This is a genomic window from Pseudomonas sp. Pdm06 (assembly GCF_014851795.1).
Taxonomy (GTDB): Bacteria; Pseudomonadota; Gammaproteobacteria; order Pseudomonadales; family Pseudomonadaceae; genus Aquipseudomonas; species Aquipseudomonas fluorescens_AA.
On sequence record NZ_JACVAH010000003.1, the window covers coordinates 288358 to 344980 of the forward strand.

At 60.9% G+C, this 56623-nt stretch carries 52 protein-coding genes and 1 pseudogene (2 of these 53 running past the window's edge); 41 read left to right on the forward strand and 12 right to left on the reverse strand.

Annotation, left to right across the window (positions count from 1 at the left end):
• The 15 genes from IB266_RS06865 to IB266_RS06935 all read left to right on the forward strand — a co-directional run.
• On the forward strand, positions 1-1063 hold the 3' portion of the coding sequence (locus IB266_RS06865) for an efflux RND transporter permease subunit (RefSeq protein ID WP_192260674.1). Its footprint begins 1469 nt before the window's first position; the window shows 1063 of its 2532 coding nt (coding positions 1470-2532); the start codon falls outside the window, past its left edge; its stop codon occupies positions 1061-1063.
• Between the two features lie 126 nt (positions 1064-1189).
• Positions 1190-2389 (forward strand): MFS transporter, encoded by a 1200-nt coding sequence (locus tag IB266_RS06870; RefSeq protein WP_192260675.1) that lies wholly within the window; start codon positions 1190-1192, stop codon positions 2387-2389.
• 48 nt (positions 2390-2437) lie between these two features.
• The gene (locus IB266_RS06875; RefSeq protein ID WP_192260676.1) at positions 2438-3481 is read left to right on the forward strand and encodes an aromatic ring-hydroxylating dioxygenase subunit alpha; all 1044 of its coding nucleotides are present in this window, start codon (positions 2438-2440) and stop codon (positions 3479-3481) included.
• 31 nt (positions 3482-3512) lie between these two features.
• Entirely contained in the window at positions 3513-4556 is a 1044-nt protein-coding gene (locus tag IB266_RS06880) for an aromatic ring-hydroxylating dioxygenase subunit alpha (protein ID WP_192260677.1), read from the forward strand.
• A complete protein-coding gene (locus tag IB266_RS06885) occupies positions 4556-5509 on the forward strand; it encodes a PDR/VanB family oxidoreductase (protein WP_192260678.1) in 954 nt (317 codons plus the stop codon). The genes IB266_RS06880 and IB266_RS06885 overlap by 1 nt, the downstream gene beginning before the upstream one ends.
• A gap of 63 nt (positions 5510-5572) precedes the next feature.
• Positions 5573-6145: a cupin domain-containing protein gene (locus IB266_RS06890; RefSeq protein WP_060742798.1), complete on the forward strand. Its 573-nt coding sequence runs from the start codon at positions 5573-5575 to the stop codon at positions 6143-6145.
• Entirely contained in the window at positions 6142-7134 is a 993-nt protein-coding gene (locus IB266_RS06895; protein ID WP_192260679.1) for a fumarylacetoacetate hydrolase family protein, read from the forward strand. The genes IB266_RS06890 and IB266_RS06895 overlap by 4 nt, the downstream gene beginning before the upstream one ends.
• Positions 7125-8132: an NAD-dependent epimerase/dehydratase family protein gene (locus tag IB266_RS06900; protein WP_060742796.1), complete on the forward strand. Its 1008-nt coding sequence runs from the start codon at positions 7125-7127 to the stop codon at positions 8130-8132. Before IB266_RS06895 ends, IB266_RS06900 begins: the two co-directional genes overlap by 10 nt.
• Entirely contained in the window at positions 8119-8904 is a 786-nt protein-coding gene (locus IB266_RS06905; protein WP_177431680.1) for a cyclase family protein, read from the forward strand. Before IB266_RS06900 ends, IB266_RS06905 begins: the two co-directional genes overlap by 14 nt.
• The gene (locus IB266_RS06910) at positions 8901-9632 is read left to right on the forward strand and encodes a FadR/GntR family transcriptional regulator (protein ID WP_192260817.1); all 732 of its coding nucleotides are present in this window, start codon (positions 8901-8903) and stop codon (positions 9630-9632) included. Before IB266_RS06905 ends, IB266_RS06910 begins: the two co-directional genes overlap by 4 nt.
• A complete protein-coding gene (locus IB266_RS06915; protein ID WP_192260680.1) occupies positions 9629-10579 on the forward strand; it encodes a LysR family transcriptional regulator in 951 nt (316 codons plus the stop codon). The genes IB266_RS06910 and IB266_RS06915 overlap by 4 nt, the downstream gene beginning before the upstream one ends.
• Positions 10580-10678: 99 nt before the next feature.
• Positions 10679-11689, forward strand: coding sequence for an ornithine cyclodeaminase family protein (locus tag IB266_RS06920; protein ID WP_192260681.1), 1011 nt, complete (start codon positions 10679-10681; stop codon positions 11687-11689).
• Positions 11690-11715: 26 nt separating this feature from the next.
• A complete protein-coding gene (locus IB266_RS06925; RefSeq protein WP_192260682.1) occupies positions 11716-12732 on the forward strand; it encodes a dihydrodipicolinate synthase family protein in 1017 nt (338 codons plus the stop codon).
• Positions 12733-12748: 16 nt separating this feature from the next.
• Positions 12749-14218 (forward strand): NAD-dependent succinate-semialdehyde dehydrogenase, encoded by a 1470-nt coding sequence (locus tag IB266_RS06930; protein ID WP_103308146.1) that lies wholly within the window; start codon positions 12749-12751, stop codon positions 14216-14218.
• 400 nt (positions 14219-14618) lie between these two features.
• The gene (locus IB266_RS06935; RefSeq protein ID WP_103308147.1) at positions 14619-15752 is read left to right on the forward strand and encodes an FAD-dependent oxidoreductase; all 1134 of its coding nucleotides are present in this window, start codon (positions 14619-14621) and stop codon (positions 15750-15752) included.
• Between the two features lie 105 nt (positions 15753-15857).
• On the opposite strand, the gene IB266_RS06940 is transcribed toward IB266_RS06935, so the two are convergent.
• Together IB266_RS06940 and IB266_RS06945 are read right to left on the reverse strand one after the other, a co-directional pair.
• Positions 15858-16553, reverse strand: coding sequence for an EthD domain-containing protein (locus tag IB266_RS06940; RefSeq protein ID WP_263864925.1), 696 nt, complete (start codon positions 16551-16553; stop codon positions 15858-15860).
• Between the two features lie 292 nt (positions 16554-16845).
• Positions 16846-17748, reverse strand: a complete 903-nt coding sequence (locus tag IB266_RS06945) for a LysR substrate-binding domain-containing protein (protein WP_192260684.1) — start codon at positions 17746-17748, stop codon at positions 16846-16848.
• Positions 17749-17905: 157 nt separating this feature from the next.
• Here IB266_RS06945 and IB266_RS06950 point away from each other — a divergent pair, with 157 nt between their 5' ends.
• Positions 17906-20968, forward strand: coding sequence for an FAD-binding and (Fe-S)-binding domain-containing protein (locus IB266_RS06950; RefSeq protein ID WP_192260685.1), 3063 nt, complete (start codon positions 17906-17908; stop codon positions 20966-20968).
• On the opposite strand, the gene IB266_RS31100 is transcribed toward IB266_RS06950, so the two are convergent.
• A complete protein-coding gene (locus tag IB266_RS31100) occupies positions 20911-21201 on the reverse strand; it encodes a hypothetical protein (protein WP_192260686.1) in 291 nt (96 codons plus the stop codon). The two genes, IB266_RS06950 and IB266_RS31100, sit on opposite strands and share 58 nt — an antisense overlap.
• Between IB266_RS31100 and IB266_RS06960 the strand changes: the two genes are divergently transcribed.
• The 3 genes from IB266_RS06960 to leuD all read left to right on the forward strand — a co-directional run bounded on the left by IB266_RS06960 (position 21094) and on the right by leuD (position 23468).
• Positions 21094-21372: a hypothetical protein gene (locus IB266_RS06960; protein WP_192260824.1), complete on the forward strand. Its 279-nt coding sequence runs from the start codon at positions 21094-21096 to the stop codon at positions 21370-21372. The two genes, IB266_RS31100 and IB266_RS06960, sit on opposite strands and share 108 nt — an antisense overlap.
• A 62-nt stretch (positions 21373-21434) precedes the next feature.
• The gene (gene leuC, locus IB266_RS06965) at positions 21435-22856 is read left to right on the forward strand and encodes a 3-isopropylmalate dehydratase large subunit (protein WP_192260687.1); all 1422 of its coding nucleotides are present in this window, start codon (positions 21435-21437) and stop codon (positions 22854-22856) included.
• A 3-nt stretch (positions 22857-22859) separates the two neighbouring features.
• Entirely contained in the window at positions 22860-23468 is a 609-nt protein-coding gene (gene leuD, locus IB266_RS06970) for a 3-isopropylmalate dehydratase small subunit (protein WP_192260688.1), read from the forward strand.
• A 37-nt stretch (positions 23469-23505) separates the two neighbouring features.
• Here the strand turns inward: leuD and IB266_RS06975 are convergent, their stop codons facing one another.
• A complete protein-coding gene (locus IB266_RS06975) occupies positions 23506-24432 on the reverse strand; it encodes a LysR substrate-binding domain-containing protein (RefSeq protein WP_192260689.1) in 927 nt (308 codons plus the stop codon).
• A 212-nt stretch (positions 24433-24644) separates the two neighbouring features.
• On the opposite strand from IB266_RS06975, the gene IB266_RS06980 reads away from it, so the two are divergent.
• The 3 genes from IB266_RS06980 (at position 24645) to IB266_RS06990 (ending at position 27896) form a co-directional block, all read left to right on the forward strand.
• Entirely contained in the window at positions 24645-26138 is a 1494-nt protein-coding gene (locus IB266_RS06980) for an acyclic terpene utilization AtuA family protein (RefSeq protein ID WP_225613442.1), read from the forward strand.
• Positions 26135-26443, forward strand: a complete 309-nt coding sequence (locus tag IB266_RS06985) for a DUF4387 domain-containing protein (RefSeq protein ID WP_158455565.1) — start codon at positions 26135-26137, stop codon at positions 26441-26443. Before IB266_RS06980 ends, IB266_RS06985 begins: the two co-directional genes overlap by 4 nt.
• Before the next feature lie 79 nt (positions 26444-26522).
• Positions 26523-27896 (forward strand): MmgE/PrpD family protein, encoded by a 1374-nt coding sequence (locus tag IB266_RS06990; RefSeq protein ID WP_192260690.1) that lies wholly within the window; start codon positions 26523-26525, stop codon positions 27894-27896.
• Positions 27897-27946: 50 nt separating this feature from the next.
• On the opposite strand, the gene IB266_RS06995 is transcribed toward IB266_RS06990, so the two are convergent.
• Positions 27947-29152: a citrate synthase gene (locus IB266_RS06995; protein ID WP_192260691.1), complete on the reverse strand. Its 1206-nt coding sequence runs from the start codon at positions 29150-29152 to the stop codon at positions 27947-27949.
• A 259-nt stretch (positions 29153-29411) separates the two neighbouring features.
• Here IB266_RS06995 and IB266_RS07000 point away from each other — a divergent pair, with 259 nt between their 5' ends.
• The 7 genes from IB266_RS07000 to IB266_RS07030 all read left to right on the forward strand — a co-directional run bounded on the left by IB266_RS07000 (position 29412) and on the right by IB266_RS07030 (position 37179).
• Positions 29412-30701, forward strand: coding sequence for a CitMHS family transporter (locus IB266_RS07000; protein ID WP_192260819.1), 1290 nt, complete (start codon positions 29412-29414; stop codon positions 30699-30701).
• Between the two features lie 84 nt (positions 30702-30785).
• The gene (locus IB266_RS07005; RefSeq protein ID WP_192260692.1) at positions 30786-32183 is read left to right on the forward strand and encodes an OprD family outer membrane porin; all 1398 of its coding nucleotides are present in this window, start codon (positions 30786-30788) and stop codon (positions 32181-32183) included.
• Positions 32184-32213: 30 nt separating this feature from the next.
• Entirely contained in the window at positions 32214-33242 is a 1029-nt protein-coding gene (locus tag IB266_RS07010) for a phosphoglycerate dehydrogenase (protein ID WP_192260693.1), read from the forward strand.
• Positions 33239-34606: an acyclic terpene utilization AtuA family protein gene (locus IB266_RS07015; RefSeq protein WP_192260694.1), complete on the forward strand. Its 1368-nt coding sequence runs from the start codon at positions 33239-33241 to the stop codon at positions 34604-34606. The genes IB266_RS07010 and IB266_RS07015 overlap by 4 nt, the downstream gene beginning before the upstream one ends.
• Position 34607: 1 nt before the next feature.
• On the forward strand, positions 34608-34934 hold the full coding sequence (locus tag IB266_RS07020; RefSeq protein WP_192260695.1) for a DUF4387 family protein: 327 nt from the start codon (positions 34608-34610) through the stop codon (positions 34932-34934).
• Positions 34931-35914 carry an alpha/beta hydrolase fold domain-containing protein gene (locus IB266_RS07025; RefSeq protein ID WP_192260696.1) on the forward strand — a complete coding sequence of 328 codons (984 nt, stop codon included), beginning with the start codon at positions 34931-34933 and terminating at the stop codon, positions 35912-35914. The genes IB266_RS07020 and IB266_RS07025 overlap by 4 nt, the downstream gene beginning before the upstream one ends.
• On the forward strand, positions 35911-37179 hold the full coding sequence (locus IB266_RS07030) for a lipase family protein (RefSeq protein WP_192260697.1): 1269 nt from the start codon (positions 35911-35913) through the stop codon (positions 37177-37179). Before IB266_RS07025 ends, IB266_RS07030 begins: the two co-directional genes overlap by 4 nt.
• Positions 37180-37290: 111 nt before the next feature.
• On the opposite strand, the gene IB266_RS07035 is transcribed toward IB266_RS07030, so the two are convergent.
• The 4 genes from IB266_RS07035 to IB266_RS07050 all read right to left on the reverse strand — a co-directional run bounded on the left by IB266_RS07035 (position 37291) and on the right by IB266_RS07050 (position 40893).
• Positions 37291-37779 carry a hypothetical protein gene (locus IB266_RS07035; RefSeq protein WP_192260698.1) on the reverse strand — a complete coding sequence of 163 codons (489 nt, stop codon included), beginning with the start codon at positions 37777-37779 and terminating at the stop codon, positions 37291-37293.
• A gap of 138 nt (positions 37780-37917) precedes the next feature.
• Positions 37918-38763 carry a helix-turn-helix transcriptional regulator gene (locus IB266_RS07040; protein WP_225613443.1) on the reverse strand — a complete coding sequence of 282 codons (846 nt, stop codon included), beginning with the start codon at positions 38761-38763 and terminating at the stop codon, positions 37918-37920.
• A 79-nt stretch (positions 38764-38842) separates the two neighbouring features.
• Complete coding sequence (locus IB266_RS07045) at positions 38843-39427, reverse strand: anthranilate synthase component II (protein ID WP_092444300.1); 585 nt, start codon at positions 39425-39427, stop codon at positions 38843-38845.
• Positions 39424-40893 (reverse strand): anthranilate synthase component I family protein, encoded by a 1470-nt coding sequence (locus IB266_RS07050; RefSeq protein WP_092256260.1) that lies wholly within the window; start codon positions 40891-40893, stop codon positions 39424-39426. The genes IB266_RS07045 and IB266_RS07050 overlap by 4 nt, the downstream gene beginning before the upstream one ends.
• A gap of 743 nt (positions 40894-41636) precedes the next feature.
• Here IB266_RS07050 and IB266_RS07055 point away from each other — a divergent pair.
• Both IB266_RS07055 and IB266_RS07060 read left to right on the forward strand, forming a co-directional pair.
• A pseudogene (locus IB266_RS07055) lies at positions 41637-41846 on the forward strand (flavodoxin family protein); the annotation flags it as partial.
• 252 nt (positions 41847-42098) lie between these two features.
• Entirely contained in the window at positions 42099-43304 is a 1206-nt protein-coding gene (locus tag IB266_RS07060; protein WP_192260820.1) for a DSD1 family PLP-dependent enzyme, read from the forward strand.
• A 54-nt stretch (positions 43305-43358) separates the two neighbouring features.
• On the opposite strand, the gene IB266_RS07065 is transcribed toward IB266_RS07060, so the two are convergent.
• Entirely contained in the window at positions 43359-44579 is a 1221-nt protein-coding gene (locus IB266_RS07065; RefSeq protein ID WP_192260699.1) for a multidrug effflux MFS transporter, read from the reverse strand.
• A gap of 337 nt (positions 44580-44916) precedes the next feature.
• On the opposite strand from IB266_RS07065, the gene IB266_RS07070 reads away from it, so the two are divergent.
• The 10 genes from IB266_RS07070 (at position 44917) to IB266_RS07115 (ending at position 55493) form a co-directional block, all read left to right on the forward strand.
• Entirely contained in the window at positions 44917-46335 is a 1419-nt protein-coding gene (locus IB266_RS07070; protein WP_092326164.1) for an LLM class flavin-dependent oxidoreductase, read from the forward strand.
• A gap of 4 nt (positions 46336-46339) precedes the next feature.
• Positions 46340-47311, forward strand: a complete 972-nt coding sequence (locus IB266_RS07075; protein WP_060742783.1) for an AMP-binding protein — start codon at positions 46340-46342, stop codon at positions 47309-47311.
• The gene (locus tag IB266_RS07080) at positions 47308-48078 is read left to right on the forward strand and encodes an ABC transporter ATP-binding protein (protein ID WP_192260700.1); all 771 of its coding nucleotides are present in this window, start codon (positions 47308-47310) and stop codon (positions 48076-48078) included. Before IB266_RS07075 ends, IB266_RS07080 begins: the two co-directional genes overlap by 4 nt.
• Positions 48075-48956, forward strand: a complete 882-nt coding sequence (locus tag IB266_RS07085; protein ID WP_060742781.1) for a branched-chain amino acid ABC transporter permease — start codon at positions 48075-48077, stop codon at positions 48954-48956. The genes IB266_RS07080 and IB266_RS07085 overlap by 4 nt, the downstream gene beginning before the upstream one ends.
• A gap of 4 nt (positions 48957-48960) precedes the next feature.
• On the forward strand, positions 48961-50025 hold the full coding sequence (locus IB266_RS07090; RefSeq protein WP_060742780.1) for a branched-chain amino acid ABC transporter permease: 1065 nt from the start codon (positions 48961-48963) through the stop codon (positions 50023-50025).
• A 78-nt stretch (positions 50026-50103) separates the two neighbouring features.
• Complete coding sequence (locus IB266_RS07095) at positions 50104-51444, forward strand: ABC transporter substrate-binding protein (protein ID WP_060742779.1); 1341 nt, start codon at positions 50104-50106, stop codon at positions 51442-51444.
• Positions 51445-51510: 66 nt separating this feature from the next.
• Positions 51511-52845: an ABC transporter substrate-binding protein gene (locus IB266_RS07100; RefSeq protein WP_103308157.1), complete on the forward strand. Its 1335-nt coding sequence runs from the start codon at positions 51511-51513 to the stop codon at positions 52843-52845.
• A 62-nt stretch (positions 52846-52907) separates the two neighbouring features.
• Complete coding sequence (locus IB266_RS07105; protein ID WP_192260701.1) at positions 52908-53684, forward strand: ABC transporter ATP-binding protein; 777 nt, start codon at positions 52908-52910, stop codon at positions 53682-53684.
• A 171-nt stretch (positions 53685-53855) separates the two neighbouring features.
• On the forward strand, positions 53856-55088 hold the full coding sequence (locus tag IB266_RS07110) for an SfnB family sulfur acquisition oxidoreductase (protein ID WP_192260702.1): 1233 nt from the start codon (positions 53856-53858) through the stop codon (positions 55086-55088).
• A 9-nt stretch (positions 55089-55097) separates the two neighbouring features.
• Positions 55098-55493 (forward strand): hypothetical protein, encoded by a 396-nt coding sequence (locus tag IB266_RS07115; RefSeq protein ID WP_192260703.1) that lies wholly within the window; start codon positions 55098-55100, stop codon positions 55491-55493.
• Between the two features lie 131 nt (positions 55494-55624).
• On the opposite strand, the gene IB266_RS07120 is transcribed toward IB266_RS07115, so the two are convergent.
• On the reverse strand, positions 55625-56473 hold the full coding sequence (locus IB266_RS07120) for an amidohydrolase family protein (RefSeq protein ID WP_192260704.1): 849 nt from the start codon (positions 56471-56473) through the stop codon (positions 55625-55627).
• Positions 56470-56623, reverse strand: partial view of an FMNH2-dependent alkanesulfonate monooxygenase gene (ssuD, locus tag IB266_RS07125; protein WP_060742773.1) — the end only. It continues 977 nt past the right edge of the window; only the last 154 of its 1131 coding nucleotides appear in the window; its start codon lies off the right edge, out of view; the stop codon is at positions 56470-56472. Before ssuD ends, IB266_RS07120 begins: the two co-directional genes overlap by 4 nt.

The window sequence follows — 56623 nt, forward strand, 5'->3', positions numbered from 1 at the left end:
TCTGTTCGCGGTGATGATCAAGACCCCCGCCAGCGCCTGTTCGCGCTATGACATCCTGAACAAGGTCGATGCCCTCGACTGGCAGTTGCGCACCTTGCCGGGTGTCGATTCGACCAACTCCCTGGCGTTGCTCAACCGCCGCATGCTGGTGGGCCTCAGCGAAGGCAGCCCGAAGTGGTATGAGCTGCAGAACAACCAGGCGATGCTCAACATGGTCACCGCCGGCGCGCCGCGCGGCCTGTACAACGAAGACTGCAGCCTGCTGACGCTGTACGTCTACCTCTCCGACCACAAGGCGCAAACCCTGAGCCGCCTGGTCGATCACGTCGAGCAATTCGCCGCGGCGAACAATACCGACGATGTCCAGTTCCTCCTGGCCGCTGGCAATGCCGGGATCGAGGCAGCGACCAACATTGTCGTCAAGCAGGCCAACCGCGAAATGCTGTTCTGGGTCTACGGCGCGGTGATCCTGCTGTGCCTGATCACCTTCCGCTCCTGGCGCGCCACGATTTGCGCGGTGATCCCGCTGATGCTCACGTCGATCCTCTGTGAGGCGCTGATGGTCTGGCTGAACATCGGCGTCAAGGTCGCGACCCTGCCGGTGATCGCCCTCGGCGTGGGCATCGGCGTCGACTACGCGTTGTACGTGATGAGCATCCTGCTCGGTCATATGCGCCAGGGCACAAGCCTGTCGCAGGCGTATTACCGGGCACTGCTGTCCACCGGCAAGGTGGTGATGCTGACCGGTGTGACCCTGGCGATCGGCGTGGCCACCTGGATGTTTTCGCCGATCAAGTTCCAGGCCGACATGGGCGTGCTGCTGGCTTTCATGTTCGTCTGGAACATGGTCGGCGCGCTGGTTCTGTTGCCGGCCCTGGCTCACTTCCTGTTGCCGAGCAAACGGGTGAGCACCGGGCAAGCCGAGGCTAAGCCCAACCATTCGACGAGCCTGCCGCTGATGCCTGCCGCAGCCGAGGAGGGGGCCTGCGCGAAGCACTCACTGCGCCTGCCGTCGGGACACGATCAAACGACCACGGCGGCTGCTAATTCCGTCGCGTCATAACAACAAGAAAGGACTTTCCCATGCCTCGTGTGTATCTGTTCCAGCAGTCTCTATGGCTTGACCTTATCGCCGGCCTGAGCGCCTTCGGCATGGCGTTCTGCGCGACCCAACCAGCGGAGGTGCGTGATGAGCGTTGAACGTCAGGCGCGGCTGCCGCAATCCTTGTTGCTCTTGCTCGGCAGTTGTCTGCCGGTACTTGGCGCGGTGCTGCTGGCCCCCATCCTGCCGCGTATGCAGGAACACTTCGCCGACACGCCGGGTGTGGCGGTGCTGGTGCCCATTGCCCTGACGCTACCGGCGTTGATGATTGCGTTGTTGGCCCCCGTGGCCGGGATCATCGCCGACCGACTGGGGCGCAAACCGTTGCTGATCGGTGCGATGGTGCTCTACACCGTCTGTGGCGTGCTGCCGCTCTGGCTGGAGTCGCTGCAGGTCATCGTGATCAGCCGCGCCGGCATCGGTGTGGCCGAGGCGGCGATCATGACCTGCTGCACCACGATGATGGGTGACTACTACAGCGGTGCGCGGCGTGAACGCATGTTTGCCCTGCAGATGGTTGCGACCTCGTTGTCGGCGGCGATTTTCATTGCCGTCGGTGGCGTGCTCGGCGAGCACGGCTGGCGCACCCCGTTTGCCCTGTATGGGTTGGGGCTGCTGTTCCTGCCGCTGATGGCTTGGTTGCTGTGGGAGCCGCGTGGGCAGGTTGTCACTGCGACGACGATGAGCCGGGCATTCCCCTGGCGTCCCCTGGCACCGTTGTATGCCCTGGCATTCCTGGCCGGCTTGAGCTTGTTCATCGTGCCGGTACAAGTGGGCTATCTGCTCAACCTGCTGCATGTCGAAGGGTCGCAGCAGATCGGCATGACCATGGGCGCCAGTCAGTTCGGCGTACTGGTCGGCGCTCTGAGTTTCCGGTTGTTCCGTGGTGTCCCGGCGCACCGGCAGATGCTCCTGGCCTTTGTCGCGGCCGGTATCGGTGGCGGGCTGCTGGCGGTGGCCGGCAGTCATGGGCTGGTGGTGATCGCCGTCCTGATCAACGGCCTGGGCATCGGCCTGATGATGCCGACCCTGCTCACCTGGATCATGGCCCAGGTCGACTTCCAGCAGCGTGGCCGCGCCGCCGGCGGCTTCACGGCGATGTTCTTCGCCGGTGAGTTCGCCAGCCCGCTGGTGGTGCTGGCGATCACGGGTGGGGTGATCAGCGCTTTGCCGGCCGCCCTGGGAATCGTCGCGAGCGTTCAACTGTTGGTGGCCTTGGCCTGCATTCGTTTGCGGGGCAGCGGGTCTGCTTTTCCCACAGCGGTTGCCGCAGATCCTGAGCGCTGACCTGCCCATTCGCCGTTTCATCAAAATAAGAACAATGAGGAGAACATCATGAGTTATTTGCTCGACACCTGGTACATCGCTGGATGGGCAGACGAGCTGGCGCAAGGTGGGATGCTTGGCAGAACCATCGTCGAACAACCCATCGTGTTCTTTCGCGATAGCCAGGGTGTGATCCAGGCACTCGCTGATCGTTGTCCGCACCGTTTTGCCCCGCTGCACATGGGCAAGATTGTCGGCGACAGCGTGCAGTGCCCGTACCACGGCTTGCGTTTCGATGGCAGTGGCCAATGTACGCACAACCCCCATGGCGATGGCACCGTCCCCAAGGCTGCCTGTGTTCGCGCGTTCGCGGTCGTCGAGCGCCATGGGGCGATCTGGGTCTGGCCTGGCGATTCGAGTCAGGTCAACGATGGGCTGATCCCTGATTTTTCCTTCCTCGAACAGGCTCCAACCCACGCCAAGGGGCATGGGTATTTACCAACCCGTGCGCACTACGAGTTGCTGTCCGACAACATCATGGACCTGAGCCACGTTGATTTCCTGCACCCCGATACGCTTGGTGGCGGGGCGTTGTCACGCACGCGCGCCACCATCGAGGAGTTGCCCAACGATCGCGTGCGCATCAGTTGGTGGGCGCCCGATGACGTTCCCCCGCCGGCTTTCGGCGCTCACCTTGAAGACCCGACCCGGGCAGACGTCTGGGCCGAAGTCATCTGGCACGCACCCGGCCTGATGCTGCTGGGCAGTGGCGCCACGCCTCCAGGGTGCCCCAGGGAAGAGGGGCCCGTGACATGGAACCTGCACCTGATGACACCGCAGGACGCGACGAACACCCATTACTTCTTTGCCAATACACGCAGTTTCGAGCAGGACAATGCTCAGTTGAATGCCTTCGTCCAGGACATGTTGATCGGTATTTTCGCCGGTGAAGACAAACCCATGGTCGAGGCTCAACAGCGCCAGATTGGCGAAGTTGATCTGCTCGGCCTTAACCCTGTGTTGCTGCCAGTCGATGCCGGCGCCGTACGTTGCCGACGTGTTCTGCGTCGGTTGATTGAAGCCGAGCGGGCAAGGACACAAGCCAGCCTGTGACCCACCTGTCGTTTTGAAAAGAGGAATTGCGATGAGTTTTCTACGCAACGTCTGGTATGCGGCCGCCTGGGGCGTCGAGGTCAAGGCCGGTGCGCTGTTCCAACGAACCCTGCTCAATGAGCCCGTGGTGTTTTTCCGTGATACCCAAGGCACCGCTCAAGCCATTGCCGATCGGTGCCCACACCGTTTTGCGCCCTTGGGCATGGGCGTGCTCAAGGGCGATGCGGTGCAGTGTCCGTACCACGGCCTGACGTTTGATGGCCATGGCACCTGCGTGCACAACCCTCACGGCGATGGTGCTATTCCCCGGGCCGCCAAGGTCAAGGCCTATCCCCTGGTTGAACGGCATAGCTTGTTGTGGATCTGGATGGGCGATACGACCCAGGCCGATGCGGCGCTGATCCCGGATTTCAGTTGCATGGACAATGACAATTGGTATGTCGGCAAGCGCTACCTGCACGCCAAGGCCAACTACGTGCTGGAAGCCGACAACATCATGGACCTGAGTCATATCGAGTTTCTGCACCCGGCTACGTTGGGCGGCGATGGCGTCAAGAGCGCGCTGACGAGCGTCCGGGAGGACGGCGACACCGTCTGGTCCAATCGCCAAACTGTTGCGGAAATCATGCCTGAGTTTCTCTACAAGGCCTGGAACATCCCCCAAGGCACCCCGGTGGATCGTTGGATCGACGTGCGTTGGGATGCCCCTGCGAATATGTTGCTGTTCTCCGGTGCAGTGGCGACAGGGCGCCCCAGGGCGCAGGGCGTTTCCACGCCGATCCCCCATCTGTTCACCCCAGAAACCGAAACCACGACGCACTACTGGTTCTCAGTCTGTTTTCCCAAGGCGATGGGCGAGTTCGCCGAGAGACTCGCTGATGAGCAGGTGGCCGCGATCAGCCAGCCTTTTGCCGATGAAGATTTGCCAATGCTGGAGGCTCAGCAGCGGATGATGGGAGATGCGGGCTTCTGGGACCTTAAACCGGTCTTGCTGATCGGAGATGCCGGAGCCATTCGCGCGCGGCGCGTGCTCGATCGGCTGATTGCCGCTGAACATTCAGTGGGTGCCCAGTGATGATCGATGTCGTTGTGACCCGCAAGCATCGCGAAGCCGAAGGCATCTACAGCTTCGAACTGGCCCCGGCCGACGATTCCATGCTGCCTGCTTTCAGTGCCGGCTCGCATATCGACGTGCATCTGCCCAATGGCCTGGTGCGCCAGTACTCACTGTGCAATCACCCGCAAGAGCACCACCGCTACCTGCTGGGCGTGTTGCTCGACCCGGCGTCTCGCGGCGGCTCGCAGGCCATGCACGAGCAAGTGCACGAAGGCACCCGGCTGCGGATCAGCGAGCCACGCAACCTGTTCCCGTTGGAGCATGGGGCGGAGTACAGCGTGCTGTTCGCGGGCGGTATCGGCATCACGCCGATCCTCTGCATGGCCGAGCGCCTGGCGCGGATCGGCGCGCCTTTCGAGTTGCACTACTGCGGTCGCTCGGCCCAGCGCATGGCCTTTATCGAGCACATCCGCCATTCGGCGTTTGCCGATTGCGTGCACGTTCATGTGGACGATGGTGAGGATGCTCAGCGTCTGGACAGTGCTCGGGTCTTGTCCGCGCCGGCGAGTGACCACCACCTGTACGTCTGTGGCCCTACTGGCTTCATGGAGCACGTGCTCGGCACGGCGCGCGAGCAGGGCTGGGCCGAGGCGCAATTGCACCGTGAGTACTTTAGCGCCGCCGCTGTCCCGACGGGTGAGGCGGGCTGCTTCGAGGTGCAACTGGCTAGCACGGGACAGTGTTTCCACGTGCCAGCCGCGCTCAGCGTTGCCCAGGTGCTGCTGGAGGCGGGTATCGATATTCCCTTGTCCTGCGAGCAGGGCATCTGTGGCACCTGCATCACGCGCGTGCTGGAAGGTGAGCCGGAGCATCGCGACATGTTCTTGACCGATGCCGAACGGGCCCGCAACGACCAGTTCACGCCGTGTTGCTCGCGTGCCAGGAGCGCCCGGCTGGTGCTCGATCTTTAAGGTTTTTTCATGCATCCATCTTTACCCGCTGCCGTGTTTCGCCAATTGATTGAGGAGTCGAACATGCAACAACTTCCTGGTTTCAAACGCGTGGTCACCGGGCACGACGCCCAGGGCCAGGCGGTGGTCGCGCTCAGCGGACCGACGCCCAATAGCTTCCCGCTCAAGTCCGTACCCGGCACGGTCTTCCATGAGATCTGGAACAGTGGCGCCAGCCCGGCCGTGCTGGATAACGGCGACGACCCCACTCGTAAGCCGCTCCAGTTGAGTCCGGCACCGCTGGGCAGTGTGATCCGGGTGGTGGATATTCCGCCCGACAGCATGCAGAACCAAATCAGCGCCGAGGACGCCTTGGCCGCCTTCGCCGAAATTGGCCAGGCCCATGCCGGCACGGGACAGGCGGATTCGAGACACAAGCTGATGCACCGCACCGAAACGCTCGATTACGGCGTGGTCACGGAGGGTGAGGTGTGGTTGGTGCTCGATGGCGAGGAAGTGCATCTCAAGCGCGGTGACATCGTCGTGCAGCGAGGCACCAACCACGCCTGGAGCAATCGCACCGAGCAGATGGCCCGCATGCTCTTCGTCCTGCTCGATGGCCGCTTCGCCCCCGAGCTGCAAGGAGAACCGTCATGAAGCTCAGTACCCTCAAGCATCCCAGCCGCGACGGTCGCCTGCTGGTGGTGTCGCGCGACCTGGCCTGGGCGGTGGAGGCCAGCGATATTGCCGCGACGCTGCAGGATGCCATCGAGCGTTGGCCGAGCGTCGAAGCGGCCTTGCGCTTGCGGTATGACGCCTTGAACGAAGGCATGCTGACCGGTGCCTTCCCCTTTGATCCGCAGCAAGCCGCCGCACCCTTGCCACGTGCCTGGCAGTGGCTGGACGCCTCGTCTTTCCTCAGTCATGGCGAGCGCATGCAGAAAGCGTTCGCACTGGACCCGATCGAAGGTGTTGAACATACGCCGCTGATGTATCAAGGCTGTGGCGATGATTTTCTGGGAGCCCACGACGACATCGTGCTACCCAGTGAAAACCACGGTATCGATTTCGAAGGTGAATTCGCGGTGTTGGTCGATGAAGTCCCCATGGGCTGCTCGGCGCAAGATGCTGTCGACCATGTTCGGCTCATCGTGCAAGTCAACGATGTCAGCTTACGTGCGCTCGCCCCCCGTGAAATGAAGACCGGCTTCGGTTTTATCCAGGCCAAATCCTCGTCGAGTTTTGCCCCGGTGGCGATCACCCCCGACGAGTTGGGCGAGGCCTGGCGCGACGGGCGTGTACACCTGCCGCTGAGGGTCGAATGGAATGGCCAGTGGTTTGGTCATGCCCATGGCGGCGCCATGCATTTCGGCTTTCATCAGTTGATCGCCCATGCGGCCATGACCCGGCGACTCCGGGCCGGCTGCGTGATCGGTTCTGGCACGGTTTCCAATGCCGACCCCACGGTTGGTGCGGCCTGCATCGCCGAGCGTCGTGCCGTTGAGATGATCGAGCAAGGGGCGCCACAGACACCCTTCATGCGCTTTGGTGATCGCGTGCGCATGGAAGTCTTCGACCTGCAAGGGCAGTCGGTTTTCGGGGCGATAGACCAGCGTGTCGTGCGCGGAGGCCTCCCATGCGCGTGATGATTACCGGGGCCAATGGTTTTGTCGGCCGGGCGCTGGTGAAACGATTGCTCCAAACCAATGAACTGCAAGGCCGGTCGATCAGCGCGTTGATACTGCTGGATAAAGAGTTGGCAGGGTTTGCCGACGATAAGCGCCTGCGTCGGCATTGCGGCAGTGTGACCGATGCCGCGTTACTGCGCCGCGCGCTGGCCGATGGCATCGATGTGGTTTTTCACTTGGTCAGCATCCCCGGTGGAGCGGCCGAGCAGCACTATTCACTGGGCTATCAGGTCAACCTGCTGGCAAGCCTGGAGCTGCTTGACCAGTTGCGCCAGCAGCCTGGTGCGCCGGTGCTGGTGTATGCCAGCAGCGTGGCGGTGTACGGCGGCGACCTGCCGGCGCGCATCGATGAGCGTGCCGTGCCGCGCCCGCAGTTGAGCTACGGTGCGCACAAGGCGATGGTGGAAATGGCCCTCAACGACCTTGCCCGACGAGGCGAGGTGGACGGTCGTGCCGTGCGCCTGCCCGGCATTGTCGCCCGTCCACGTGAACCCAATGGACTGCGTTCGGCGTTCATGAGCGATCTGCTGCACGCCTTCGCCGAAGGCCAGCCGTATTGCTGCCCGGTTTCGCCGCAGGCGCAGGCCTGGTGGATGTCCGTACGGTGTTGCGTGGATAACCTGTTACGGGCCGCCGAACTGCCCGCCGCCGAACTTGGCGAGTCACGTGTCTGGCAATTGCCGTTGTTGCACCTGTCCATTGCCCAGGTCATCGATGCCCTGGCCGCTGCCTACGGCCAGGAACGCCGCGCGCTGATCAGCTTCGCACCGGATGCCGGGCTGCAAGCGTTGTTCGGCAACTTTCCTGCAATGAAAACCCCTCTGGCCCGTGCCCTTGGCTTTCGCCATGACGGCTCGGCTGCCGCCTTGATACGAAACAGTTTGAACGCTGCTGCCCCGGCGCGTCGTGTGCGTGGACGGGTGGCGCTTGGAGTGACTGATCATGCAATCAACTAAACGCCGCCTGGTGGACCTGTCCGTTACCCTGGACAACAACCCCTACACCGACCCACCGCCGTTGCTGCCGAAAATCGACTACATGGACCATCAGCAAGGCTGGCCGGAGATGGCCGCGATGTTCCCCGGCCTGTCCAAGGCGCAACTGCCCGGCGACGAATCCTGGGCGGCTGAGCGCCTGCAGATCACGACACACAGCGGTACGCATATGGACGCCCCTTGGCACTACGCCTCGACCACGGACGGTGGCAAGCCGGCGTTTGGCATCGACGAGTTGCCGTTGGAATGGTGCCTGCAACCCGGCGTGAAGCTGGACTTTCGTCATTTGCCGGATGGCCATGTGGTCAGCGCCGCCGAAGTGCAAGCCGAGCTGGCGCGCATCGACCACGTGCTGCAGCCGTTGGACATTGTCCTGGTCAACACTCGCGCCGGTGCGCTGTTCGGTCAGCCAGGGTATCTGGATGCCGGGGTCGGCATCGGCCGCGAGGCTACGTTGTACATGCTCGAGCGCGGCGTGCGCGTGGTCGGCACCGATGCCTGGAGCTGGGACGCGCCGTTCAAGTACACACGCGAACGCTTCGCCGCCACGGGCGACGCCTCGATCATCTGGGAAGGGCACAAGGCCGGACGCGACATCGGCTACGGTCAGATGGAGAAACTGGCCAACCTGGAATGCCTGCCGGCCCATGGTTTCCAGGTGTCCTGCTTCCCCTACAAAATCAGGCACGCTTCGGCCGGCTTTGTCCGCGCCGTCGCGATTTTCGAGGTGTGAACGTGCCGGCGGCCGGTGGAAAAAAACGCGGCAGCCTGTCCCAGGGGCTCGAGGCGCTGCTGTCAGGGCTCATTCTTGAGGGACGACTGCGTGGTGGTGAACAGTTGCCCACCGAATCGGTCCTCATGCTTGAGCATGGGGTCAGCAGAACCGTGGTGCGCGAGGCCATGTCGCGTCTGCAGGCTGCTGGAATGGTCGAGACACGCCACGGTATCGGGACGTTTGTGTGCGGTAGCACCCTGTCGCTGGGGGCCTTCATCGACCCGGCGACCCTCGGCATCATCACAGATTCGCTGGCGATCATGGAGTTTCGGATCGGTCTTGAGGTAGAAGCCGCCGGGCTCGCCGCCTTGCGACGCAGCCCGGATCAGTTGGCGGGGGTGCGGGCGCTCCTCGATCAGCTCGGGCAGCCTGCGGTCAGCGTCAATGATCGGGCCGCGTTGGATTTTCAGTTCCATTTGAGCATTGCCCAGGCGACAGGCAACCACTACATCGCGAGTACACTGCTCAACCTGGGCGTGGTCATCATCCCGCGCAGCCGACTGGATTGTGCGCGACTGTTTCACGATGAGCCTGCGCACTACGAACAGCGCATGCAAAGCGAGCACGAACAGATTTACCAGGCGATCTTCAATCAGGACGCTGAATGTGCGCGCGCTGCCATGCGCCTGCACCTTCACGACAGTCGCGAGTATCTGCATCAGGCGCGCCAAGAGCTGCTGATATGACAAATACCCAGAACTCCCTGGTGCCAGACACGGCCACGCTGCATCCTGCCACGGCGCTCACCATCATCGATCCTCGCTGGACCTTGTTCGTACGTGTCGTGGCGGCTGGCAGCCTCAGCAAAGCGGCCGTGCTGCTGGATATGCCGCAGTCCATGGTGAGTCGCAATATTGCCGTGCTCGAGTCGCAATGTGGCGAGCGCCTGTTTCATCGTACGGGGCGCGGGGTGGTCCTGACCGAATTTGGCGAGCAGTTGTTGCCGTGTATATCGGGCCTTCTCGCGGACGCTGAAGGGCTTGCCGATGACATTCGCAACCTGCGTGGCAAACCGGTGGGCGAGGTGGTCGTAGGCATGTTGCCCTCCGCGGTGCGTCGGTTTGCGGGAACGCTTTTTTCTGCGGTGCGCGCCCAGATGCCGGGGGTGAGGTTGCACCTGATCGAGGGCGCGAGCGCTCAACTCGAAGAGCAACTGCACGATGGTCGCCTGGATATGGCACTGGTGTTGCGCGAGAGCGAGGCCAGCATCGGGCAAGCCCACTTGCTGGCCAGGCTACCGCTGCATCTGGTGGGGCCCGCCGTCGATCCTCTGTTCGGCAATCGAGATATTGCGCTGAAAAATCTATCGGGGTTGCCATTGGTCGTGCCCGGGCGACCGCATTTGCTGAGGGCCAGGCTCGATCATCTGGCCGCCGAGCATGGCGTGGCGTTGTGCGTAGCCGTCGAAGCCGACTCCGTCCAACTCCAGTACGAAGTCGTGGCGGCCGGTGGCGGTTATGCGATTGCTTCTGTACTACCGGGCTCGCTGGATCGACGGCTGATGTCATCGCGCATCGTCGAGCCACTTCTTGAGCGCTTTGTCGTGCTGGTCGAGTCGCCCCGTCGTCCCTTGACCCGTGCCTCCCGTGAAGTGCGCCGGCTGATCTGCAGTCTGGCCATGCCATCGACTTGAGCGATAGCTGCTTTCGATCCCCAGCAGTATTCGGTGGGGTGTGGGCCTCGTAGGGTGTCAGTCAATCACCGATTGATACCCGATTGCGAGGTTAGCGCTATGCATCACCCCCAAGAGTCCCAAGCCATTGCCCCGACGCTTTTTCTCAGCGACGCCGATGTTGCCTCGCTCGCCGACTGGAGCACCGCCGTTGCCGCGCTCGCCGAGGCGTACGCACACCCTGCATCGGATGCCATGGTACCGCCTCGTTCCATGGCCAGGGGCGATGGCATCTGGCTGCGCAGTTTGACCGCTGTACCCCCGGCTGGCGGCCATATGGGCTGCAAGTTGATCGCGGCCTCGATGCGGGCGCGTTGCGCCAGCTACCTGATCGCATTGTTCAACCAGCAAACCATGGCGCTCAGCGCCTTGATCGATGGCAATCGGGTGACGGGGTTGCGCACCGCGGCAACCGCTGCGCTGGCAGTCGATTTGCTGGCGCCCGAGCGCGCGCTGCGGGTAGGTGTGATTGGTGCAGGGTTTGAGGCCCGTGGCGCGTTGGACTGCCTTAAGTCCGTGCGCGATGTGGCCCATGTCCGGGTCTTCAGTCCGACGCCCGCGAGCCGCGAGCGGTTTGCCGAAAGTTTCAGGCCCGGGCTGGATATCCAAGCGGTGAGCAGCGCGCAAGAGGCCGTACGGGATTGTGACGTGGTGATTTGTGCCGCACGCAGCCGTGACGAGTCCCCGGTACTGCAAGGCGCCTGGCTTTGCCCGGGCGCTACGGTCGTGTCGCTGGGGTCCACCTTGCCTGAGCAACGGGAGGTTGACCCGGTCACGATGGAGCGAGCCGTCTGCATCGTCGCGGATATGCCGCAAGAGGTGCTTCACGATACGGGTGACGCCATTGCTGCGATCAGTGCCGGCGTTTATGTCGCCGACAAGTTGGTCGCGCTGTCGGACCTGGTGGCGGGTCGTGTCAACCCGCGCCAGAACGCCAACGACATCGTCCTCTACAAATCGGTGGGCTCGGCGCTGCAGGATGTCGTCATCGCACAAGCGCTGTACGAGCGCGCCAGGCAACAGGGCCTCGGCATCGAGTTGCCTGCCAGCATTGTCCCTGTCTCGAAATAACCCCTCACTGTTCAAAGGAAATCACCATGGCTACTTACAAGAAAGCGGATGCCCGTGCCTGGGCGCGGGAATACCTGGTGGGCTGCTCGGCGGTCACCATCCCGAGTTTTAGCGCCGACCTGAAGCGTCTCAATGAACGGGGCATACGCCACGACATCGAACAGGCGGCAGGACTGGGCTACAGCAGCACGTTGCTGTGCAGCGAACTGGCGATCTCTGCCCAGGAAAACGCCCAGTTCACGGCCTGGGCCCGTGAGTCGGGGAAAAACCTGATCCTGTTCTTCCATGCGGCTTTTGGCACGCTGGCGGAGAACATCGAGGCGGTGAAGCTCGCCGAGAATGCCGGCGCAGACATCGTTCTGCTCTCCTATCCGCCGCAGTTCTGGCCGACCAGCGAGCAGGAAATCTACGACTACACCAAGTCGTTCTGCGACGCGACGGACCTCGCCGTCATGCTGTTCCCGATTCCGCTCTGGGGCTTTGAGCGCGTGCATCCGGCAGGGATGTCGTTGGAATTGGTTCGTCGGCTGTTGGCCGATTGCCCGAACATCGCGGCCATCAAGTCGGAGCAAGGGTTCCCGCTGCCGGCGGGCATTTGCGAGATGTACTACCACTTTCGTGATCAGGTGGTGATCAGTTGCCCGATTGAAGCTGACGCGATCCCCCTGATGAGCCTGATGAAACTGCAGTTTTCCGGCACCAGCAACACGGCCTGGATGAGCGACTACTACCCGAAAGCTTTCGAACTGGCCCGCACGGGCCGCTTCGAGGAGGCGATGGAGCTGTATTGGAAGGTCAATCCGGCCCGCAGCGCCAACGGCGCCGCCGCGCAAAGCTATGCCGGCGGCACCGGGGTACTCAACCGCACGATGTGGAAATACCAGGATTGGCTCGCCGGCTTCAACGGTGGCCCACTGCGAGCCCCGGCGATGCGCGTGCCGGATCGCCTCATGAAGTCCCTGCGTCAAGGGTTGGTTGCGGCGGGGCTGCCGGTGACTGCTGACCCTGACAGCGCCTTCATGATCGGACGTCACCCGTGCTGATTGAGAGGATTGAAAAGTGAAGCATTTACTTAAGGATCCCACGCTGTGGCGTACCGGAGCCTACATCGCTGGAGAGTGGCTGACCGAGACGCCGCACGGCCAGTACACGCTGCGTAATCCGGCGGATCAAACGGTGTTGGCCGAGTTGCCACGCTGCGGTGAAGCTGAGGTTAGGCACGCCATCGACGCGGCGCATGACGCCTTCGGTCCGTGGCGCCGCCTGACGGCTAAACGCCGTGGCGAGGTATTGCGCCGTTGGTACGAGTTGATGGTTGAACATCGTGAGGACATTGCCACGTTGATTACCCTGGAGGAGGGCAAGCCACTGGAGGAGGCGCGGGGTGAAGTCGATTACGCGGCGTCTTTCGTACGCTGGTTTGGCGAGGAAGCCACACGGGTGCGCGGTGATCTGATTCCAGGCGTAAAGGATACACAGCGCATTGTGGTACTGCGCGAGCCCATCGGGGTTTGCGCGGCGATAACACCCTGGAATTTCCCCGCAGCCATGATCACGCGCAAGGCCGCTCCAGCGCTCGCGGCCGGTTGCACGATGGTCGTGAAACCGGCCAGCCAGACACCCCTGACCGCCCTGGCGCTGGCTGAACTCGCCCTGCGTGCGGGTGTGCCGGCCGGTGTTTTCAGTGTGATCACCGGCAATGACACCCGTGACATTGCCGGTGAACTCACGGCCAACCCGCTGGTGCGCAAACTCACCTTCACCGGGTCCACGGAAGTGGGCCGGCTGCTGCTGGCGCAAGCGGCACAGACGGTCAAGAAATGCTCCATGGAACTGGGCGGCAATGCCCCGTTCATTGTCTTCGACGATGCTGATCTTGATGCGGCGGCTGACGGTGTGATGTTGGCCAAGTTTCGCAATGGTGGACAGTCCTGTATCGGCGCGAATCGGGTGCTGGTGCAGTCAGGGGTCTATGACGCATTGGCCGAGCGCATCGTCGAGCGCATGGCACGCCTGAAAGTGGGCAATGGCCTGGAGCCGGGTGTACAGGTTGGGCCGTTGATCGATGACGCGGCGGTACGAAAATCCCAGGCGCTTGTCGATGATGCGCTGGCGCAAGGCGCTCGACTGCTGTCCGGCGGCAAGCCCCATGCCCTGGGCGGGTGTTTCTTCCAACCCACCTTGTTGGCCGATGTGACTCATGGGATGCGGGTCGCCCGCGAAGAGATCTTCGGCCCGGTCATGCCACTGGTGCGTTTCGACAGGGACGACGAAGCTATTGCGATGGCCAACGACAGCGAGTTCGGCTTGGCGGCATATCTGTTCAGCCGCGACGCGGCCCGTATCTGGCGCAACGCCGCCCGCATCGAATCGGGCATGGTGGGCATCAACTGTGGCTTGATTTCAAATGAGGTCGCACCCTTCGGTGGGGTCAAGCAGAGCGGTCTTGGGCGAGAGGGATCTCACCTTGGGATCGATGAGTTCCTTGAGGTGAAATACCTCTGCTGGGATGGCTTGGAAAACGTGTAAACCCACGTCTGCGGTTCATATGAACCGCAGTTCGCTTCATATGCGCGAGGCAAGCGTCCTCGTGTCGGCTCAATCTCACTGCAAACTGATCACCGCCATCGCGAGCAAGCTCGCTCCCACAGGTTTTTGTGTTGTGTCCAGATACCGTGAACACGCGTTGCCCCTGTGGGTACTCAGCAATCGAACAAGCCTTCCCTCCGACACCCATCACCTCCTGCGATACCTCTGATTGTGGAAAGCGATTTCAGCGCTGATAGCCGATTCGATAGTCTCGTTGTCGATCCGGCATTGTCAGTCGGAACTTCATGAGTTTGCGGCATTGAGTCGATAGCGCTGCAGAGCTTGTCGGTGCGCCATGCAATGTCAGCCCGATTGAAATAAGAATAATTAGGAGAGCGTGATGATTGCAGCAGTCAGTAAGGTCCTGGTGATCGGAGGCGGGTTTTCCGGTATGACCGCAGCTATCCAGCTCGCCTCTCAGGGTGTCGAAGTGGACCTGGTGGAGATAGACCCTCTGTGGTGTCCCCTGGGGGCGGGTATTACGCTCAGTGGGCCCACGTTGCGGGCGCTGGATACGGTCGGGATTCTTGAGCGGGTGGCTGGGGAAGGGTATCTGTCGACCAATTTCGATGTGTTTTCACCGGCAGGCGACCTGATCGTGCAGTTGGCGCTTCGACCTCCGGTCAGCGATAAGCCGATACCCTGTGGTGGCGGCATCCTGCGCCCGGTGCTGGCTCGGATCTTTGCCGACAAGACGCGGGAGGTGGGCACTCATGTGCGCCTCGGCATCACGTTCGACAGCATCATCGAGCACGAGAGTGGCGTTGAGGTGTCTTTCACCGACGGCACCGCTGGGCGCTATGACCTGGTCATCGCTGCCGATGGCGTGCACTCGCGGATGCGCAAGGAGTTTTTTCCGGAGGCGCCCTCGCCAAAGCCCATTCACCAGAGTGTCTGGCGCGCGGTGTTGAAGCGTCCGCCGGAAATCGTACGCCCCACGCATTGGCTGGGACGCACCAAGGTCGGCGTCAATCCCATCTCCGAAACGCATATGTACATGTTCCTCATGGAAAACCGCGAATTTTCCGAGTGGATCGATCCGGCCAGTTGGCCAGGTGAAATGGCGCGTCTGCTGGGTGAGTTCCCCGCGCCGGTCCTGCAAGGGCTGGTGCCGCAACTGTACGAGGCGGGCGCCAATATCGACTATCGTCCGCTGGCCAATTTGCTGGTGCCGTTGCCATGGCATAAAGGTCGCATCGTGCTGATTGGAGACACGGTGCATGCCACCACGCCACATCTGGCTTCCGGGGCTGGCATTGGCATCGAGAGCGCCATCGTGCTGGCCGAAGAACTGCTCGCCGATAGCGATCTACAGGCTGCCCTGACGCGGTTCGAAGCGCGGCGTTGGGCGCGCTGCCAACTGGTGGTGGAGAACTCCGCGCGTCTGTGCGAGATAGAAAAGAGTGGGGGTGACAAGGAAGAGCATGCCCAGATCATGCGCGAGTCCACTGCAACGTTGGCCGAGCCTATCTGAGTCATCGGGACTCTTCGGCTGGATGCACCCTGCAAAAGAAGGTGTAGAGAGCGACCTTGAATCGCTTCAGCATCCAGTTCGAAGAGGGAGTGAGGTCATTGACCTCTATTGGCACAAATCCAGGATGACGACTTCATTGACATAGACGAAAAAAGATTCAGACGACAGCACGACGCCCTCGTCAGAAAGCTGTTGGAACAGCGATCGCTGATACTGACGAAAAACAGAAAGATCGGCTTCATGTTCAAACCACAGGCTGGAAGTGCCTTCGTATACCGCTATGTCCGGCCCGAAATAAGACGTCACTCGGTCACCCTCGGGCAGGTATCTGGCGCGAACATGCCTGCGCAGCGCTTTCTGGAAATCCGGGTATCGATTGGCAACAGCGTCGTGAGCTGAATCCCAAGCGGTGAAGAAGGTATCCAGTTGCACCGTTGGATTTTTTTTCAGGAAGACGATCGCTTTCCATTTGTGGGGGGCTGAACCGGTATTGGAGATCTCTACTTCATCCATCAACTGAGCGGCCTGTTTGGACAGGTCGGCGAAATTTTTTGCATCGGGTCCGACGGTTTGTTGGGTATAGGGATCGCTGAAGGTGTGGATCAAGCCTGACATATCGTCAAAAAATAATTCCGTGACGGAGTCTCGGTGAAATGTTTGTGTGTAGGCGCTATCGGAGTCCACCCCGAACGCCGAGTCGATGACATGGTTCTGCACGTATCGTTTGACACCTAGAGGTTTGACCCGGGCGATTTCTCCATGCTGGTGTTCTATATAGCTCAAGAACTCGGCATGAGTCATGCCGGGTTTCCGGCGTACGGCAGCTAGCATTTTAATCATGAGGGCACTCGCGTCTGGTCGGGGTTGATCACATCGAATACGGTTTTGGCGGGCTGCACTCACCGTAATTTTTTAGAAATAAAAGATAAGACCAAGACCGCCCTCGAAACCAATCAGTGTTTCTGCTGGCAGGTATCGCGCAAAAACATGCTTGACGGAGGGCCACAGACCACGAGGCTGTTTCCGGTCAGCCACATCGTCTGCGCAGTGCAGAGCTCACGTTCCCTCGGTCCGGCGAAGGACCTCCCAGGCCTCAGTTGTCAGGAAATGGCAACGACAGAAGCCAGGCGCTGAAGGCCTTCAACGCCGGCAGGTGTTGGTATCGGCTCGCATAGACAAGGTAATAGCTGCGTCCACTTTCCATCGGTTCAAACAGCGCAACCAGGTCGCCACTCTTCAGTTCATCCTGTACCAGGATTTGTGGAACCAGCCCAATCCCGATCCCCGCCGACACGGCTTGTATCAGGTGGGCCGTGAGTTCGAAGCTTGGGCCGGATCGCATGTTGCGGTGGTCGACGTTGTGCTTGTCGAACCAGTCCGACCAGGCCCCGGGCCTTGATACGACGTTCAACAAGGCATGCTCGGTAACGTTCGCCGGCGACATTGCCCGGTACTCGGGCAATGCGGTCGGGCTGGCGATCACCACCAGCTTTTCCGTGAGCAACTGATGTGCAATGTAGCCAGGCCACTCCCCCGAGCCTGCGCAGATGATTGCATTCATGTCGTGGGTGGAGGATTGAACGTCCTCGCGGATGATCCTCGAATGTATGTGCACCAGCAGGTCCGGGTGCTTGGCATAGAACTCATGCATCCGCGGCAGAAGCCATTTGGAACCGAGGGTTGGCAGCACGGCCAGGTTCAATGGGCCGCTGTCGCTCTTGTAGGCGATGGCCTGCAACGTTGCGCTTCGAATACGCCCCAACGCGGCCGCCAGCTCGTGCTGATACAGCCCGCCGGCGGCGGTCAATTCAATCTTTCGCCCTTCGCGGCGGAAGAGTTCGATTTCAAGTTGCGTCTCCAGGGTCTGCACCTGCCGGCTGACGGCGCTTTGTGTCAGTGCCAACTCTTCCGCGGCCTTGGTGAAGCTGCAATGGCGTGCGGCGGCCTCAAAGGCAACCAGCAGCGACATCGAGGGCGTCAGTCGTCTAGGGTTCATTCATAAAGCTCATGCAAAACCAGCAGGAATTACGTTTGCTCCGACCGTATAGGCAGGCAAGAATCATGAAAAACTTATGCAGCTGCTCGATACGTCCTGTACTGAGCATACGTAATGTGAATGCATAGATTAGCTTTTCAGCCTGTAGGAATACATCATGATTGCCCGGTTATCGCCTCCTGAACCCCAGAAAGCGACCTATGACGCTTTTCTGAATGCGCTCCAAGTGGCGGGGTTCCAAGGCGAGATTGCCCGCGACCATGGCGACCGGACGGTATTGGCCACCGACAATTCCATCTACCAGCGCCTGCCTCAAGCGGCGGTATTCCCCCTGGATGAACAGGACCTGATGATCTTGTCACGCCTGGTCGCCGAACCCGCGCACCGTGCGGTCGTGCTCACGCCGCGCGGTGGCGGCACCGGCACCAACGGGCAATCGCTCACCGATGGTGTGGTGGTCGACCTTTCCCGCCATCTGAACAACATCCTGGAAATCAACGTCGAGGAACGCTGGGCCAGGGTACAGAGCGGTGTGGTCAAGGATCAGTTGAACGCAGCGCTCAAGCCCTACGGTTTGTTCTTCGCCCCCGAGCTCTCGACGTCTAACCGCGCGACTATTGGCGGCATGATCAATACGGACGCGAGTGGCCAGGGGAGCTGCACCTACGGCAAGACGCGCGATCACGTGCTTGAACTTTCGACGGTGTTGCTGGGCGGTGATCGTCTCACCAGTTCAGCCGTCGACGCCGCGCTGTTATCGGCGCTGGTCGAACGCCAGGATCGGGTGGGGGAGGTCTACCAGTGCGCGTTGGACATTGCCGATACCCACGCCGAGCTGATCAGGGACACCTTCCCGAAACTCAACCGTTGCCTGACCGGTTATGACTTGGCCCATTTGCGCGAACCCGATGGGCGCTTCAATCTGAACAGCGTTCTTTGCGGCTCCGAAGGGTCCCTGGGCTTCATCGTCGAAGCCAAACTGAACGTCCTGCCTATCCCGACATACTCCATCCTGGTGAACGTGCGTTACGCCGGGTTCATGGATGCCTTGCGTGACGCGAAGGCGTTGATGGCAATGAAGCCGTTGTCGATCGAGACCGTGGACTCGAAAGTGCTGATGCTGGCGATGAAGGACATTGTCTGGCACGGCGTCGCCGAGTATTTCCCTGAAGACCCTGATAGGCCGACGCTCGGGATCAATCTCATTGAGTTCAGCGGGGATGACGAAGCGGCGGTTCAGCAGCAGGTTCATGAGTTCGTCCTGCACCTGCAGCGCGATACTTCCGTGGTCCGCTTGGGCCACACACTGGCCATCGGCGCCGATGCGCTCAAGCGGGTCTATGCGATGCGCAAGCGCGCCGTGGGGTTATTGGGCAACGTCAAGGGCGAGGCCAGGCCCCAGCCCTTTGTCGAAGACACCGCTGTTCCACCCGAACACCTGGCGGACTTCATCCAGGCGTTCCGTGCGCTGCTCGATCGCCATGACCTGCAGTACGGCATGTTTGGTCACGTCGACGCCGGGGTCTTGCATGTGCGGCCGATCCTCGACATGAAGGACCCGACCCAGGCCGCCTTGATCCGGCCGATTTCCGATGCGGTCGCGGCCTTGACGCAACAGTACGGCGGACTGTTGTGGGGCGAACACGGCAAGGGCTTGAGGTCGCAATACGTGCCCGATTACTTCGGGGATCTGTACCCCGCGCTGCAAGCGCTCAAGGCGGCTTTCGATCCATTCAACCAACTCAACCCCGGCAAGATCGCCACCCCGAACACGCTGCCCGGCGCTCGATTGACCCGCGTCGATGAAGTGCAAATGCGTGGTGCCCTGGATCGCACCATCGATGAACGTGTCTGGCAAAGCTATGACACGGCGGTTCATTGCAATGGCAATGGCGCGTGCTACAACTTCGACCCGGACGACGCCATGTGCCCGTCCTGGAAGGCGACGCGCAATCGCATTCACTCGCCCAAGGGGCGGGCCTCGCTGATCCGGGAATGGCTGAGGTTGCAGGGCGAGCAGGGTGTCGATGTACTGGCGGCCAGCGAACGGGCTCGAGGAGCTGGCGGGGCGCCGGGCGTTGCGCGTCGGGCCGTGAATAGCCTGGCCCGGAGGATGGGGCAGCCAGATTTTTCCCATGAGGTCTACGAAGCGATGACCGGTTGCCTGGCCTGCAAGTCCTGCGCGGGCCAATGCCCTGTCAAAGTGAATGTGCCGGAGTTCCGCTCGCGTTTCCTTGAGCTTTATCACAGTCGCTACCTGCGTCCCCTCAAGGACTACCTGATTGGCTCATTGGAATACACGGTTCCGTATCTCGCCAAGATGCCGCGGCTGTACAACTTCGTGATGAGTGCCCGGCCGATCCGCTGGGGGCTCGAACGTGTAGCCGGGATGGTCGATAGCCCGCTGCTCAGCCTGGTGGATTTTGCCGCCGTGTGCCGGCGCTGGAACGTGGAGGTGGCAACTCCGGAGCGCCTGGAAGCGCTTAGCGCTGAGCAGCGTGAGAAAAGTGTCATCCTCGTTCAGGACGCTTTTACCCGGTTTTTTGAAACGCCATTGCTCGTTGATTGGGTGGAGCTGATCTCGAGGCTGGGCTACCGAGTCTTCCTGGCCCCGTATGCGCCCAACGGCAAACCGCTTCAGGTGCAGGGTTTCCTGAAAGCGTTCGAGAAGGCCGCCAGCTTCAACGGCCAGACCTTGCTCAGCCTCCAGCAGCATCGAGTGCCATTGGTGGGGCTCGATCCGGCGATGACCCTGGTCTATCGACAGGAGTATGCCAAGGCACTGGATGCCGGCAACGCTCCCCAGGTGATGCTTGCGCAGGAGTGGCTGATGGATGCGCTGCCGGAAGACGCAGCAGTGGAAGAGCGAGAGCCTTACCACTTCCTGCCCCATTGCACGGAAAAAACCAATGAGCCGGGTAGCATCGGGCAATGGCAGAAAATTTTCCAGCGCATGGGCCTGACGCTTCAAGTGCAGGCCAGCGGCTGTTGCGGGATGTCGGGCACCTACGGGCATGAAACGCGAAATGCTGGAACGTCCGATACGATCTACGGACAGTCCTGGAAGCCGCTCCTGCAGAAACTCAATCAGTCGGGCAGGGTGGTCGCCGATGGGTACTCTTGCCGCAGCCAGGTGAAGCGGCAAGAGGGTGTCGCAGTGCTTCATCCACTGCAGGTTCTGTTGGCACGGGTGAAAGACGTGTCGGCCAAGCGCGGATAGCCTTTCGACAGGCACAAATCTTCCTGTGGGAGCGAGCTTGCTCGCGAAGGCGGTGGGTCAGGCGATGAAATGTTGGCAGGGCGGGCCTCATCGCGAGCAGGCTCGCTCCCACATTGGGTCTGGGTATGGCCGGCGTTGCCGACGAAGAAAGTGCCCGGCCGTATTTTCACTGCTTCGCAGGTTTCCGTTTCGGATGCGCCGGTGCCTTCACCCTTGAGGATGGTCCAGGTCAATGTCGTGTCATCGACAAAATGATGCTCGATCAGCTAGCCGTTTCCGATGTGAAGATTGGCTTTTTCCCCGGCCAGGAGTTTGGAGCTGCACGCCGCTGGCGCAAACTCACATCACTGAATGCCCTTATTCTTCACGAACCGTGTTCCATGCCATCACCTGAAGGCCATTGATGGGCTTTTCATTGCGAATATCCTTTGTTCATCCGTGACCCGGCACAACAGAGCGCATCGCAATGAACAGCTCACGCACCCTCTACCAGAAACACATCGATAGTCACACTGTCACGACCCTGGACGATCAAGGGCATGTATTGCTTTACATCGACCGTCAAGTGGCCAACGAATACACCAGCCCTCAAGCCTTCAGCGGGCTTCGCGAGGCGAAGCGCCGCGTCTGGCGTCCTCACGCGACGCTGGCGGTCGTCGACCATGTCAATCCGACCAGCCCGAACCGTATCGCGGCCATGCCTGATGCCGGTGGCGCCTTGCAGGTCTCGTATTTCGAGGAGAACTGTCGGGAGTTCGGCATCGAGCTTTTCGATGTGCTGGACAAGCGTCAGGGGATTGAGCACGTGGTCGCGCCGGAGCAGGGTTTTATCCTGCCCGGCATGGTGGTGGCCGCGGGCGACAGCCATACCACGACCTACGGTGCCCTGGGGGCGTTTGGTTTTGGTATTGGCACCTCTGAAATCGAGCATCTGCTGGCGACGCAGACGTTGGTCTACAAACGCCTGAAAACCATGCGGGTCGCAGTTACCGGCACGCTGGGCATGGGCATCACCTCGAAGGACATCATCATGGCGCTGATCGAGAAGATTGGCGCCTCAGGCGCGACCGGGTACGCCATCGAGTTCGCCGGTCCAGTCATCAGCGCATTGAGCGTCGAGGCGCGGATGACCATTTGCAACATGGCGGTGGAGGCCGGCGCCCGAGGGGCTTTCATGGCGCCCGACGAAAAGGTCTATGACTACGTCAAGTCCAAGCCACGTGCCCCTCAAGACGAACACTGGCATGTCGCTGAAAAGAAGTGGCGCGAGCTCTTCACCGACGAAGGTGCGGTGTTCGACAGCGAAGTCCTGCTGGACGTGGATACGTTGGAGCCGATGGTGACCTGGGGAACCAGTCCGGACCAGGCGTCGCCAGTCAGTGGCAACGTTCCAGACCCGGCGACCGTCGCCGATCCGATCCTGCGCCAGGACATGCAGCGCGCCTTGACCTACATGGGGCTGGAAGCTGGCATGGCGTTGAGTAGCGTGCAAATCAGTCATGCGTTCATCGGTTCGTGCACCAACGCGCGCATCGAAGACTTGCGTGACGTGGCACGGGTGTTGCGGGGCAGGAAAGTCGCCTCGACAGTGCGCGCGATGATCGTTCCCGGATCAACGCTGGTGCGTGCCCAGGCTGAAGAGGAAGGCTTGGCCAGGGTCTTTCTCGATGCTGGTTTTGAATGGCGTCAATCCGGATGCTCGATGTGCCTGGCCATGAACGACGACGTGCTTGCTGCGGGTGATCGTTGCGCCTCCAGCACCAACCGAAACTTTGAAGGTCGTCAGGGGGCGGGCGCACGGACTCACCTCATGAGCCCGGCAATGGTTGCCGCTGCGGCCATCCTAGGTCGCCTGACGGACGTACGCCTGTTGGCCGAGGAGGCTTGAACCATGCAACCTTTTGATATCGTGACCGGAAAAGCCGCGCCTTTGCTTGCATCGAACATCGATACTGACGTCATTATGCCCAAACAGTTCTTGAAGGGGATTGATCGAAGTGGTCTGGACAACGGCGTGTTTTTCGACCTGCGTTTTCTTGAGTCTGGCGAACCAAACCCAGATTTTGTCCTCAACCAACCGGCGTGGAGCGGGGCCAATTTCCTGGTGACCGGGCCCAACTTCGGCTGTGGTTCCAGCCGTGAGCATGCGGTGTGGGGGCTCAAGCAACTGGGGATCCGTGCACTGATCGGCACCCGCTTCGCCGGCATCTTCTATGACAACTGTCAGCGTAACGGCGTGCTCGCGATACAGCTTTGCGACTCGCAGTTACAGCGACTGGCTCGTGTCGTGAACAATGGGGCAACCGCGACGATCAGTGTCGATCTGCCGAATCAGCGGATTTGGCTAAGTGACGGTTCGGTCATAGAGTTCGCCATCGATGCGCTGTGCAAGCAATCGTTGTTGTCAGGGTTGGACGCTATCGGCGCTACCTTGCAGCGGACGGCGCAGATTCTTGATTTCGAAACACGTCACTACGCCGAAAATCCGTGGCTGAACTGAGTTCCCAGGTGCGCTGCCAGCCGTGGCTGCCGGGCCCTCAAACGAGGGCAAGTGTCTTGAAATGTTGCTCGAAAAACTCGATACACGCCCTTAGCTTGGCGGACTGGCTGAGCCGTGTCGGGTAGATGGCCCAGACATCGGCATTCTGGGCATAGTCAGGCAGCACTTGCACTAGCTGTCCACTTTCAAGCAGGGGCTTCACGTCCCACAAGGAGCGCAGGAGGATGCCGGCGCCACTCAAAGCCCAACGCAACACAATCTCGCCATTGTTCGATGAAAGCGGGCCGTTGACTCGGATGGACTCTTCAACGCCGTCTTTCGTCAGATTCCAGATGCCAAAGGCGTTGTTACGTTCCTTGAGGACCAGGCAATCATGCCGGGGCAGATCAGTCAGGGACGCCGGTATGCCGTGCTTTTCCAGGTACCCAGGGGTTGCACAGAGCACCCTGCGATTACTTACGAGTTTTTTTCCCAGAAGTTGTTGAGGGAGGTCGTAGCCCACCCTGATTTCGAGATCGAAGCCTTCATTGACGATATCGACCATGCGATCAAACACGTCCAGGCGTATCTCCATTCGAGGGTACAGGTTTGACAGTGCGGCAATCGCGGGCGCAACGTGGTTACGACCAAACCCGAAAGAGCTGCAGATATGCAAACACCCCTGCAATTGCTGGCGGGAGTCGGTCAACTCGCTGATGAAGTCATCCATATCCCCCAGGAGCCGAGTGGCGAAGACGCGCACGCGTTCGCCGTCGTCGGTCAATGCGACACGTCGGGTCGTCCGGTGCAATAACTTCGCGCCCAACGCGGCCTCCAGGACGGAGATTCGCTTGCTGACATACGCAGGCGAAAATCCCAACGCCTCGGCAGCATTGCCAAAGCCGTTTTTGCGGATAACGGTGAGGAACACCCGCAGGTCCTCCGGTAACAAGGATTGTTCTCGCTGGGTAGGCTTGCGTCTCATGGTCTGTATTATTCCAATGATGTTATCGGAGTCAGTGCGTAAGGGCGGTGCTAAAAGTTCATGCGTTGCAATGCAAGTGCCCATCGAACACACCGCTGAGATAAGCTTTTAACACACCCATCTGGAAATAAAAAATGTGCCCGGAGCCTGGCCACCATATCGATCAAGTTATTCCTGAAGTGTCTGAGTCGTAGTTTCTTCGTTAATGATATATGGATAAATTCTGTCCACTTGTCAGCGCAATTGCAGCCATTATTATTGGCGCACTGAGTGGTCTAGAAGAGGTTGTTATGGCGCAGTTATTTGAAGGTTGTATAAAAGTGATCGTACCCTGTGGTTCTTTGGGCGCGGGTGTGCGGGAAGAAGAAATTGCCTATGGGCTGGCCGCCGGGGCGCAAGTAATCGCCACGGACGCAGGTTCAACGGATAGCGGTGCGGCTTATCTTGCACTTGGAAAATCCAAGAACAACCGAGGCGCGGTCAAGCGTGACCTGACGATATTGATGAAAGCCCAGGCGCGGTCCGGCGTGCCGATCATTGTGGGGACCGCGGGGCAGGCGGGCGGTGATCTCAATCTGAATTGGACGCGTGATATCGCCTTGGAAATCGCCAGGGAGTTGGGCGTGTCACCGAAAATTGCGCTCATCTATTGTGAGCAAGACAAGGGCACCATCAAAAAACTCAATGCAGCAGGTCGTATCAAGCCGCTCCCGCCTCATGGCGAGTTGGAAGACGCCACGGTGGACAGTTGTGAACACATTGTCGCGGCACTGGGGGTAGAACCCTTTATCGCCGCTCTGGACGGCGGTGCCGATATCATATTGGCCGGCCGCGCGACCGATACTGCAGTCATTGCCTGTTATCCCATCTGGAAAGGCGCGCCCTGGGGACCGTCCTGGCATGCCGGCAAGACGGGCGAATGCGGCGTACAGTGCGCCGTCAACCCCACGCTTGGATCGGGCATCTTGCTGAGTGTTGATGCCAACGGCTTCGAAGTCGAGCCGTTGAGCCGGGACAACCAGTGCACGCCCCATAGCGTCTCGGCCCACATGCTCTATGAAAACAGCGATCCGTTCCGGTTGGTGGAGCCTGGCGGTGTCTTGAATGTGGCCCAGGCGCGTTACGCCGCTTTAAATGGGCGTGCCGTCCGAGTAGAAGGCTCGCGCTGGGAAAAAATGCCCTACACCATGAAGTTGGAAGGGGCCGCCGCTGGTTTATATCAAACGATCATGTTGGTAGGCATCCAGGACCCGGATGTGCTCAATGATATAGATGGGTTTCATGATCGTTTGCTCGAGGCGCTTTATACAAGAACCCGTCAATCCATTCCATCCGAAGAGTTGGGCGAGTTTCATATTTCCCTGCGAATGTATGGGTGGAATGGCGTCAACGGTGTAAAACCACCTTCCGGAACAATGTCGCCGCCTGAAATAGGCATGTTGTTTGTAGCCACTGCCGCCACTCAGGAAATGGCCAATACGATTGCTCATGCCTGTAACCCCTACTTCTTTCATTATCCCAGTGTCATGGGCAAGGAATTACCTTCGTACGGATTCGCCTTTACCCCTGCGGATATACCTCGAGGGCAAATTTATGAGTTCAAGTTGAATCACGTGGTGCAACTTGAGAATCCCATGGAGTTGGTACGTCTGACATGGGTTGATGGGGTGGACACGTTGACCGCAATGAAGGAGCTTACACAATGATTAAGTTGCGTGATGTCTGTCGGCATGTTCGATCCAAACAAGCCGGGCCGTTCTGGATTACGTTCGATATTTTTTTCAATGGGCGAGAGAATTTCGAGCGTTATTCCGATTGTGCCGCGCTGTCCCCCGCACAATTCGCCAGTCTCTATGGCACCGATCCCGAACGGGTCAAGCGCATTGCGGTGCCGAACCTGGAAATGGTCAAGATTTCATATCCCCGTACAACGCCACAAGGCGGAATGGTCGAGCGTGACATGCACGCCGGCCAGCAATACGTCCGCTTGCTTGACGTGGTCATCGACTGAGACGGTGGGCGCCACGTCGCGCCTTGATCTGTTCGCCTCATGGACGAGGACTGACCCACCTATTCAAACCGAGGTAGTTATGACGGACTCCACCGTTGCGATGCGACTTGCACGCTATGCCCACGAATTCAGAAAACAGCACCTGCCCGAAGCGATCATCCACCTCGTACGCCAACGCTTTATCGACAGCCTGGCGTGCGTGCTGGGCGCCTATGGGGCTGATCCGGTCAAGGCCGCTGTGTGTTACGCCGCCGCCAATACCGCGGAATCATCCAGCGTATTCGGTACACATCTGCAAACGACGCCGGAAATTGCGGCCTTCGCCAATGGCCTGATGGTCCGTTTCCTGGACTATAACGACGGCTATATGGGCTTGGAACCGGGCCACCCCAGTGACAACATTCCAGCCTGTCTCGCCGTGGCACAAGCCGAAAACGCCACCGGGGCTGAACTGATTTCGGCCATCGTCCTGGCTTATGAAATCCAGATGCGCTTGCAGGATGCGGCAAGCTTGAACAAGCGGGGCTGGGACCACGTCAATTACATCAATGTCGCAATGGCGGCTGCCGCTTCTCACTTGATGAAGCTGGACGTGGCGCAGACCGAACAAGCGATCAACATCGCCTTGAGCGGCCACCTGGCCATGCGTCAGGTGCGCAGTGGAGCGTTGTCCGACTGGAAGGGCTGTTCTGCCGCCAACGCCGCGCGCAACGCGATTTTCGCAGCCCAGTTGGCGCGCCATGGTATGACGGGGCCGTCGCCGGTGTTTGAAGGTGAGATGGGGTTCTTCAAGCTGGTTTCGGGACCATTCGAACTGGACACGAATCATTTTGCTACGCCCGACAACGGTGATTACGTCATACGGCGCTCCCTGACCAAGACGTTCCCTACCAATGGTGAGTTGCACACTGCCGTCTGGGCCGCGCTTGATATTCGCAAACGCATCAACGGGGTGAAGGACATCGCTGCCATTACGATCGAAACGTCTGAATTCAACCGTCGGGTACTGGCGGATACGCCGGAGAAATGGTTGCCGAAAACCCGGGAAACGGCAGACCACAGCCTGCCTTATAACGTGGTCCGGGCCTTGCTTGATGGTGACATCACGGTGGGCTCGTATTGCCCTGAAAAAATTACCGACCCGGTGGCGATTGCCTTGATGGACAAGGTCAGCGTCGTTGAGGATCCGGCGTTGACCGCACTGTTCCCACGGCATCTGGCCAACCGTGTCAGCGTGACCCTGGTTTCCGGCGAGCAGATCGTGAGCGAGATGATCACCGGGCCCGGGTCAGTCGAAACGCCGATGACCGATTGTGATTTCGAACGTAAATTCCGGCGCATGGCCATGCCGCATATCGACGCATCGGCGCAGGCCGAAGTGCTTGGGTTCGTTGCTGGCCTTGAGAAACAAACCGAGTTCCAGCCACTGTTTACGGCAATGGCTGTCTCATAGCCGGTCGGTCGCTTCAACGCGTTCTCGCAAAAGGAGCGATCGAGCGGGGCTTAGCGGCGGCCGGTCGTGGTTGCCGTTGGCAAAGTCCCTACGTAACGGGCGCGAGGGCGGGCGTCATGGTGCTGGTTGTATTGCTCGCTGGCATGGGCTATCCAGCCGATCAGGCGTCCGACGCCCGCCAGTGAAATTTCCTGTCCATGCAGCCCGAACTTGCGACCTATGAAACTCACCGGAAGGATGAATTCTGGTGGGTACGCAACGAGCTCCGAGGCCACCGCAACGGCTTTCTGCAGCTTTGCGAACTCGCGGTCGCCAGCGAACACCGTGGTCAATGCTGCCATGAGATTACTGGCTCGCGGATCGTTGACGGAATGGACATTGGGGCCAAACCCGACAATGTGCCCGTCCTGGTTGTAGCGCTGCAAGATAGGATGCGCAGGGTCCGCGGCCGTACAGATTTCCTCGATCATCCTGCTGGCGGCTTCATTTCTGCCATACGCGATCTTGTGACCGCGGGCAGCGGCGAGTCCGGCGATGACTGCGTAGTAGGGGGTAGCACCCGTCGTGGCGGCGACGCGCACGCTGTGGGTGGTGTGATCCAGTTCATGATCGATACTGAGGATCAGTAGGCGGCGGATCAGATCGGCGTGTTCAGGCGGGGCGCCGCAAGATCGGGTGATGAACTCGTGCAAGGGCTGCGCACTCGGTTCGGTGGCGCCTACCACCAATGCGGCAAACCACCTCACGACATCGGCGCCGGTACGGGCGTAACTGTCAGGGGAAAGGTCGAAGGCCTTGGGGTTTTCTCTTTGCACCAAGGGGAAAAGCGCGATGGCTTTTTCCTGGGCGGACATGTGTTCGTAGATCTTCAACAGCTTGACGCTGTCCTTCGGTACGCGAGGCAGTGACGCGCCGAACGCTCCAGGCACTTGCCAGATCAGTTCGGCGACTTCTTCAACCGTTGCGCGGTCAGCCAGTTCGATAACGTCATGGCCCCGATAAAACAGGCCGTCATCGGTTATCAGCGTGATCGCGCTGTCCGACGGTGACGAGCGCTTGGAGGCGTGTTTCTCTCCCCCCGGGCGCTTGACCAAGCGCTGGATGTCTTCGGCCCAATAGCGGCGCTTGGGCGTACCTGGGATCTTGAGGGAGCGGATATTTTTGCGGCTGACGTAGGCGTACAGCGTCGGCAGGCTGATTCCGAGTAGGGCTGCCGCCTCTTCTGCCGAAAGGTAGAGGTCTTCTTGTTCTGGCATGACGAGTCCGATCAGATTGATTGAAAGGCGTACATGTTTATTAGATATACCGACATTTCGTCAATGTCTACAAGAAAGCAATTTTCTATTCGATTCTGATCCAAGTCGTTGTCCAAACTGACGCGATTGATGGGGAATATTGACGAAAAAAATCAAGATTTACAGCCTTTGACCCCCTATGTAGATTTCGAGTGCGCAAAAGTTGTTCACATTGATTTTCGATGACATCGATAAAAATAAAAACGAAAAGGTGAAACGCATGGCTTGGTTAGGTTTCGCAATGGTCGCCACGTTTATGGCATTGATCATAAGCAAACGACTTTCTGCAGTGACGGCGCTCATCCTCATTCCGGTTGCTTTCGGGCTGGCCAGTGGGGCAGGGCCGGAACTGGGTGCAATGGTGATGGACGGCGTCAAGCAAGTAGCGCCCACCGCACTGATGTTGATGTTTGCCATCCTGTACTTCGCGATCATGTTTGACGCTGGGCTCTTTGAGCCCGCCGTACGGCGAATTCTGCGGTATGTAGGCAATGACCCGCTTAGGGTCGTGCTGGGCACGGCACTGTTGGCTGCGGTTATTTCGTTCGATGGGGACGGTGCGACGACGGTCTTGATCGTTACAACAGCGTTCCTGCCGCTCTACCTGCGACTGGGGATGAACCCGCTCATTCTGGCGTTGATGCTCTTGTTGACCAACACGGTGGTGAACCTGATTCCCTGGGGAGGGCCGGTCGCCCGCGCGGCCAGTGCCCTTCATCTTGATGTGGCGCAGATGTTCCTGGGGTTGGTGCCCGCCCTGTTCGCGGGGCTTGCCTATGCATTCGTTGTGGCGTTCTGGATAGGCCACAAGGAGCGGCGTCGCTTGGGTTGGACACCCGGCACCCAGGACGTTGCACCGCAGGAGGTCGCCTTGCCGACCGTGCAATCCGATACACAGCGGCCGAAGCTTTTCTGGGTGAACCTGGCGCTCACCGCAGGGCTCATGTACGCCATGGCGACTGGGCTGGCACCTTTGCCCATGTTGATGATGGTGGGTTTTTCCCTGGCCTTGCTAGTCAACTATCCGCGCTTGTCGGAACAGAAGGCTCGGGTCGCGGCTCATTCTGAAAGTGTCCTGATGGTCATCGCCCTGATCTTCGCTTCAGGTGCGTTTACCGGGATTTTGTCAGGCACCGGTATGATCGATGGCATGTCGGAGAAAATCGTCCAATTGATTCCCGACGGTGGTGGGCAATACTTCAGCATCATTACCGCACTGGTCGCCTTGCCGCTTAACTTCCTGTTGTCCAACGATGCTTTTTTCTTCGGTATCTTGCCGGTGCTGGGAGCGGCGGGTGCCGAGTATGGTATCGACCCGATGCATATCGCCCGCGCATCGGTACTGGGGCAACCCGTCCATGCACTAAGTCCGTTGGTCGCCGCGGTTTATCTCATCAGCGGGATCATCAAGCGCGACATGGGTGACATGCAACGCTATTGCCTGCTTTGGGCCATCGGCAGCAGCCTTGTCCTGATTGTAACGGCCGTTATTACACGGGCAATTATCTGAGCATTTAGTTTATTGCGCCAACGTTTCAAGGACGCTCGGTCGCGTCTGCTCACGTCAAAATAAAAATAATAGATGAGGTGGTCGATGAAATCGATTAACGCCGTCGCTATGACGTTGCTGTCGACATTGTTCGTAGCTGATATTTGTCTTTCCGCAACCATCAGTAATCCGGACAGGTTTCAGCATGAAGGCAAGTTGAATGCTTATCTGCGGGCGATGTATATCAATACGCGGATAACCAACAATTTGATTGAAGACCGTTTTGGTGGTTTTCCGGACGGCGCCGAACTGGGCGGGACAGGGGTTGGCGCGATCCTGGACTATAACTCTAGCTATTGGGCCGGTGTTGTAGGATTTGATGCCTCGTTGTATGGCGTGGCGATGATCGACTCCAAAGACAATGGCCGGAATTTGTTTGATGACACCGACGGTACCAACGGCGGCTTCGCCAAAGTCGGGCAGAGTTACTTCAAGTTGCGTTATGAGGGGAACGGCTGGAACGCCGATTCCCAAATAGGCCGGGGCCGGTTCGATGCGGGGACGTTGGTCACGCTCGACACTCGGATCGTCCCGGGTTCCTATCAAGGAGGCCGGGCCCATCTGAATTTTACCGAGATGGGCATTGGCCCGCTTCCCGGTACGTTGGGGTTTGAAACCGCCTACATCAACCGCACTTCTCCTCGGGACCGAGAAGAGTTCGAACATCTGCTGAGCCAGTCAGGCGAGGAAATAAAAGACCTGTACACCTACGGCATCAAATACGATTTGAAGGCCATTGAACTGGGTTACGACCATGGCGTGTCGCGGGACTTCAATGAAAACACCCGTTATGGACTGACGCTTAAAGCACCCCTCGGTGAAAAAGCCGGCATTGTATTGGACACTCAATATTACGAGTTTCAAAAAGCTGGACGGATCTGGGCACGCGATTGGCAGGCTGGTCAGGCCGCGTATGATGATGAGGCGACGTGGTTGAATATCAACTTGGGTTTATTGCTCGATAAACTTCGCCTGGGTGTTTCATTTTCCGAGACAAAAGCCGAGTTGACTAATGGGCAACTTGGATATGCCTATTTCGATCACGCCGATAACGTGGATGGCAAGATGGACGCCTGGACACGTTCCGGCAACGACTTCAATAACGATGGCGAGCGAACCTGGCAAATAGGTGCCGAGTACGACTTGAGCGGGCATTCATTATTAGGCGCTTCGCTGGACGGTTTCAAGGTCATGACTATTTACAAGCAAGGAGAGTTTGACGCTACTGATCCTTTGAGTGGCCGACGCACTGATGTGCGCGAACGGCAGAACGAATACCGTCTCTATTATCGCTTCGATGAAAAGGAATACGCCGGGCTTTCAGTGGGTTTGATTTATATCGATTACCGAATCGACCAGGACTTTGTCGCGCTTGTGTCCGCTCAACCCGACAACGTGGTGACCGGCTCAGAGGCTCGGGTGTACCTGGATTACGCATTTTGATTGTCGGACATATCTATCGAGAGGCCCGTGATGTTTAAACCTCGCCACACAATAGTGGTTACACAGCGATTCTTCGATTCAGAAAGCGTGCACTTCCTGCAGAGCCAGGGCTGTGAAGTTGTCGTCGCGCCACTGGCTCAGGGGCAAGCGGATGGTGACTTGAGCGAACGCCAGTTGATCGAGCTCTTGGACGATGCCGATGGTTGGATCGTCGGACACGCGCACGTTACGTCGAGCCTGTTGAGTGCGCTCCCCCGCCTGCAAGTCATCGCCCGTCGTGGCGTGGGCTACGAGCGGGTCGATACGGCAGCGGTGGAGGCGACGGGGAAGGTGGCGACCATCGCTATCGGTGGCAACGACGCCAGCGTCGCTGACCATGCCGTTGCGTTGATGCTCGCCGTGTGTCGCCAGCTCAAACGTTGCCAGTTGGGTTTGTCCGCCAATGACTGGACGATCCCCCTGGGAGGCGACCTCTACCGCAAGACCGTTGGCGTCGTCGGCTTGGGCCGGATTGGTCGGGGCGTGCTGCAGCGCTTGTCCGGGTTCGAAATCAAGCCGCTGATCTACACCCCTGACCCGGGCAGCGCCCACGTCGACGGCATTCCAAGAAGTTGCTTTGTCGACCTGGAAACGCTGCTCGAGGAAAGCGACTTCATCACCCTTCATGCGCCGCTCAACCCATACACCCACGGGCTGATCGATAGCCGTGCGCTAAAACGCATGAAGCCTTCCGCGGTGCTGATCAATACCGCGAGGGGCGGGCTGGTGCGTGATGCGGATCTGCTGTGGGCCCTGCGGGAAAACCAATTGGCTGGGGCTGGGCTGGACGTATTTGAAAGCGAGTCGGATCCCGTGCTTTCGGTCGTGACCGAACAACTCATCCAGCTCCCGAACGTGATCGTTACGCCCCATGTCGGCGCTTCTACTGTCGAGGGGCTCAATCGTACCAATCTGATTGCCGCTCAATGTGCGATGGCCGTCCTGGAGGGGCGTAACCCGCCTGGTCATTGCGTCATCGCTGACGGACGTCGCTCTACAGTCTCGAAGGAGAATCCATGAGTACCCCGATCAAAGTCCTGACGCCAACGGGCGCCATTGGTACCGGCTTTCCACTGGCGGCGTTTGAGCAGGCGCTGTTGGAGCGTCCGGATGTTATTGCAATGGACGCCGGGTCTACCGACTCCGGTCCTCATTACCTGGGCACCGGCACGACCAAAGCTTCGGCTTCGATACTGCGGGCCGAGTTGCGGGTGTTCATGCAGGCGCGGGCGGAACTGGGCATCCCGCTGATCATTGGCAGCTGCGGCACCTGTGGTTCTGACGCAGGTGTGGATCTGATGCGCAACTTGTGCGAGGACATTGCCGCCGAACTCGGTCAGGTCGTACGTATCGCGAGCCTCTACAGCGAGCAACCTGCATGCGTGGTGAAGCAAGCGTTGGCGCAGGGGTGCATCAGGCCGTTGCAATTCGATCCTATCGACGACGCCCTGATCGATCGCTGTTCGCGTATCGTCGCTTTGATGGGCGTGGAACCGTTCATTCATGCGCTTGAAGATGGCGCGGATATTATCTTGGCGGGGCGCTCCACCGACACGGCGGTGATGGCTTCGCTGCCCATCATGCGCGGCACCCATCAGGGCGCCGCGTGGCATGCCGGAAAGATTCTGGAGTGCGGCGCGTCATGCACGACGACGCCCGCCAATGCGGTGGTGATGGCAACGATCGACGACACGGGGTTCACCATCAAGGCCATCGGCGAGGGTGCCCGGCTCACCCCTCGATCGGTCATGGCTCACATGCTTTATGAGAACAGCAACCCCTACGTACTCGTCGAGCCCGGTGGCGTACTGCACGTGGAAGGGGCGGTCTACACCGCAGTGGACGAACAGACCGTGCGAGTCGAAGGTTCGGTCTGGAAGCCAAGCGAAGACTACACCGTCAAGTTGGAGGGGGCGGCGCCGTGCGGGTTCCAATCGGTGGTCATGAGCATTGTCCGTGATCCGGAATACGTCGAGCGCTTCGATGAGTGGCTTGCCTACCTGGATTCGGTCATGCGCCAGCGAATCGAAAAACACTTGGGCATCGGAGTCGATGACTACGATTTGCAGTTCCGGGCCATCGGCAAGAACGCCGCCTTGGGCGCGCTTGAGTCGCGGGTGGGCACACCCGTTGAAATCGGCGTCATGGCGATAGCCACGTCGGCGACCGCCGAACGCACCCGGGACATGGTTGCGTTGCTCAATCCTTACCTGCTGCACTTTCCGTTGCCCGGCGACAAAGACCTGCCCACCCATGCGTTTCCTTTCTCGCCGGCCTCGATGGACCGGGGCGTGGTGCATGAGTTTGTGCTCAGTCATGTGATGGTCGTGGCGGACCCGTTGGCACCTTTTCGGTTTGATATCAAAACAGTCGAGGGCGTATGACATGAACACTCTGCAGGTATTGGGTTATGAGATCCGCTCCAAAAACGCCGGGCCGTTTTTCCTGACCATCGATGTGTTCTGCAAGGATTCGGATAGCTTCGCGCAACTGGTCGCGCAGCCGAAGCTGCAAGCGTCAGCGATCGCCGAGCTGTTTCGCAGGCCCGCAGAGTCGATCAGTGTTTTCCCGATCGAGGCGCTGAACGTGATCAAGATCAGCCTGCCGCGTCCCGTCGTTCAGGGCGCCTTGCAGGACCGGGACATGCACGGGGCTCAATGGGCGTTCATTCTGCTGGACGCGCTTGGAGCCGGTGAGGAGGACCGGTCATGAGTTGCGTTGAAAGCTTGTCGGCGGACTCACCTCCGCCGGTTCATCCTGACTTGGTGGCCGTGGCCGCAACGCTGCGTGAACAAGGGCTGCTGCCGGTTGTGCACGGGGACGTACAACATGTCCGGGCGCAACTGGAACGGATCAATGCCTGGGCGGCATACCGCAGTGTGCCGCTGTCCTACGAGCGCACCTTGGGGTTTGCCGTCGATGGCCGAACGGTGCCCTGCAAGCTCTATTGGCCAGAAGTCGATGAGACGCCTTGCTTGATGTTCTACTGCCACGGTGGCGGGTTTCGCCACGGCTCGCTCGGCGGCTGGGATGCGCCGCTGCGCCAGTTGGTGCGTGACAGTGGCTTGGCAGTGCTGTCCATCGACTATGCGTTGTCTCCGGAATATCGCTTTCCGGTGGCGTTCAACGAAGTGGTGTCGATCATCAGCCGGGTCATCAAGCTCGGGTCAATCACTGATTGCCCAGTACGTGGTTATGCCCTGGGCGGGGACTCGGCGGGCGCCAACCTGGCCCTGGGGGCTGCGATTGCGCTACGCGACGCGGAGTTGGATGTGCTGCGGCAGTTGTTGCTGTTCTACGGCAGCTACTCGCGCGATACGACCTCCGATTCGTGGCAAAGGTTGGGTGGGTACGGGGGGCAGAATCTGTCGGTCGAGACCATGAGCGCCTACTGGGCGAGCTACCTGCTCAATGACGAGGATGACTGGCGAGTGCAGCCAATCAACGCTGACCTGGCGGGCCTGCCACCGGTGCGATTGGTCGTGGGTGAACTGGACCCGCTGCGGGATGAAAACCGTGAGCTGGCGGACCGGTTGGAAAGCGCGGGTGTGGCGACAGACCTGCAAGTACTCGCGAACATGACTCACGGGTTCGTCCGGTTCAATGAAGTGGCCCCTGTCGTGCGCAACGTCATTGCTGTCCAGGGCAGCGCTTTGCGCAAGGTACTTTGCGTTCAGGCGAACGTACCATGAACCTGCTCCGTATTGCTGGCCTTGCACGAACCTGCGTCGGCATGCTCATCGTCATGACGGCCAATACCCTGGCGGCTGCCACGCTCCCCGTCGGGCCTGCCGCGGGAGATAGGGCGCCGTCGGCGTTTTACCGCTGGTCTGAAGCAATGCCCGCTCTGCCCGGTGCGCTGCTACGGAGCGAGACGTTGCCGGTGCAGCCGCAGATGCCCGGCGCCGCGCAGGCTTTGCGCCTGCTCTACAGCTCCACCGACGAGCGCTGGCACTCCGGACTCGTTCCGGTCAGCGGGACGTTGTACCTGCCGGCTGGAGGTCCACCGGCGCAAGGCTGGCCGCTGTTGGCCTGGGCCCACGGTACGCTGGGGATTGCCGACGCCTGCGCACCGTCCTGGGCTGGCTGGCGCGATCGTGATGCGGCTTACATCAATCGCTGGCTGATGCGCGGCTTCGCGGTGGTCGCCACCGATTATCAAGGCCTGGGAGGGCCAGGACCGCATCCCTATACGTTCTGGCAGGCTGAGGGACGCTCTGTCCTGGACTCGATTCGCGCTGCCCGCTCGATCAGGCCTGGCCTGATCGCCAATTACACGATCCTGGCCGGGCAATCCCAAGGGGGAGGGGCGGCGTTGGGTGCGGCGATTCTTGCCGACCGCTACGCACCGGAGCTTCCTATCCGGGGGGCGGTACTCACAGCTCCGAACAGCACATTTCCCCATGGTCCCATTGCGTTGCCGCCGCGCCAGTCCAACACGGTGTTCCTGGCATTGGCGTCCGGTGGCTTGCGCGAGGACCGACCACGGATAGAGGACATCCTGACGGCCAAAGGCCTTGAACTGCTGCGTGTCGTCCGGGAGGGCTGTACCCGTGACATTGGCCGCAAATCCAAAGCGTTGCAGGTCGGTTCGTTTACCGAGCTTATGACCATTACCCCCGAGGCGTTGGATGCTGCGCGCATTCCAACGACCGACATGCCGCAGGCATCGATTGCGTTCCCGTTATTCATTGCCACCGGCCTGGCTGATCAAACGATCACGCCCGTGCGCCAGTATGCCGTCGCGGTGGCGTTGTGTGCCGCTGGCAATCAAGTCACCTGGCGTACGTATGAAGGCCTGGGGCATGACGGGGTACTGCTGGGTTCACTGGCTGATGCATCTGCCTTCGTCGCGGCCCAGCTCGATGGACTGGGCCCAGGCTCGAATTGCTCCGCTTTGCAGCGGCCCGGTCCGCCGAGTGAAAGGGATGCAACAGCGCCATTTAATGATGACTGAGTGCACCCTTTGGGATCGAGCCTCATCGCGAGCAAGCTCGCTCCCACATTGGGTCTGGGTATGTGACCCGGCCTTGCGACTGGGTGAACGCGTTGTCGAGGTCGCCTGGTCTCAGGACGCGTCCTGCTGATAGGTGCAACCCACGTAGAGATCGCTGTCCTTGTTTTCGGTGGAGACCACGCGCAGGGTCGCGCCGTTGTCGAGGTTGCGCTGGTAATCCACGTAGCCGTCGGTATCCAGCGTCTTTTCCAGTTTCAGGGCGTTGGCGAGTTTCTCTGCGTCGGCCTTCGGATTGCTGCTTTTGGCCTGGAGAAAGAAGCTGAAGCGGTCGGTCATCACCAGGGTGGTCGACGACACGCCGTGCACTGTCAGCGCCGGGGAGGCTTGCCAGGCGCCACCGCCCCACGGGGTGTGCGCTTCATCCTTGGCTAGCGACACTTGCTCCGCGTCAACCAGGCCGTTGAACTCGCTCACCTGTTGCGTACTGGCCTGGCACTGCGCCAGGGCCTTGAACAGATCGCTGTGGCTTGGGCCAGCGGCCGAAACAGCGAAGGTGGACAGGCACCCGGCCAGGGCGACGAGACCAAGAGAGATTTTCATGCCTACATCCTTGTTCAGTTGAATAACAGGTGATGAATACCCGAAATCAATGGCTGCAAGCATCGGGTATTGCTGCCCGGCTGCACACGGGCCTGCGCTGCAGGTTGGAACTTTGCCATTGCTGACTTGAATATGCCATCAGGTTATCCCTGAGGGTGGACTGTCGTAGAAACCACTTTTTTGCTCATTTCTGGCACCGGTAGTCGGTGAGATAGCGGTCGGCATGACCAACCCACAGGCCACCGCAGCACTGACGGCCTGTTGGCGGCTTACCGAGCCCAGCTTGCGTCGTGCATTGAGCAGGTGGAAGTCGATGGTGCGTTCGGAGCAGGTCAGGATGTGGCTGATTTCCCAGGTGGTCTTGCCTTCGCTGGCCCAGTACAGGCAGTCCATTTCCTTGGGTGTCAGGTCCTGGCGCGGTTGGGCAGGCCGTTGCAGTTGATGTCGTATCCCGGCGAGCAGGTAGGGAATGAGCATGAACAGTTGATAGACGGCAGGGTTGGAAACCCCTTTCTGTTCGGTGATCTGTGTGTCGTCGAAGGCCACGCTCAAGGTTCCCCTGAGCATTTCGTAGCGCAGTGGGATGCTCACGCCGCTGCGCAGGCCGTGTAGCTCGCGTTGCTCCCAGAAATGCCGGGAGCGTCCCCGGGCGCGCCGTCGTTCGCTGTCCCAGAAAAGCGGCACCAGCTCGCGTCGACAGTGCCTGAGTATCGGATCGATCTCGATCAACCCATCACAGCGGTAGTGTTCCAGCCAGCGTTTGGGAAAGGTGGTGATGAGACCAGCGAGAGGGTCGGTATCCCCTGGCGTTGCCGGCCCGAGGCTGATGAGGTAGCTGCCGAAGCCGAGTTGGCGCAGCACTTTGTTCAGCAGGCGCTCCCAATCGCAACGGTTGGCATCCTTGGCGAGGCTCGTGAAGGCGGTCAGCGTAGCAGCACGCTCGGCCTGGGTCCGGCTGCAGGCGGGGGAGTGGTGTTTGTCCATAAACGGATCGCTCTAGTTGTAGCAGGAATGAAACAGTCGGAGTACAGGAAGGAAGGGGCGCATGCCCCCTCTGGATGGATCACTTGTGCACGTGACACCGGATGAAGCTGCGGAACAGGTCCAGGCCGTTTTCGGTGAGGATGCTTTCAGGGTGGAACTGCACGCCCTCCACCGGCAGGTGGCGATGGCGCACGCCCATGACATAGCCGTCGTCCGTGGATCTGGACGTGATCTCCAGGCAGTCGGGTAACGGCTGCTCGCTGATCATCAACGAGTGGTAGCGGGTCGCCCGAATCGCATGTGCCTGGGTGTGGTCATAGACGCCCTTGCCGTCGTTCTCGATCGTGCTCACCTTGCCGTGCATCACGTGTGGGGCTCGGCAAACCTGGGCACCGAAGGCCAGGCCGATGGCTTGGTGACCCAGGCACACACCCAGCAGCGGCAGGCGTCCCTGAAAGTGCCTGATCACTTCGATGTAGCCCACATCGGCCGGATGCCCAGGCCCAGGGCCCAGCACGCAGAAATCCGGTGAGAACGCTTCAATGCGCTGGATGAGGCCCGGTACGTCGTGACGCTCGACGTGGGTTTCCAGCCCCAGTTGTTCCAGGTATTGGCTGATGATGAAGACGAAGCTGTCATAGGCGTCGATCAAGAATACTTTCACAGTGCGATCTCCTGGCCGGTCACTGCCCGATAGACGGAACCCATCTTGTACAGTGTCTCTTTCCACTCAAGCTCTGGCACCGAATCGGCCACCACTCCGGCGGACGCACGCAAGTGATACGTACCCTCATCGAAGACCGTCGAGCGAATGCACAATGCGGTGTTGACGCTGCCATCGAAACCGACCAGGCCAAGGGCCCCGGCATAAATGCCCCGGCGGTTGCTTTCCATCCCTTCGATCAGCTCCATCGCTCTAACCTTGGGCGCGCCGGACATGGTGCCCGCGGGGAACGAGGCCTTGATCACGTCGAAGGCATCCAGGCCCGGGCGCAGCAAGCCGCGAACGTTCGACACCATGTGGTAGAGGTGCGAGTACTCTTCCACCAGCATGAACTCATCGACCTCCAGCGAGCCGGCCTGGCACACGCGACCGATATCGTTGCGACACAGGTCGATGAGCATCAGGTGTTCGGCGCGCTCCTTCTCGGAGCGGGTCAGCTCCAGGACCAACTGAGTCGGATCGACGCCAGGCTTCTTGCCCACGGTGCCGGCGATCGGGCGCATCTCGATCAAGTCGTCCTTGATCCTGACGAACAGCTCGGGGCTGGCGCCGATCAGGTCGATGCCGCCTACGTGGGCCAGGTACATGTAGGGGGAAGGGTTGCGCAGGCGCAGGTTCTGGTACACGTCGAACGGTGAAACCTGCGAGCGGATGCGAATCTCATGACCGAGCTGGATCTGGTAGACGTCGCCGGCGCGGATGTGCTCCATCGCCACTTCGACACGCTCGACGAATTGCTCCGGGGTCACCGTGCGCTCTTCCTCGAAGCCCTCGGGGTACGGTGGCGGGGCCAGCGCCTCGGATGCCGGGGTTGTGCTCAGGAAGGGGTAGTCCTCCAACGTGCGGGGCGACCAGAGATCGTGGTTATTGATCAAGGTTTCGACGATGCCATTGCTGTGGAAATAAACCAGGGTCTGATAGACCGACAGGGCAATGAGCGGGTAGTCGTAGGTCTGTTTGGCCAGATCGGGAAGTCGCTCGATCAGGCGAACGCAGTCGTAGGAGAAATAGCCGAAGAATGCCAGGCTGGAAGGGGCATTGGATGCAGGTTGGAACGTTGCCTGGATCGCCCGGAGCAGGTTCCACGCAGCCTCGCTGTCGGGTAGATGGATCTTGTGTTCCGGATCGACCTGCATGCCCGCTTGCCGCAGGCTGGCGGACAAATGTTCACACAGGGCGGCGCAGCCTCTCAGTTGGGCTTGGCCCTCATTGATACACACTTCGAAAAGCGGTTCGAGCCCGACGATCGTCGCCCGGCGATCACGGCTTGGGCCGGACAGTGATTCAAGAATGAAAACAGACTCGCGACCCAGTTTTTCCAGTGCATTTGCATATATGCCAAGTGCATCCGTAGGTCGACGTTCTTCACGGCGAAGAACATTCACGCCAATTAAATTTTTATTCATGGTTAATACCATATTCAAGGTGTAACGATTCAGGCGCTCGATTAAGAGAGCGCCACGGGAATATAAAGCGCGCAGGCACTTTAAATACGAGTTGACGGATATTCTGAATAGACGGGACGGACGCTGTTCATGTCGCGCGCACTAAAAAGCTTGCAATGGATTGCAGCCAATTGTTGCGCAGGGCACAAGGCGCGAGCGCCTTCGATTCCAGAGGGAAAGATCAGGACGTTGCTGGCAGGCAGCAGACAGGCTCCGGTCTTCGCTAGATTAGCGACGCCAGATATTGCTTTTGAAGATGGCCAGAATGGCCCGGGAACAGCTGTCGGGATAGCTGTGGGAGGAACTGATAGCAGAAAGGTGATAGTACATTTTAGACATCCCAGTCTTGGCTAAGCACTGCGGGAGTAATTGGCAGTTCGGCGAAATTACCAGCGTGCCCTGGGGACTGTCAACGGCTGAGGGTATATTAATCTTTCATTCATTTCTGAATGTCGACAGAGCTATCCCTGCGCGTATGTAAATGCGCGTGCCTTTAACAAGAAAGTCGTGGGTGCACAACTGCGAGATAGCGCAGCTGGGTATTTATAAGTTCTGTTGCTAACGTAGCGGCCGTTGAGTTCCAGTAACCCATAAAACCTGAGCGGTTGAAATGAAAGAGCATTTAGAGACATTCAAGAAGCGGTACGATCCGATTCATCATGCCTATTGGACCGACGTCCTCAGCGACACCGAGCTGGCGGCCTGGCACCAACAGTCGCTTCCAGGCGTTTCTGGAGCGAGTCGGTTATGGCTTCCTGCGGCCTCGGGAGCGTCCGCTGCGCGACAAACTCGCGGCAATTGCGGTCGTCGGCCGACGCTATGGACACACGGCGGTTTTCTCCCAGGTCGCCCTGAACGTGCTGCCCAACAAAATGATTCTGGTCGGCTCGGGATTTGCGCCGTGCTTCCAGACCCTATCTTGAACGGGGCGCCGATGTGGTGGCGGCCATCACAGGGTTCATTGCAACGTCCAGGGGGCAGGAGGAATCGATCAAAGCCTGGCCGCCAAAGTCCCCTTTCTGACCTCCCATAGCCTCAACAGCCGGGTATCGCTGCCGTAACGTGCACTTGACTGCGCACGCAGAGGGAGCGTCCTGATGAATCGTAGAACCTTTATGCTCGGCACCGCAGGAGTGGGTGCATTGATGGTCGGGGCGGGGGCGCTGTTGCGTCCGAGCGACCGGGGCAGTCCCTACAACGAATACTTCCACAAGCTGAATCAGGAACTGAAGGTCCATGGGCCGATGCGGCCGGTGATGCTGATCGACCTCGATGGGCTCGATCACAACATCAATGTGGTCATGCAATCGGTCAAACGTGCCGGCAAACACTTGCGCCTGGTGGAGAAGTCCCTGCCGTCACCGGGGTTGTTGGCGTATATCGCCAAACGAACCGATAGCCAGCGGCTGATGTCGTTTCACCAGCCGTTCCTCAATCAAGATGCAGTGACCTTTCCCGAGGCCGACCTCTTGCTCGGCAAGCCTTTGCCGGTGCGCTCGGCCGAGCTGTTCTACCAAACCCACAAGGGCACCTTTGACCCTTCCAGGCAATTGCAATGGCTGCTCGACACCCCGCAGCGGCTGATGGATTACCTGGTCTTGGCGCAGGGCCTGGGCCTCCGGATGCGGGTCAATATCGAACTGGATGTCGGCCTGCATCGCGGCGGAGTTGCTGACCATGCGGTGCTCGGCGAGATGCTGAGGCTGATCAGTGCCCATCCACAGCATCTCGAATTCTCAGGCTTCATGGGTTATGACCCGTTTGTCGGCATGGGTGTGCCCCGGGTCCTCGGTTCGTCCCAGGCGTTGTTCGACCAGGTGATGGTCATTTACAACGGCCATGTGAACTACGTACGTGAGCATTTTCCGGCGCTTTGGCACGACGGGCTCACGCTCAATACCGCCGGCAGCCCCAGCTACCGCATACATGAACAGGAGCGCTTGAGCAGCGAGGTCTCGGTGGGGACGGCGTTTCTCAAGCCGACGCATTACGACTTGCCGTCGCTGGCCGAGCATGTGCCGGCGGCCTTTATCGCAACGCCGGTGTTGAAGAGCACCGGGGCCGTCAATTTTCCCGCTTTGGATGACAAGTCCCGATTGTTCTCCTGGTGGAACCCGAATCAGCGCGGAACCTTCTTCATCTATGGCGGCAACTGGATGGCCGAGTTCGAGTCCCCCTCGGGGCTGCAAAGTAACGAACTCTATGGTCGCAGTTCCAACCAGGAAATGGTCAACGGCTCACCGGCCGTGGGGCTGAACGTGGAGGACCAGGTGTTTTTACGGCCGACCCAGACTGAGTCCGTGCTGCTGCAGTTTGGCGACTTGCTGGCCGTGCGCGGGGGGAAGATTGTCGAAACCTGGCCGGTGTATTGACTGGCGCTTCACCGGCGCAACCCTCCATCATGCTTGGCCGGCAAAGCGGTTTGCTCAAAGCCTGCCCCGCAACAGAAACAGCACCAGCGCGAGCAGGCAGGCCGTCGCCTGGATCCCACCCAGCGTCGTGACCGGTGCGAAGCTCAAGACCGAGGCCAGCCAAGTGGTCAGCGCAGCCGCGCCCATGGAGAAAAAACCCAGCAGTGCGGAGGCCATCCCGGCTTCTTTGCCGAAAGGGCCCATGGTGATTGCCGTGCCCAGCGGATTGGCCAGGCCCATGCCCCAAAGGAAGGTGACCATCGAGAGGGCATACCACCACAGGCCAGGCACGGCCGGACCTACCAGAAGCAGGCCACCGCCGATCATGGCGCAGGCGATGCCCAGGAGCGTGATGACTCGAGTGCCATGACGATGGGCCAGGCGCGGGGCCGCCATGCCGGCTGCGAACACGACGAATACCGTAGAGGCGAAATACAGGCCGGTCTGCACCGACGTCAGGCCGATACCTTGCATCAGGATGGCGGGCGCCGCCGCGAACGAGGCGAACAGGCCGCTCATCAGTAGGCTCATTGAGAGGGCAGGAAGGATGAAGCGCTTATCCAGTACCAATCGGCGATAGGCGAGCACTACGCTCTTGGCCGAGTGGGGCGCCCGGCGATCGGCGGGATGGGTTTCTCCGAGGTCGCGCACGTAGAAAAACGCCAGTACCACGGCGGCCAGTCCCACCAGGATGAAGATGGCACGCCAGCCGAGCGTGACGGCCAGTACGCTGCCGGCCAACGGCGAAAATCCCGGTGCCGCGGCGGTGGCGATCATCGTCAGCGACAGGGCGCGGGCGAGCGTCTCGCCTTCGAACAGATCCCGCGCGATGGCGCGGGACAGCACCGAGGCCGCGCACACGCCCAGCGCCTGCACGATGCGTCCGGCGATCAGCACATCGAGGGTGCTGGCCAGGCCAGCGATGACGGTGCCAACCACGAACACCGACAAGCCGCCCAGCACCAGTTTCTGGCGCCCGTAGCGGTCGGCCAGTGGCCCGACCACCAGTTGGCCCAAGGCGAAGGTGATGAAGAAACTGGACAGCGTCAGGCCGAGTTCGCGAGCGGTCACGCCCAAGTCTTCACCGATCGCCGCAAACGCGGGGAGGATGATGTTGGTAGAGAGCATGCTGATCGCCGCCAGGCCTGCAAGCAGCGCCACGACTTTGCCGGTCAATGGTTGTGTGGAGGCGTGCGGTTGGCTAGCGGTAATCGCCAATGAAGTTCTGGCTTCCATACGTCATCTCCTGCGCGGGTGGAGGGCGTGCCTCAACCTGAGTCTGCGGCCCGTGATGGTTCACATGATGGTCATAATATTCTGGCCAAATATGATGATCATCATCTCAGGCGTCAAGCTAAATATTGGCGGTTCGAGTTTCGTCACAGGAATCACCTGCGCACTGTCTGCCACCGGACAGTTGATCAACACGGTTGTCACCATGCAGGCATTTCCGTTGCTTGAATGCATGTCTAACTTGTTGTAAACAAAAGAATTATTACTTGGCACGAATTGTGTTGATCGAGCAGTGAGAAGCACTCGGAAGGGGTGCTGAATCTATCGAGCAGGAGTTCCCATGCCACGTGAAATTCGATTGAATGCCTTTGAGATGAACTGTGTCGGTCACCAGTCGCCCGGTCTCTGGAGGCATCCCAAGGATCGCGCCTGGCAGTACAAGGACCTGGATTACTGGACCGACCTGGCCAAGCTGTTGGAGCGCGGGAAGTTCGACGGCATCTTCATCGCCGATGTGATTGGTATCTACGATGTGCTCGGTGGCAATGGCGATGCGGCCATCCGCCAGGCGACGCAGGTGCCGGTCAACGATCCCTTGGCGTTGATCACGCCGATGGCGCTGGTGACCGAACACCTGGGCTTTGGCCTCACCGCCTCGTTGACCTTCGAGCACCCTTATCCCTTCGCCCGTCGCCTGTCCACGCTGGACCACCTGACCAAGGGGCGCATCGGTTGGAACATCGTCACCTCTTACCTCGACAGCGGGGCACGCAACCTCGGGCAGAAGGCCCTGAGCGATCACGATGCGCGCTACGACTACGCCGACGAATACCTGGAGGTGCTCTACAAGTTGTTCGAAGGCAGTTGGGAGGAGGGCGCGGTGGTGCGCGACCGTGAGCGCGGCATCTTCAGCGACCCGAGCAAGGTCCACGAGATCCGCCACCAGGGCAAGCACTTCCAGGTGCCGGGCATCCACCTCTGCGAGCCGTCGCCACAGCGCACGCCGGTGCTCTATCAAGCGGGAGCGTCGAGTCGTGGCAAGGACTTCGCCGCCGGCCACGCGGAATGTGTGTTCGTTGCCGCGCCGTCCAAGGTGATCCTGAAGAAGACCGTGGCCGATATACGCCGGCGTGCTGCCGAAGCCGGACGCGATCCGCGCAAGGTGCTGATCTTCAACCTGCAGACGGTGATCGTCGACGAGACCGACGCCAAGGCGCAGGCCAAGTGGCGGGAACTGAAATCCTATAGCAGCTACGAGGGCGCGCTGGCGCTGATCTCCGGTTGGACCGGTATCGATTTTGGTCAGTACCGGCCCGACCAGGTGCTCAAGCACATCCATACCAACGCCATCCAGTCGGCCGTGGAAACCTTCTCTACCGCCGACCCGGACAAGCAGTGGACCGTCCAGGAGCTGGCCGACTGGGTCGGTATCGGCGGCTTCGGCCCATTGATTGTCGGCAGTGCGCAAACCGTGGCCGACGAGCTGCAGGCCTGGGTCGAGGACACCGATGTGGACGGTTTCAACCTGGCCTACGCCTTGGCCCACGAAACCTTCCGCGATGTGGTCGAGCTGCTGGTGCCCGAGTTGCAACAGCGCGGTGCGTACAAGACCGAGTACCGCCCCGGCACCTTGCGCGACAAGCTGTTCGGCGACGGTCCGCGACTGCCCGCTAACCACCCTGGCGCCGGCTATCGGGACTTGAAGCGCCTCGCCCCGCGCAGCCGCCTCGCTGAACCGGCCTTGGCCGGTGAGGAGTAAGCGCATGAGTGTCTACGAACTCAATTCGCCACTGCCCGACAGGGTCACGGACAACGCCCTGGCGGCCTTGCAACGCTGGGCCAGGGAACGACCGACGCAGATCGCCCTGCGCCATCGGCGCCTCGGTCTCTGGAAGGCCTGGCGTTGGATCGATGTGCAGCGCGAGGTCGAGCGTGTGTGCGATGGCTTGCGCCAGCAAGGCTTTGCCCCTGGCGCGCGGCTGGCACTCAGTGGTGCCTTCGAGCCGAGCCTGCTGATCCTGGCACTGGCCGCACGCCAACTGGGTGGGCACAGCGTGGTGATCGACCGAGACAGCCGGGGTGAGGATCTACAACGTCAGTTACGCCTGACCCGTCCGGCGTTCGCCTTTGTCCAGCGCCGCGAAAGCGTGTCGCACTGGCTGCAGTGCGGCCTGGATGAGGAGTGGCCGCTGCGGCTGTATTCGGCCCAGGTCAACGTAGCGAATCGTGGTCTGTGGCAGGTGCAGTCGCTGTCGGTGCTGTTTGTCACCGAGGCGCCGACCGCGCAACGCCAGGGCTGGGCCCAGGTCGCCGAGGACGCGGTGGTGTGGGTCGATGAAGGCACCGAGTGGCGCGATGGCCTGGCCCACTTGTTCAGTCGCTGGCTGGAGGGTGGTGAAGGCTTGGCGTTTCCGGAAACTCGTGAGTCAGCCAGTCGCGATCGTCGCGAGATCGCCCCCACAGCCTTGCTGCTGTCCGCGGTGCGAGTCGAATCCCTGGCGGCGGAAATCGAAGCTCGCCTGCCACTTCCAGGCAGTTGGCGCCGACGCCTGTGCGAATGGACCCTGGACGATCCGCGGCGTGGCCTGCGCCGCTGGCTCAAGGCGCGGGTACGGCACCTGCTCGGCTTCCAGCGGCTGCGCCGGATCGAAGTGCCGAGCGCGCCCGCAGACGCGGTGCTGCAAGGCCCAGCACGCCAATCGTGGTTGCAGGAGTACCTGGAGCGAGCGGCATGAGTGCGCTGCTGGAGGTGCGCAATGTGTCGCTGTCGTTCCAGGGCGTGAAAGCGATTTCCGACCTTTCGTTCAGCGTCAAGCTTGGCGAGATCTGCGCGCTGATCGGGCCGAACGGCGCGGGCAAGAGTTCGCTGCTGAACATCCTCAACGGCGTCTACCGGGCCGACGCCGGCCAGTTGTTCTTCGCCGCCGAACCGTTGCGCCGCCCGCATCCGCTGAAGGCGGCGCGACTCGGTATCGGTCGGACGTTCCAGAACAATGCGCTGTTCAAGAAAATGAGCGTGGTGGACAACCTGCTCACCGGCCTGTCGCGCTTCCAGCGGACGTTTTTTCTCGAACAGGCCTTGGGTTTGCCGCGTGCCCGGCGCGAGGCGCGGGCGTTCGCCGAGCGTGCCGAGCGGGTGTTGGAATTTCTCGAGTTGCAGGCTTGGCGCGACGTCGCCGTGGGCAGCCTGGCCTACGGCCTGCAGAAACGCGTGGAGCTGGGCCGGGCGTTGATCGCGCAGCCGACGCTGCTGTTGCTCGACGAGCCGATGGCCGGCATGAACGCCGAGGAAAAACAGGACATGAGCCGCTTCATCGCCGATATCAATCGTGATCTTGGCACTACGGTGATTCTCATCGAGCACGACATCCAGGTGGTCATGGGCTTGTCCAGCCACGTGGTGGTGCTGGACTACGGACGCAAGGTCGGCGACGGCACGCCGGCCGAAGTCCAGGCCAATCCCGATGTGATCGCTGCCTACCTGGGGACGCCTCGCCCATGAACTTCTTTCTGGAAACCCTGATCGGCGGGCTGCTGGCCGGCACCTTGTATTCGCTGGTAGCCATCGGTTTCGTGCTGATCTACAAGGCCAGCGGCGTGTTCAATTTCGCCCAGGGCGCCATGCTGTTGTTCGCCGCGCTGACCTTCGTCAGCTTGCGCGAACAGGGCCTGTCCTTTGCCCTGGCGTTGCTCCTGACGGTGTTGGTGATGGTCGTTGGCGCGCTGTTGATCGAGCGCCTGGTATTGCGGCCGTTGGTCAACCGTTCGCAGATTACCCTGTTCATGGCCACCCTCGGCCTGTCGTTCATCATCGAAGGCCTGGCCCAAGGCTTGATGGGCGCCCAGGTGCGCGCACTGGACCTGGGCATCGAGGACGTCCCGCTGTTCGTCGGCGAGATCATGATCAGCCAGTTCGACCTGATCGCCGCCGGGGTGTCCGCGCTGACGGTGGCGGTGCTGGCCCTGCTGTTCAACAAGACCCGCATCGGTGTTGCCCTGCGCGCCGTGGCCGACGACACCCGTGCAGCGCTGTCGCTGGGCATCAACCTCAACCGCATCTGGCAGATCGTCTGGGCCGTGGCCGGGGTGGTCGGGCTGGTCGCCGGGCTGCTCTGGGGCGCGCGCCAGGGCGTGCAGTTCTCGCTTTCGCTGGTGGTGCTCAAGGCGCTGCCGGTACTGATCATCGGGGGCTTCACCTCGATTGGCGGGGCCATCGTCGGCGGGCTGATCGTCGGCGCCGCCGAGAACCTCGCCGAGGCCTATATCGGCCCTTTGATCGGCGGCGGCATCACGCCCTGGTTCGCCTATTTCCTCGCCTTGATCTTCCTCTACATCCGACCGGCCGGCCTGTTCGGCGACCGGATCATTGAACGGGTATGACGCCATGACCGCTACTGTTCCGCGCCTGACTGCCAGCTTCGACGAGGCGCCGCTGACCCTGGTGCGCCGGCGTTGGCGGCCGGGCCTGCTGCTGTTGCTGCTGGTGGCTTTTGTCGGCCTGCCGTGGCTGGGCAACGACTATTGGCTCAACGCGATCCTGATTCCGTTCCTGGTGTTGTCGCTGGCCGGCCTGGGGTTGAACCTGCTGACCGGCTACACCGGCCAGACGTCGGTCGGCGCCGCCGGCTTCATGGCGGTGGGCGCGTTCGCCACCTACGGCCTGCTGCTGCGTGTACCCGGATTGCCGTTGCCACTGGCGCTGATCGGCGGTGGTTTGATCGCCGGACTGGTGGGGTTGCTGTTCGGCATCCCCAGCTCGCGGATCAAGGGCTTCTACCTGATGGTCACGACGCTGGCCGCGCAGTTCTTCCTGGAGTGGGTGTTCGCCAAGTTCCCCTGGTTCTACAACTACGCCTCGTCCGGCACCATCAGCGCGCCACGTCTGGAGCTGTTGGGCCATAACCTGACCACCCCAGTCGGTCGCTACCTGTTGACCCTCAGTTGCGTGGTGCTGCTGACCTGGATAGCGGCCAACCTGGTGCGCAGCCAGGTCGGCCGTAACTGGATGGCGATCCGTGACATGGACACCGCTGCCGCCGTGATTGGCATTCCTGTGGAACGCTACAAGCGCCTGGCCTTCGCGGTCAGTTCGTTCTACCTGGGCATCGCCGGGGCGCTCTGGGCGTTCGCCTACCTGGGCACGGCCAGTGCCGGCAGCTTCGACATCAACCGCTCGTTCCAGATTCTGTTCATCATCATTATCGGCGGCATGGGCAGCATCGCCGGCAGCTTCATCGGCGCGGCCTTCATCAGCCTTGTGCCAATCCTGCTCAGCCATGCCGGGCTATGGCTGTTCAACGGCAACGTCGACGCCGGGCAGTTGCAGAACCTGCAGAAGGTGCTCTTCGGCGGCCTGATCATCTGGTTCCTGATCAAGGAACCGGAAGGGCTGGCCCGCCTGCTTGGCGACTTGCGCGAACGCATCAGGGTCTGGCCGCTGCGGTTCTGAGCGCCGACCCACGACCCAACAGACCTTGACCCGACCCAGGGAAAGGAGGTTTCCAACACAGCACAAGAAGTACAGACCATGCGTAGAACCTTGCCTCGCCTCCTGTTCGCCAGTCTCTTCGTAGCTGGCGTCCAGGCCCTGCTGCCGACCATTACCCAGGCCGCCAGCAACCAGCAATTCATCCCCATGGCCACTTACCGGGTCGGCGCCTACGCCTCCAGCGGCATCCCCTGGTGGGCGGGGGAAATCGACTATTTCCGTTACATCAACGAGGTCGAAGGTGGCATCAATGGCGTCAAGCTGGTCTGGCAGGAGTGCGAGACGGAGTGGAACGTCGACCGTATCGTCGAGTGCTATGAACGCTACAAGGGAGGGCTCGACGGCGCGCCGACAGCGTTCTTCTTCACCCACAGCACACCGGGTTCCTACGCGCTGATGGAGAAGGGCGCGGCCGACCGGATCCCGCTGATCGACGGTGCCGGCGGGCGTACCGAATCCACCGACGGCAGCGTGTTTCCCTATGCCTTCCCGTTGCTGCTCAATTACTACGGCCAGGCCTCGGTGGGCATCAACTACATCGCCGAGCGCGAGGGCGGTTTCGACAAGCTCAAGGGCAAGAAGATCGTCACCGTCTACCACGACTCCGCCTATGGCCGCGAAACCCAGGCGCCGATGACCTTGCTGGCGCAGAAGTACGGTTTCGAGAACATCCAGATTCCGGTGGCCGATCCAGGCAACGAACAGTCCGCGCAATGGCGCCAGGTGCGGCAGATCAAGCCGGACTGGGTGTTCCTGCGGACCTGGGGCGTGTCCACGCCGGTGGGGATCAAGACGGCGGCGCGGTTCGGCATCCCGGTCGATCGCATCATCGGTGATGTCTGGGCCGGTTCCGAGGCCGACGTGATCCCGGCGGGCCCTGCCGCCAAGGGCTACCAGGCGCTCGCGCCGTTCCCGGGTGGCGATGGTTTCGAGATCCACAAGCGCTTGCGCCAGTCCATCCTCGACACCGGCAAGAGCGACCTCAAGGACCGCAGCTATTTTGGCAAGGTCTACTACAACATCGGCCTGATCAACGCGGCCATCGCGGTCGAGGCGCTGCGCACGGCCCAGGCGAAGTTCGGCAATCGCCCGCTCAACGGCGAGGAAGCGCGCTGGGGCTTCGAACACCTGGACATCGATGCCGCGCGACTCAAGGCCAGTGGTTTCGAAGGACTGTTGCCGCCGCTGAAGCTGTCCTGTTCCGACCATGAGGGTGGCGGTGCGGCGCGTGTGCAGCAGTGGGATGGCGAGAAGTGGGTGTTGGTGACCGACTGGGTTCAGGCCGACCGAGCCACGCTGCGCCCATTGATCGAAGCCAAGTCTGCCGCCTACGCCAAGGAAAAGGGTATTACCGCGCGTGATTGCGCCAGCGAACAGTGAGCCGCCGTCGATAACTGTCGCTCGGCCGCCTTCGCGCGGTCGGGCACTCAAGCCGAGAAGATAATCATGCATGCAACCCTCAAACGTCGCCTCGCCGCCATCGGCCTGGCACTCGGCGCCTATACGGCGCTGGTACCGGCTGCCCAGGCGGCCAACGAACAGTTCTTCCCGCTGGCCACTTACCGGGTCGGCGCCTATGCCTCCAGCGGTATTCCGGTCTGGGCCGGAATGATCGACTACCTGCGCTACATCAACGAGGTGGAAGGTGGTATCAACGGCGTCAAGCTGGTCTGGCAGGAGTGCGAGACCGAATGGACGGCGGAGAAGGGCATCGAATGCTACGAGCGCTTCAAGAACGGTCTCAATGGCGCGCCGGTGGCGGTCTATCAGCCCAACGGCGCCCCGGCTGCCTACGCCCTCGCGGACAAGGCCGAGGCCGACAAGATTCCCTTGATCACCCTTGGCTATGGCCGTACCGAAGCCACCGACGGCAGGGTGTTTCCCTATAACTTCCCGGCCATGCTGACGTTCTACAGCGAGGCCTCGGCGTTCATCAACTACGTGGCCGAGCGCGAGGGTGGGCTGGACAAGCTCAAGGGCAAGAAAATCGCCACCGTCTACCACGACTCCGCCTACGGCCGGGAAACCCAGGGGCCGCTGGCGTTGCTGGCGCAGAAGTACGGCTTCGAGAACATCCAGATCGCGGTGGCCGACCCGGGTAACGAGCAGGCCGGGCAGTGGCGCCAGGTGCGGCAACTCAAGCCGGACTGGGTGTTCCTGCGGACCTGGGGCGTGTCCACGCCGGTGGCGATCAAGACCGCGGCACGTTTCGGCTACCCGGTGGAACGCATCGTCGGCGACATCTGGGCCAGCTCCAATGAAGACGTGCTACCGGCCGGTGAGGCGGGCAAGGGGTATCTGGCATTGACACCCTATCCGGGCGGCGCCGACTTTGACATCCACCAGCGCATCCGCCAGCACATCCTCGATACCGGCAAGAGCGACCTCAAGGATCCGAAGAGTTTTGGCAGCGTCTACTACAACTCCGGCCTGGTGAATGCCGCCATTGCCGTCGAAGCGATCCGCACCGGGCAGAAGCATTTCGGCAACCGGCCGCTCAACGGTGAGGAAGGTCGCTGGGGCCTTGAGCATCTCGATCTCAACGATGCGCGCCTCAAGGAAATCGGTTTTCTTGGGCTGATGCAGCCGCTGCGGTTGTCCTGCAGCGACCACGAGGGCGGCGGGGCGGCCAAGGTGCAGCAGTGGGACGGCCAGCAGTGGAACCTGATCACCGACTGGGTCCAGGCCGACCGCGCCACGTTGCGCCCGTTGATCGATGCCAAGGCCGCCGAGTACGCGAAAGAGAAGGGCGTGACCCCTCGCGATTGCACGGCGCAGTGACCCTGCGCACGGCTTGGCAAATCGGAACGCAACCGGGCGCGACTGCGCCCAAGGAGTAAACCATGACCATTGCGGCCCTTGCGGGCGCCGAAAGCAGTGAGTTGCTGGCGGTGCAAGACATCGAAGTGATCTACGACGGCGCGATCCTCGCCGTGGCCGGGGTTTCCCTGCGGGTCGGACAGGGCGATATCGTCGCCCTGCTCGGTGCCAACGGCGCGGGCAAGAGCACTACGCTCAAGGCCATTTCCGGGCTGGTCCAAGCCGATCGGGCGCAGGTCAGCCGTGGGCGGATTGTCTTCCAGGGACAGGACACCGCCGGGGTTGCAGCCAATCTGCTGGCACGCCAGGGCATTGTCCATGTGCTGGAGGGGCGGCATGTGTTCGCCCACCTGACGGTCGAGGATAACCTGCGCAGTGGCGGTTTCCTGCGCAAGCCGACGCGCCGGGAGCTGGAGCACGATCTGGAGCGGATCTACGCCTGGTTCCCACGGTTGAAGACCAAGCGCAAGACCCAGGCCGGGCTGACCTCGGGCGGCGAGCAGCAGATGCTTGCCATCGGCCGGGCCTTGATGACCCAGCCTCGACTGGTGCTGCTCGACGAACCCTCGATGGGGCTGGCGCCGATTCTCGTCGAAGAGATTTTCGCCATCGTCGCGCAGCTCAATGCCCAGGAGGGCGTGAGCTTTCTGGTGGCCGAGCAGAACATCAATGTCGCCCTGCGCCATGCCAGCTACGCCTACATCCTGGAGAACGGGCGGGTAGTGGGCGAGGGCGACGCCACTGAGCTGGCGGCGCGGGAAGACCTCCAGCATTTTTACCTGGGTGGCAAGGCTCGCTGAGGGCGATGCAACGCAACTGTTCGCTGGACAACAGTTCATCGACAGTTTGCCGCTCACGGGGCTTTCAAATGCACCTGGGTATCTATTCAAGCTATTGAATATAAAGCATTTTTAATGTTGGTACGGGCTGTGCTTTAGCGCTGGATGAACCCGTTATGCATGGAGTAGCACATGACCGACTCACCGTCTTTCGATCTGCCTGGACAGGCCCATCCGGCGCCGCGCAGTCCGGCCCACATCATCCGTAGCGACGCCGAGGCCATTGAGGTGGCGCAGCGCCTGGCCGAGGATTTCGCCCGCGAGGCGGCCTTGCGCGACCGCGAGCGACGGCTGCCCTGGGAAGAGCTCGAACGTTTTTCCGCGAGCGGGCTGTGGGCGATCCGCGTGCCGAAGGCCTACGGTGGCGCCGAGGTGTCCTATGCCACCCTCAGCGAAGTGATCGCGATCATTTCCGCTGCCGATCCGTCCCTCGGCCAATTGCCGCAGAACCATTTCGGTGTGCTCAGCAACCTCAGCCTGACCGGCAGCGAGGAGCAGAAGCGCCGCTACTACGCCAAGGTGTTGCAGGGCTATCGTTTCGGCAACGCCTTTTCCGAGGCGCGTAGCCAATACGTCACCACCTTCCAGACGCAGATCCGCTTCGACGGCGACACGGCCGTACTCGACGGCGAGAAGGCCTACTGCACCGGTGCGTTGTTCGCCCACATCGTGCCGGTCGCCGGGGTGGACGAGGCGGGGCACGTTCATATCGCCCTCGTTCCACGGGATGCCGCGGGCCTGACGGTGATCGACAGTTGGGACGGTTTCGGTCAGCGCATCACCGCCAGCGGCCAGGTGCGCATCGAAGGTGTACGGGTACCGGCGAGCGACGTGGTGCCGGCCTGGAAGGCCTATGACCAACCCACCTCCGACGGCCCGATCTCGCAAATCATTCAGGCTGCGGTGGACACCGGCATTGCCCGTGGCGCCTTCGCCGAGACCTTGCGCGTAGCACGCCAGGCGCGCCCGTGGGTAGACAGTGGGCTGCAACACGGCTGGCAGGACCCGCTTGGCCAGGCGCTGATCGGTGAGTTGGCCTGGCGCCTGCAAGCGGCCGAAGCGATTCTGCGTCGCGCGGCGCACGCGGTCGACCGGGCTGTCGCCGAGCCCAGTGAGGAACGGGTTGCTGAAGCTTCGGTGATTGTCGGCCAGGCCAAGGTGCTGTCCACCGAGATTTCCCTGGAGGCTTCCAGCCGTCTGTTGGAGTTGGGCGGCACCCGCAGCGTCTCGGCCAGCCAGGGGCTGGACCGGTTCTGGCGCAATGCGCGGACCCACACCCTGCACGATCCGGTGCGCTGGAAGTATCACTTGGTCGGCAATCAACTGCTCAACGGCATCAAGCCACAACGTCATTCCTGGAACTGAGGATCGCCTATGTCCAACTTACATTCCCAAGGCCGTAGCGACCTGGCCCATGCTCGGCATGTCGAGGTGGCGCTGATCGACTATCTGCGTGCGCAAAGTGCCCGCCACGAAGCGCTGGTGATCGCCGCCGTCGGCGAACTGCGCATCCGCATCGACGCTGCTGGCGCCTTGCTGGAGTACGCCGATGAGTCCCAGTCGGCTGCCATTGCCTTTCGCTTGGCTGCCGCCGAGGCGGCGCGCCTGGCGGGTGACGTGTACTTTGAACTGGCCGGCCGAAGCCTGCCGCGGCCCCTGCCAGACAGCGCCGAACCGGCCTTGCTGACCCAGCGCCGGTTGCTGGGCGACCACTACCTCAACGGCGCCGCGTTGGCCGACGAGCAAGAAGGGCGCCTGGCTGCGGGATAGGCAATGGATCGTGATGAAATCGGGGAGTGCCGGAGTGCTCCCCGGGTTGTTCGCTGAAGATCACCTGGCGTTTCCTGCGGTTCGGTTTGAATCGCAGGAAACGCTCCCCGGGGAACAGAACCGACGCCGGCTCAGGCCAGCCCGAATACCCTGCGCGCGTTACCGTGGAAGAACTTCTCCAGCACCTCGTCTTTCAGCCCCAGTTGCAGGGCGTCTTCGATGCTTTGACGGATCGGTCGGAAGGTGTAGGACGAGCCGAATAGCAACTGGTCGGCCAGGTAGCCGTTGGCCGCTTGCACGTAACCCTCGCTGCCCGGCTGGAACAGGTACATGTCCGGTACCAGATGAATGTTTTCAAAGCGGAAAGCAACGCCGAGGGCCTGCTGAACGTTGGGCCAGTAGCCGTGGTAGACGACGATCGTCAGGTCCGGGAACGCACGGGCCACGGCCGCCAGGCGTGCCGGGTCGTTGTAGCTGGGGTCCGGGGTGGTCGGCCCACTCATCAGGAACAACGGGATACCGCGCTTTTGCAGGTGTTCGTAGAGCGGCCAGTACAGCCCATCGTCAGGGTGCCGGGCCGGCTCGGCGAAGCCCGGTTCCAGGTCGATGCCGGCCAGGCCCAGGTGATCGATCGCCCGGTCTATTTCCGCCAGGGCGCCTTCGATTCCTTGTAGCACCGGCTCTACCGAGCCGATGCCGATCAGCTCGTCGTGACCCCGAACGATTTCGTGGATGCGCTCATTCGGCAGGTGCTGGCTCGGTGTGTGGCGGCCCACCACCACGGCTTTGTCCAGCCCGGCGTCACGCACCTCGGCGAGAAAACCCTCCGGTGTCAGCGAACGTTCGAAGTGATCGTCCGGGCCGCGAGTGCCGACGCGCCGGTTGAGCCAGCGCGTCACGGCGTGTTCGGGCGAGCCCGGGACCCCGCCGAAGAATGGGTGCAGGTAGGCCGGGCGACAACGCAGGTCGATGACGTTCATGCGACTTTCTCCTTGCCGGCGCGGACGTCGAAGGCGCCGCCAGTGAAGGCGCCTTCCACGGTGACCTTGCCCTTGCCCGGCAAGAGCGGGAACACCAGTTCGGCGAAGCGATAGGCCTCTTCCAGGTGCGGGTAACCCGAGAGGACGAAG

What these genes read in the sequence shown, in the direction of transcription:
- IB266_RS06870 (WP_192260675.1), top strand. Translation starts at nt 1,190, where the DNA reads ATGAGCGTTGAACGTCAGGCGCGGCTGCCGCAATCCTTGTTGCTCTTG.
- IB266_RS06875 (WP_192260676.1), top strand. Translation starts at nt 2,438, where the DNA reads ATGAGTTATTTGCTCGACACCTGGTACATCGCTGGATGGGCAGACGAG.
- IB266_RS06880 (WP_192260677.1), top strand. Translation starts at nt 3,513, where the DNA reads ATGAGTTTTCTACGCAACGTCTGGTATGCGGCCGCCTGGGGCGTCGAG.
- IB266_RS06885 (WP_192260678.1), top strand. Translation starts at nt 4,556, where the DNA reads ATGATCGATGTCGTTGTGACCCGCAAGCATCGCGAAGCCGAAGGCATC.
- IB266_RS06890 (WP_060742798.1), top strand. Translation starts at nt 5,573, where the DNA reads ATGCAACAACTTCCTGGTTTCAAACGCGTGGTCACCGGGCACGACGCC.
- IB266_RS06895 (WP_192260679.1), top strand. Translation starts at nt 6,142, where the DNA reads ATGAAGCTCAGTACCCTCAAGCATCCCAGCCGCGACGGTCGCCTGCTG.
- IB266_RS06900 (WP_060742796.1), top strand. Translation starts at nt 7,125, where the DNA reads ATGCGCGTGATGATTACCGGGGCCAATGGTTTTGTCGGCCGGGCGCTG.
- IB266_RS06905 (WP_177431680.1), top strand. Translation starts at nt 8,119, where the DNA reads ATGCAATCAACTAAACGCCGCCTGGTGGACCTGTCCGTTACCCTGGAC.
- IB266_RS06915 (WP_192260680.1), top strand. Translation starts at nt 9,629, where the DNA reads ATGACAAATACCCAGAACTCCCTGGTGCCAGACACGGCCACGCTGCAT.
- IB266_RS06920 (WP_192260681.1), top strand. Translation starts at nt 10,679, where the DNA reads ATGCATCACCCCCAAGAGTCCCAAGCCATTGCCCCGACGCTTTTTCTC.
- IB266_RS06925 (WP_192260682.1), top strand. Translation starts at nt 11,716, where the DNA reads ATGGCTACTTACAAGAAAGCGGATGCCCGTGCCTGGGCGCGGGAATAC.
- IB266_RS06935 (WP_103308147.1), top strand. Translation starts at nt 14,619, where the DNA reads ATGATTGCAGCAGTCAGTAAGGTCCTGGTGATCGGAGGCGGGTTTTCC.
- IB266_RS06940 (WP_263864925.1), bottom strand. Translation starts at nt 16,553, where the DNA reads ATGACTCATGCCGAGTTCTTGAGCTATATAGAACACCAGCATGGAGAA.
- IB266_RS06945 (WP_192260684.1), bottom strand. Translation starts at nt 17,748, where the DNA reads ATGAACCCTAGACGACTGACGCCCTCGATGTCGCTGCTGGTTGCCTTT.
- IB266_RS06950 (WP_192260685.1), top strand. Translation starts at nt 17,906, where the DNA reads ATGATTGCCCGGTTATCGCCTCCTGAACCCCAGAAAGCGACCTATGAC.
- IB266_RS06960 (WP_192260824.1), top strand. Translation starts at nt 21,094, where the DNA reads ATGGCCGGCGTTGCCGACGAAGAAAGTGCCCGGCCGTATTTTCACTGC.
- leuC (WP_192260687.1), top strand. Translation starts at nt 21,435, where the DNA reads ATGAACAGCTCACGCACCCTCTACCAGAAACACATCGATAGTCACACT.
- leuD (WP_192260688.1), top strand. Translation starts at nt 22,860, where the DNA reads ATGCAACCTTTTGATATCGTGACCGGAAAAGCCGCGCCTTTGCTTGCA.
- IB266_RS06975 (WP_192260689.1), bottom strand. Translation starts at nt 24,432, where the DNA reads ATGAGACGCAAGCCTACCCAGCGAGAACAATCCTTGTTACCGGAGGAC.
- IB266_RS06980 (WP_225613442.1), top strand. Translation starts at nt 24,645, where the DNA reads ATGGATAAATTCTGTCCACTTGTCAGCGCAATTGCAGCCATTATTATT.
- IB266_RS06985 (WP_158455565.1), top strand. Translation starts at nt 26,135, where the DNA reads ATGATTAAGTTGCGTGATGTCTGTCGGCATGTTCGATCCAAACAAGCC.
- IB266_RS06990 (WP_192260690.1), top strand. Translation starts at nt 26,523, where the DNA reads ATGACGGACTCCACCGTTGCGATGCGACTTGCACGCTATGCCCACGAA.
- IB266_RS06995 (WP_192260691.1), bottom strand. Translation starts at nt 29,152, where the DNA reads ATGCCAGAACAAGAAGACCTCTACCTTTCGGCAGAAGAGGCGGCAGCC.
- IB266_RS07000 (WP_192260819.1), top strand. Translation starts at nt 29,412, where the DNA reads ATGGCTTGGTTAGGTTTCGCAATGGTCGCCACGTTTATGGCATTGATC.
- IB266_RS07005 (WP_192260692.1), top strand. Translation starts at nt 30,786, where the DNA reads ATGAAATCGATTAACGCCGTCGCTATGACGTTGCTGTCGACATTGTTC.
- IB266_RS07010 (WP_192260693.1), top strand. Translation starts at nt 32,214, where the DNA reads ATGTTTAAACCTCGCCACACAATAGTGGTTACACAGCGATTCTTCGAT.
- IB266_RS07015 (WP_192260694.1), top strand. Translation starts at nt 33,239, where the DNA reads ATGAGTACCCCGATCAAAGTCCTGACGCCAACGGGCGCCATTGGTACC.
- IB266_RS07020 (WP_192260695.1), top strand. Translation starts at nt 34,608, where the DNA reads ATGAACACTCTGCAGGTATTGGGTTATGAGATCCGCTCCAAAAACGCC.
- IB266_RS07025 (WP_192260696.1), top strand. Translation starts at nt 34,931, where the DNA reads ATGAGTTGCGTTGAAAGCTTGTCGGCGGACTCACCTCCGCCGGTTCAT.
- IB266_RS07030 (WP_192260697.1), top strand. Translation starts at nt 35,911, where the DNA reads ATGAACCTGCTCCGTATTGCTGGCCTTGCACGAACCTGCGTCGGCATG.
- IB266_RS07035 (WP_192260698.1), bottom strand. Translation starts at nt 37,779, where the DNA reads ATGAAAATCTCTCTTGGTCTCGTCGCCCTGGCCGGGTGCCTGTCCACC.
- IB266_RS07040 (WP_225613443.1), bottom strand. Translation starts at nt 38,763, where the DNA reads ATGGACAAACACCACTCCCCCGCCTGCAGCCGGACCCAGGCCGAGCGT.
- IB266_RS07050 (WP_092256260.1), bottom strand. Translation starts at nt 40,893, where the DNA reads ATGAATAAAAATTTAATTGGCGTGAATGTTCTTCGCCGTGAAGAACGT.
- IB266_RS07065 (WP_192260699.1), bottom strand. Translation starts at nt 44,579, where the DNA reads ATGGAAGCCAGAACTTCATTGGCGATTACCGCTAGCCAACCGCACGCC.
- IB266_RS07070 (WP_092326164.1), top strand. Translation starts at nt 44,917, where the DNA reads ATGCCACGTGAAATTCGATTGAATGCCTTTGAGATGAACTGTGTCGGT.
- IB266_RS07075 (WP_060742783.1), top strand. Translation starts at nt 46,340, where the DNA reads ATGAGTGTCTACGAACTCAATTCGCCACTGCCCGACAGGGTCACGGAC.
- IB266_RS07080 (WP_192260700.1), top strand. Translation starts at nt 47,308, where the DNA reads ATGAGTGCGCTGCTGGAGGTGCGCAATGTGTCGCTGTCGTTCCAGGGC.
- IB266_RS07085 (WP_060742781.1), top strand. Translation starts at nt 48,075, where the DNA reads ATGAACTTCTTTCTGGAAACCCTGATCGGCGGGCTGCTGGCCGGCACC.
- IB266_RS07090 (WP_060742780.1), top strand. Translation starts at nt 48,961, where the DNA reads ATGACCGCTACTGTTCCGCGCCTGACTGCCAGCTTCGACGAGGCGCCG.
- IB266_RS07095 (WP_060742779.1), top strand. Translation starts at nt 50,104, where the DNA reads ATGCGTAGAACCTTGCCTCGCCTCCTGTTCGCCAGTCTCTTCGTAGCT.
- IB266_RS07100 (WP_103308157.1), top strand. Translation starts at nt 51,511, where the DNA reads ATGCATGCAACCCTCAAACGTCGCCTCGCCGCCATCGGCCTGGCACTC.
- IB266_RS07105 (WP_192260701.1), top strand. Translation starts at nt 52,908, where the DNA reads ATGACCATTGCGGCCCTTGCGGGCGCCGAAAGCAGTGAGTTGCTGGCG.
- IB266_RS07110 (WP_192260702.1), top strand. Translation starts at nt 53,856, where the DNA reads ATGACCGACTCACCGTCTTTCGATCTGCCTGGACAGGCCCATCCGGCG.
- IB266_RS07115 (WP_192260703.1), top strand. Translation starts at nt 55,098, where the DNA reads ATGTCCAACTTACATTCCCAAGGCCGTAGCGACCTGGCCCATGCTCGG.
- IB266_RS07120 (WP_192260704.1), bottom strand. Translation starts at nt 56,473, where the DNA reads ATGAACGTCATCGACCTGCGTTGTCGCCCGGCCTACCTGCACCCATTC.